This window comes from Salmonella sp. NW645 (assembly GCF_051703725.1).
GTDB classification, from domain to species: Bacteria; Pseudomonadota; Gammaproteobacteria; order Enterobacterales; family Enterobacteriaceae; genus Salmonella; species Salmonella enterica.
The window spans coordinates 1-57,671 of the sequence record NZ_JAMMKR010000006.1; the positions used below are offsets into that span (position 1 = coordinate 1).

The following is a 57,671-nucleotide window of genomic DNA, read 5'->3' on the forward strand; positions in this document are numbered from 1 at the left end:
ATCGCGCCGTCCATCTGAGCAGCACCGGTGATCATGTTTTTAACATAGTCGGCGTGCCCCGGGCAGTCTACGTGTGCGTAGTGGCGGGTCGGGGTATCGTATTCAACGTGAGAAGTGTTGATGGTGATACCACGCGCTTTTTCTTCCGGAGCGTTATCGATCTGGTCGAATGCACGAGCAGCACCGCCGTAGGTTTTAGCCAGTACGGTGGTGATTGCAGCGGTCAGGGTAGTTTTACCGTGGTCAACGTGGCCGATGGTGCCGACGTTAACGTGCGGTTTTGTACGTTCAAATTTTTCTTTAGACACGGCTATATTCCTTACTATAGCGCTCTCCCCTTCAGGAGAGAGCACGGGATTTTGGTTTTTAACCCTGCGGCTTATTTACCACGGGCTTCGATTACGGCCTGAGCAACGTTGTTCGGCGCATCATCATACTTCAGGAATTCCATAGTGTACGATGCGCGACCTTTGGTCAGAGAACGCAGCTGAGTTGCATATCCGAACATTTCAGACAGCGGTACTTCAGCGTGGATCTTAACGCCTGTAACTTCAGATTCCTGACCTTTGAGCATACCACGACGGCGGCTAAGGTCGCCGATAACGTCACCGGTATTCTCTTCAGGTGTTTCTACTTCAACCTTCATGATCGGCTCAAGCAGAACTGGTTTTGCTTTCTTAAAGCCTTCTTTAAAGGCGATAGACGCAGCCAGTTTAAACGCCAGCTCAGAGGAGTCAACGTCATGGTAAGAACCGAAGTGCAGACGCACACCGAGATCAACTACCGGATAACCCGCCAGCGGGCCAGACTTCAGCTGCTCCTGGATGCCTTTATCAACGGCCGGGATGTATTCGCCAGGAATTACACCACCTTTGATGTCGTTGATGAACTCGTAACCTTTCGGGTTAGAGCCCGGCTCCAGCGGGTACATGTCGATAACAACATGACCATACTGACCGCGACCACCAGACTGTTTCGCGTGTTTACCTTCGATGTCGGTAACTTTCGCGCGAATCGCTTCGCGGTAAGCAACCTGAGGTTTACCCACGTTAGCTTCAACGTTGAATTCACGCTTCATACGGTCAACGATGATATCCAGGTGAAGTTCACCCATACCAGCGATGATGGTCTGGTTAGATTCTTCGTCAGTCCATACGCGGAATGACGGGTCTTCTTTCGCCAGACGGCCCAGAGCCAGACCCATTTTTTCCTGGTCAGCTTTGGTTTTCGGTTCTACCGCGATGGAGATTACCGGCTCAGGGAATTCCATACGTTCCAGAATGATCGGGTTTTCCGGATCACACAGGGTGTCACCGGTAGTCACGTCTTTCAGGCCGATAGCAGCCGCGATGTCGCCCGCGCGAACTTCTTTGATCTCTTCACGTTTGTTGGCGTGCATCTGAACGATACGACCGAAACGCTCACGTGCGGTTTTCACGGAGTTCAGTACGGTATCACCAGAGTTAACCACACCGGAGTACACACGGAAGAAGGTCAGGTTACCCACAAACGGGTCGGTAGCGATTTTGAACGCCAGCGCAGAGAACGGCTCGTCGTCGCTTGCGTGACGCTCAGCCGGAGTATCTTTACCGTCGTCCAGAATACCGTTGATCGCAGGTACGTCTACCGGGGATGGCAGGTAATCAATTACCGCATCCAGCATCGCCTGAACACCTTTGTTCTTGAATGCAGAACCACAGGTTACCAGGATGATTTCGTTGTTCAGAACGCGCTGACGCAGAGCTTGTTTGATCTCTTCTTCAGTCAGTTCTTCACCACCCAGGTATTTTTCCATCAGCTCTTCAGAAGCTTCTGCGGCGGACTCGATCAGGTTCTGGTGCCATTCGTTAGCCAGGTCCTGCATGTCAGCCGGGATATCTTCGTATTCGAAGGTAACGCCCTGGTCGGCATCGTTCCAGTTGATGGCTTTCATTTTCACCAGGTCAACAACGCCGGTGAAACCTTCTTCAGCACCAATTGCCAGCTGCAGCGGAACCGGGTTCGCGCCCAGACGGGTTTTGATCTGACCAACAACTTTCAGGAAGTTCGCGCCCATGCGGTCCATTTTGTTAACGAACGCAATGCGCGGAACTTTGTATTTGTTTGCCTGACGCCATACGGTTTCAGACTGCGGCTGAACACCACCAACTGCGCAGTAAACCATTACCGCACCATCGAGAACACGCATGGAACGTTCTACTTCGATAGTGAAGTCAACGTGCCCCGGGGTGTCGATGATGTTGATGCGATGCGGTTCATACTGCTTAGCCATACCAGACCAGAATGCAGTAGTCGCTGCGGAGGTGATAGTAATACCACGCTCCTGCTCCTGCTCCATCCAGTCCATGGTAGCTGCGCCGTCATGAACTTCACCGATTTTGTGGTTTACACCGGTGTAGAACAGAATACGTTCGGTAGTAGTGGTTTTACCGGCGTCGATGTGCGCACTGATACCGATATTACGGTAGCGTGCGATGGGTGTTGTACGAGCCATTTGATTCCTCGTTGATATCTTTAGGCGTTCAGTTAAGTTATCCAAAACGGGCGACTTACCTGAAGCGCCCGCCTGGTGACTATGACTCCGAAGGGATTACCAACGGTAGTGTGCGAACGCCTTGTTGGCTTCTGCCATACGGTGAACGTCTTCACGTTTCTTAACTGCAGTACCTTTGTTGTCTGCAGCATCAGAAAGTTCGTTCGCCAGGCGCAGAGCCATGGATTTATCACCGCGTTTACGAGCAGCTTCTACGATCCAACGCATTGCCAGAGCATTACGACGGACCGGACGGACTTCAACTGGTACCTGATAAGTAGAACCACCTACACGGCGGGATTTAACTTCTACAGTCGGGCGAACGTTTTCGAGAGCGACTTCGAAAGCTTCCAGTTCAGATTTACCAGAACGCTGAGCCAGGGTCTCCAGCGCGCTGTATACGATTGATTCTGCAGTAGATTTTTTACCATCTACCATCAGGATATTGACAAATTTAGCCAGCAGTTCTGATCCGAACTTCGGATCCGGCAGAATTTTACGCTGACCAATGACGCGACGACGTGGCATGGAAATACTCCGTTGTTAATTCAGGATTGTCCAAAACTCTACGAGTTTAGTTTGACATTAATTTAAAACGTTTGGCCTTACTTAACGGAGAACCATTAAGCCTTAGGACGCTTCACGCCGTACTTAGAACGAGCTTGCTTACGGTCTTTAACGCCGGAGCAGTCAAGCGCGCCACGAACGGTGTGGTAACGAACACCCGGGAGGTCTTTAACACGACCGCCACGGATCAGGATCACGGAGTGCTCCTGCAGGTTGTGACCTTCACCACCGATGTAGGAAGTCACTTCAAAACCGTTAGTCAGACGAACACGGCAAACTTTACGCAGTGCGGAGTTCGGTTTTTTAGGAGTGGTAGTATATACACGAGTACATACGCCACGTTTTTGCGGGCATGCTTCCAGCGCAGGCACGTTGCTTTTCGCAACTTTGCGAGCACGTGGTTTGCGTACCAGCTGGTTAACTGTTGCCATTAAATAGCTCCTGGTTTTAGCTTTTGCTTCGTAAACACGTAATAAAACGCCCTCACACAATATGAGGACGCCGAATTTTAGGGCGGTGTCGAAAAGGTGTCAAGAAATATACAACGATCCCGCCATCACCAGGCCATCTGGTTGGCATACTTAACCGTGAGTCTGACAAACTCAGTATAGTCAACCCTGACGACACTGTCTGAAATTTGACCACCCAGGCCGCGGGCGTCAATGTCTTCTTTCAAGGCATAGACCGTTATGGGGGCATCACGCAGACTTTCAAGGAAGCGGTTACCTTCAATCGCGACGGTAACGCCATCCTGGAGCAGCAAAAGCGCATCGCCCTCTTTTAGCAGGCGCAGCAAAGCGGGAAAATCAACGCCCGAGGCGCAATGAGGTAAGGTATGCAGCATAAACGCCTCAGAATCTCAGGATGACATCATAGTTGCCAAGCTCGCGGCGTAACGCTACGGGTTCCAGCGGCGTGGCGTCTACCACAAAATTAACGTTCTCCAGACCACGCTCGCGCAGCGATGCCGCGCAGATCCAGCATTGATCAATATCGTACAAATCAAAGAGCTTGAAAGTAGCAATATAGTCACGCGCCAGCACAGCGTCTGGTTTTTGTCCTGGTAATAACTGAAAGACGCCGTCGCTGATAAAAAAGACGCCCAGCGCTTCCGTTAGCGCTGACGTCGCCAGCAGCGCATCCAGCCCTTCACGACCTGAAGCGCTACCGTGCGGCGCGGTGGAAAAGACAAATGCAATACGTTTCATTAAAACTGCACCACCCGATCGCAGGTGAGAGATGCCTCCGCCAGCGCACCCAGGCCGCTTAGCGTAAAGCCCGGCTGAAGATTGGCGGACGGCAACTCCAGTCTGCCGGCTTCAGTTTCATCAATAATACCGCGACGAAGCGCCGCCGCGACACAGATGTTCAGCGCTACGCCATGCTGCGTATTCAATTTCTGCCAGGCGCGTACCAGATCATATTCATCGCTCGCCGGCGAGGTCAGGAGATTGGCGTTATAGACTCCTTCCCGATAGAAAAAGACGCTGGCTAACTCATGCCCCTCATTGAGCAGCGCGTGGGCGAACTGCAATGCGCTGCTGGCCTGCTGGGTGCCATATGCCGGCCCGGTGACCATAATGGCATAACGCATTATTTATCCTGCCCCTGAAAGTCGCCGCTTTTGAACTGGCGAATATAGAGGTAAACCGTGTGTTTTGAGATATTCAGACGATCGGCTACCTGGTTAATGGCGTCTTTAATATCGAAAATGCCTTTTTCGTACAGGTTAAGGACGATCTGACGATTTTTCGCGTTGTTAGAGACATTACGATCGGCATTCACTTCTTCGATCGTGAACTCCAGCGTCTGGGTGACTAAATCTTCGACTGAGGAGGCAAAATTAACCGCTGAGCCGACTTCCGGCGTTTCCGGCGGAATAAAGGTATTCATAATCTGTGAAAATGGCACATCAAGGTTCATGTTGATGCACAGTAGACCAATGACGCGCTGCTCGCGGTTGCGAATGGCAATCGTCAACGACTTCATCAAGACACCGCTTTTCGCGCGCGTGAAATAGCATTTCGACACGCTACTGTCCGCCCCTGTCATGTCGTGCAACATGCGCAACGCCAGGTCGGTAATCGGCGAGCCAATTTTACGGCCCGTATGTTCGCCATTGGCAATACGAATGGCTGAACATTTTAGATCCTGCAAAGAGTGCAATACGATTTCACAATGGGAACCTATAAGCATCGCTAACCCGTCCACTACCGCTTCGTAGGATTTCAGAATATCGAAGTCGGTTTGCTCGAAGGGACGCTGATCCAGCAAATCAAGTTCACTGGTTTCGTTGGTTAAAAGCGACCTGGACATGAAAAAAAACACTCCTTTTCAGGAGCCTGTCGTTATGTTTTCAGGGCAGGCTCATTATTTACGCGGATGATTAAATTAATACAGTGAGGGTTCATCTTTCCAGTACTAATTTGTTCGTCTATTTCAGGCTACGTGTGCGTTGGCGGTCATTCAGCCTACGGTCTCGCCCTTAACGACCAGCGCAAGCGCCGTTATCCGCAAATCAAATTATGGTGAGTAATATATCCGGCCTGCATAAAAAAAACCGCCGCTATTACAAGCGGCGGCTCTCAGTTTTTATTTTTTAGCAGCATCTGCGGCTTTAGCGTCAGCCGCATCGGCAGGTTTAGCATCCGCTTTCGGCGCTGGTTTGATATCCAGCAGCTCTACGTCGAATACCAGGGTGGAGTTCGCCGGGATACCCGGAACGCCCGTTTTACCGTAGGCCAGCGCCGGTGGGATAACCAGCTTGATCTTGCCGCCTTTCTTAATATTTTTCAGGCCTTCAGTCCAGCCAGGGATAACGCCGTCCAGACGGAAGGAGAGCGGTTCGCCGCGCGTGTAAGAGTTATCAAACTCTTTACCGTCGATCAGCGTACCTTTGTAGTTCACCACAACGGTATCGCTATCTTTCGGCGCCTCGCCTGTGCCTTCTTTCTCTACTTTGTAAAGCAGACCGGTAGAGGAGGTTTTCACGCCTTTCTCTTTAGCAAAAGCGTCGCGGAACGTTTTACCTTTTGCTTCGTTATCGGCAGCGTCTTTTTCCATCTTCGCCTGAGCAGCGCTCTTCACGCGTGCTTCAAACGTCTGCAGCGTTTGCTCAATTTCCTGATCGGACAGTTTGCTCTTATCGGCAAAGGCATCCTGAACGCCGGCAATCAACTGATCTTTATCCAGTTTGATGCCCAACTTTTCCTGCTCTTTAAGCGAATTGTCCATGTAACGACCCAGCGAGGCGCCCAGCGCATAAGCCGCTTTTTGATCGTCGTTTTTAAATGCTGCTTTGCTATCAGCGGTAGCTGCCGGTTTCGCCGCATCAGCAGCAAAAGTGATCGGTGCGTGCATAGCAACGGCCATCGTAGTTGCCAGCAGCGTGGCTTTAAACAGTGATTTCATCCATATCTCCAGGGCCGGGGCATCTCGCCCCATGTTAACTTACGTAAGAAGCGTACTATAAATCGTTGCAGAACAAATCAACATACGAACACGCCCTATTATCACTTCTTTTCAGACTCTTTTTGTTTAAATTAGTTTCGTAGGGCGCGTAATGGTTGCTGTGAAAGCCGGTAAAGTTAAGTAGAATCCGCCGACGGAGACAACATAAAGAGGTACATCATGCAGGATATCACGATGGAAGCTCGTCTGGCTGAACTGGAAAGCCGTCTGGCGTTCCAGGAGATTACCATAGAAGAACTAAACCTGACGGTAACCGCACATGAAATGGAGATGGCGAAGCTGCGCGATCATCTGCGTTTGCTCACGGAAAAGTTAAAAGCCAGTCAGCCGTCAAATATCGCCTCTCAGGCAGAAGAAACGCCGCCGCCGCATTATTGAGACGAAAAAAAAGCGGGGTTAACCCGCTTTTTTTGTGCCCGATGATTTATCGAACCAATGATAATACCCTAAGGATTTCGAGTCACAGCAAGGCGGCAAGCTTGAAAATTCCCCGGGAGCATAGATAACTATGTGACCGGGGTTTGAAAGCGTAGCCAACACCACGGTGGCTTGAAAGACGACGGGGATTAGTGGCAACCGCAGCCGCCTTTACCACCGCCACCGCAGCAGCCTTCGCCGCCGTGCTCGTGACCATGATCATGACCATGACCGCCACAGCAGCCGTCTTCACCGTGATCGTGGTGGTGATCGTGCGCGCCGTGAACATGACCGTGAGCCAGTTCTTCTTCAGTCGCTTCACGAATCGCAACAACTTCGACGTTAAATTTCAGATTCTGGCCCGCCAGCATGTGGTTACCATCAACCACAACGTGATCGTCTTCCACTTCGGTAATCTCTACCGGTACCGGGCCCTGGTCGGTTTCAGCCAGGAAACGCATCCCTACCTGCAGTTCATCAACGCCCATAAAGACGTCTTTAGGCACACGCTGCACCAGATTTTCGTCATACTGGCCGTAAGCGTCGTTCGCGCCAACAGCGACATCAAATTTGTCGCCAACTTCATGGCCTTCCAGCGCGGTTTCCAGACCAGAGATCAGGGAGCCGTGACCGTGCAGGTAATCCAGCGGCGCACTCACCGGAGACTCATCAACCAACACACCGTCTTCTGTACGTACCTGATAGGCCAGGCTGACCACCAGGTCTTTTGCTACTTTCATGATATCTCCTGAGCATGGGAAGAATAGTGGCGCAGATTGTAGCGGAATTCTGCAGCCGTGTACCCCTTAGCTTAAAAAAACCTGCGGCATATCGCTAGTCCGGATGAAAAATCCCGATCACTTGCTCTTCTTTGCGAACATGCTCGCGAACGTCTTTATCCGCTTCCCGCATTTGATGCCCGCACTTAACGCATTCAACAATATCGACATTATTTTCACGCCACATCGCCATTGTATCCTGCGCCTGACAGGCCGGACATTTCGCGCCTGCAATAAAACGTTTACGGATTGCCATTGTTCACCTCTACTCAAATTCATCCCAGCCATCCAACTGGTGCCGTTCCTGTTGCATTTCGCGCTGAAAAATCTCCTCCAGTTCGCGTCGGGCCTCTCTGGCGCGCGAAATCTGTACCATGTCGCTATGCTCCGGGATCAGTTCCCGCAACATTCGCATATCCAGCCGACGAAAATGCAACTGCGCGCGTTGCGCCTGATGCGGATGCATACCTAACGACACCAGAGTTTTACGTCCCAATTCCAGCGCGCTGGAAAACGTTTCACGGGAAAACTGCGTGACGCCAGCCTGTAATAACTCATGGGCCTCCACACGTCCACGCGCTCGCGCAAGAATATGCAGATGAGGAAAATGCTGCTGACACAGCGCCACCAGCTTCATCGTGTCTTCCGGTTCATTACACGTGATGACTATCGACTCCGCCGCCTCCGCGCCCGCAGAACGCAGCAGCTCGACTTGTGTAGCGTCGCCGTAATACACTTTATAACCATATTTGCGCATCAGATTAACGGCGCCGATATCGCGTTCCAGCACGGTGATACGCATCTTATTCGCCATCAATAAGCGAGCGATCACCTGACCAAAACGGCCAAAGCCGACGACAATCACCTGGGGCTTATCATCCTCAACCCACGGCTTTTCATCATTCTCTTCCGGGCCATTAAGACGGCGCGATAACCACTTATCAATCCCTTTCATCAGTAGCGGCGTGGTCATCATTGATAACGTGACAGTCACCAATAATAACGCCATCTGATCGCCCTGAAACAGGCGCTGAGAAGAGGCGGTAGAAAAGAGCACAAAAGCGAACTCGCCCCCCTGACTCAGCACGCTGGCAAACTGCATCCGTTCAGAACTTCTTATTCCATATAGCCGCGCCAGCAGATACAGCGTCAGCATTTTTATGGCGACCAGAATAACAACGCTCGCCGCCACCCACAGTAAATGGGTATAAAGTACGCCGAGATTTAGCGACATACCGACGGAGATAAAGAACAGCCCAAGCAGTAAACCTTTAAAGGGATCGATAGCGTTTTCCAGCTCATGCCGGTATTCGCTCTCTGCCAGTAAAACGCCGGCAATGAAGGTTCCCAGGGCCATCGACAGTCCCAGCGCGTCCATAAATAAGGCGGCGCTCAACACCAGCAACAACGTCGCGGCAGTGAAGACCTCCCGCACGCCGGACGCAGCAATAAAACGAAATACCGGGCGCAACAGGTAACGACCGCCAATCAGCATTACCGCGAAGGCCAATACCTTCATTGCCACTTTAAACCAGTCGAAATGCTCGTCGGCCGATCCCGCCAATAAAGGCACCAACGCCAGCGCGGGGATCACCGCTAAATCCTGAAACAGTAAGACGGAAAACCCTAACTGCCCGGACTCGCTACGGTTCATGCCTTTCTCGCGCATCAGTTGTAGCGCCATCGCCGTCGAAGACATCGCCAGGCCAATCCCGCCGACGACCGCCGCCTGCCATAAGAAATCAGCAAGCATCAATAACCCCGCCAGCACCGCCGCGCTTAACAGCACCTGAGCAGCGCCGACGCCGAAGATAGAGCGCCGTAGTTGCCAAAGCCGGGACGGATTGAGTTCGAGACCAATGATAAACATCAGAAACACGACGCCCAGTTCGGAAAAGTGCAGGATCTCGTCAACGTCGCTGATAAATCCCAGCCCCCACGGACCGATGGCGATTCCCGCCAGCAAATACCCTAGCACCGCGCCGATGCCCAGCCTCGCGGCTAACGGCACCGCCGCCACCGCCGCGAAGAGGAACAACACTCCCGCTGTCAATAAATCAGCACCTTCCATCAATAGCCTCCCGCGCTCACAGGATTCGCCAGCCACTCGCCATAGGCTTTCGCATGACTGGCCAGCGTCTGCGGCGACTGGCGGCGCGCCCAGTACACAATAATGGGCGGCATCCAGTGCATCCGGCACATGGCCGCGGTCAGTTCAAAAGGGCGGAGTACATCGCTCATTGGATAGCGGTTTAGCGCGTCATACCGGTAAGCGCTCTCCGGCTCGCCGGTCGTAATCACGCTACGCCAGTACTTTCCCACCAGTTGGTTTCCCCCTGGTCCGCTGGCGAACCCCCGACTCAAAACGCGATCAAGCCATTCTTTCAGTAAAGCCGGACAGCTATAGGTGTAAAGGGGATGCTGAAAAACAATGACGTCGTGCTCACGTAACAGGGCTTGTTCATAGGGCGTGTCGATAAAAAAATCAGGATAGCGCGCATAAAGATCGTGCACGGTTACGTTATTGTGCTGTATGGCCGGTTTAAGCAGTACCCGGTTAGCAACCGAGTCCTGAGATTCCGGATGGGCATACAACAGCAAGACTTTCGCTGGCTGAGACATCAATCCCCCTCCCGGTTGTTTTGGGTCGATACATGCCATTCTTCAGGCCGCTTCTACGTTGACAGCGTTTGTTCAACTCAGGAACGTACTCTATGTCCGCCGCTTGGGATTAATGAGAGATATTCTTGTCCCTCACCAAAGGCGGCCTGAATGATTTTGTGTATCGTTGTTGTTTTGAGCTACCATTGCGCTCCAGCGCGGCGGTACGCCCGAATATTACATTATCATAATGATAAATTAACATAGTCTGAACATACGGCGCCTTATGATTGTTTTCTCCTCGTTACAAATTCGTCGCGGCGTGCGCGTCCTACTGGACAATGCCTCGGCTACCATTAATCCAGGCCAGAAAGTCGGCCTGGTGGGTAAAAACGGCTGCGGTAAATCTACCCTGCTGGCATTGCTAAAAAATGAAATCAGCGCCGATGCCGGGAGTTTTACCCTGCCCGGAACCTGGCAATTAGCGTGGGTGAATCAGGAAACACCTGCGTTGCCTCAGCCAGCGATTGAGTATGTCATTGACGGCGACCGTGAATACCGGCAGCTGGAGGCGCAGCTTAACGACGCCAACGAACGTAACGACGGACATGCTATCGCCTCCATACACGGCAAGCTGGACGCCATCGATGCATGGACCGTTCGCTCGCGCGCCGCCAGCCTGCTACACGGCCTCGGCTTCTCTAACGATCAGCTGGAACGTCCGGTCAGCGACTTTTCCGGCGGCTGGCGGATGCGCCTTAACCTGGCTCAGGCGCTGATTTGCCGCTCCGATTTACTGCTGCTCGACGAACCGACCAACCACCTCGATCTGGATGCCGTTATCTGGCTGGAAAAATGGCTGAAGAGCTATCCGGGCACCCTGATTCTGATCTCCCACGATCGCGATTTTCTTGACCCGATAGTGGATAAAATTATCCATATCGAACAGCAGACTCTGTTCGAGTACACCGGCAACTACAGCGCGTTTGAAGTTCAGCGCGCCACGCGCCTGGCGCAGCAGCAGGCGATGTATGAGAGCCAGCAGGAGCGTGTGGCGCATCTGCAAAGCTACATCGACCGTTTCCGCGCCAAAGCGACCAAGGCCAAGCAGGCGCAAAGCCGTATCAAGATGCTGGAGCGTATGGAGCTGATTGCGCCGGCTCATGTCGACAACCCGTTCCATTTCAGCTTCCGCGCGCCGGAAAGCCTGCCGAACCCGCTGCTGAAGATGGAAAAAGTCAGCGCAGGTTATGGCGATCGCATCATTCTGGAATCCATCAAGCTGAACCTGGTGCCCGGCTCGCGTATCGGCCTGCTGGGCCGCAACGGCGCGGGGAAATCGACGCTGATCAAGCTGCTGGCGGGCGAACTGGAGCCGCTACATGGTGAAATTGGCCTCGCCAAAGGCATTAAGCTCGGCTACTTCGCCCAGCACCAACTGGAGTTCCTGCGCGCCGATGAATCCCCGTTGCAACATATGGCGCGTCTGGCGCCGCAGGAACTGGAGCAGAAGCTGCGCGACTATCTCGGCGGCTTCGGTTTTCAGGGCGACAAAGTAACGGAAGAGACGCAACGCTTCTCTGGCGGCGAGAAAGCGCGTCTGGTGCTGGCGCTGATCGTCTGGCAGCGTCCAAATCTGCTGCTGCTCGATGAACCGACCAACCACCTGGATCTCGACATGCGTCAGGCGCTCACCGAAGCGCTGATTGATTTTGAAGGCGCATTGGTCGTCGTGTCGCACGACCGCCACCTGATTCGCTCCACCACTGACGACCTCTATCTGGTGCACGACAAAAAGGTCGAGCCGTTCGACGGCGACCTGGAAGATTATCAGCAGTGGCTGAGTGACGTGCAGAAGCAGGAAAACCAGGCCGACGACGCACCGAAGGAAAACAACGCCAACAGCGCCCAGTCACGCAAAGATCAGAAGCGTCGCGAAGCCGAGCTACGCACTCTGACGCAGCCGCTGCGTAAAGAGATTACCCGTCTGGAAAAAGAGATGGAAAAGCTCAACGTCCAGTTAGCGCAGGCAGAAGAGAAGCTTGGCGACAGCAGCCTGTATGACCCCAGCCGTAAAGCGGAGATGACCGAGTGCCTGCAACTGCAGGCCAGCGCCAAATCCGGGCTGGAAGCGTGTGAAATGGCATGGCTTGAGGCGCAGGAGCAGCTTGAGCAAATGATGCAGAATGACTAACGCGCGGGGCGGACGATGAACCTGTCAATCACCGATGACATTATTTTCCGCAAGCTCACCATCTTCATGATGTTTGTGGAGAAGGGTAACATCGCCCGCACCGCCGAGGCGCTGCACACGCTGGAAGAGAACGTTCGGTGTCCGCTGTTCGTCCATAAAGGCCTCTTCGGTACTCGTCCCGGTATAAAGATTACCGTTGCGGTCGGCAGCACCGGAACAGAAGCCTGCGTTATGTGATTTAGCGGCAAAGGTTGCCGTGATTTATTTTCGTCAGCGCGTCGTTCACGCCAAATAATTTAAACGTCACCTCATCAACGCCAAGATTTTTCAGACGCGCAGTGTGTTTTTTAATATAAGCCTGCGCCGTTTCTTCGGATTCAAACAAGTAAATGCCGCCAGCTTGCTGGTTTTTCTCGCTTTCTGTCCAGATTTTCCAGATGAAGCCCGGCTCCTCATTGATAGACTCCGCCAGCCCGACCAGTTGCTGGGTCATCTCCTCGCCAAAAGGGCCGCTAAAGTTAAAATGGATCTGTAAAAGTGTCTTCGACATGCCTTCTCCTTGAGTCACATAACTATCGTGTTGCCACACTACCACGATTAATTCGGCTGATGCAGGGGTTCACGCGATTTCTGTGGGGTATTGCGCGCGCCTTGCATACCGCCCCCTCTGGCGAAATGAGGCGCAATTTTATTTCGCCAGACGACCAATTGAACGTAAAATCACATATTGACTAATCTGTGAACCTTATGCGCGGTATAGTATTGTTTCCAATTATCAATTGTTCTGGTGCTATGGTTGAGATCACGTCCACAGAAATGACCCCGCCTGTCAATGACTCGCATGAATTTATTCCCATGCGTGGCATTCGTAATCGCCATTTACAAACTATGCTGCCGCGCTTAATCCGCCGCAAAGTGAAGTTCAACGCCCACTGGCAGCGGCTGGAGCTACCGGACGGCGATTTTGTCGATCTGGCATGGAGCGAAGAACCGCAACAGGCAAAGCATAAACCGCGGCTGGTGGTCTTTCACGGTCTGGAAGGCAGCCTGAACAGCCCCTATGCCCACGGGCTGATTGAGGCGGCGCAAAAGCGCGGCTGGCTGGGCGTGGTGATGCACTTTCGCGGCTGTAGCGGCGAACCCAACCGTCTGAATCGTATTTACCACTCCGGTGAAACGGAGGACGGAGCCTGGTTTTTACGCTGGCTACAGCGGGAGCTCGGCGCCGTTCCGACAGCCGCCGTGGGCTATTCGCTCGGCGGTAATATGCTGGCGTGCCTGCTGGCGAAAGAAGGCCGCGATATTCCCATCGAGGCGGCGGTGATTGTTTCTGCGCCCTTTGTTCTCGAAGCCTGTAGCTACCACATGGACAAAGGGTTTTCCCGCGTCTATCAGCGTTATTTGCTTAATCTGTTAAAAGCGAATGCGTCACGCAAGCTGGCGGCGTATCCCGGTTCGCTGCCGGTGAATCTGGCGCAACTGAAATCAATGCGCCGCATTCGCGAGTTTGACGACCTGATCACCGCGAAAATTCACGGCTTTGCCGACGCCATCGACTACTATCGTCAGTGTAGCGCCATGCCGTTGCTTAACCAGATTGCTAAACCGACGCTGATTATTCACGCTAAAGACGATCCGTTTATGGATCATCATGTGATCCCTAAAGCGGAAGATCTGCCCCCGCAGGTGGAGTATCAGCTGACTGAGCATGGCGGACACGTAGGATTTATCGGCGGTACGCCGCTGCGCCCTGAAATGTGGCTGGAACGCCGAATTCCTGACTGGCTGACAACGTACCTGGAGGCGTCATCATGATCATTCCCTGGCAGGGGCTCGCCCCCGACACGCTGGACAACCTGATCGAAAGCTTTGTGTTGCGCGAAGGCACCGATTATGGTGAACATGAACGTTCGCTTGAACAAAAAGTCGCTGACGTAAAACGCCAACTGCAATCCGGCGAGGCCGTGCTGGTATGGTCTGAATTACATGAAACGGTCAATATTATGCCGAAAAAGCAGTTTCGCGAATAAAACGCCTTTGCCGACAATACATTATTACTAAAGCTCAATCATGGAGTTGCCATGTCAGCCAAACATCCGGTGATAGCAGTAACAGGGTCAAGCGGCGCGGGGACCACCACCACCAGCCTCGCGTTTCGTAAAATTTTCGCGCAGTTAAATCTGCATGCCGCCGAGGTGGAAGGCGACAGTTTTCATCGTTACACCCGCCCGGAAATGGACATGGCGATCCGCAAAGCGCGTGACGCCGGGCGGCATATCAGCTATTTCGGGCCTGAAGCCAATGACTTCAGCCTACTGGAACATACTTTTATTGAGTACGGGCAGACGGGTAAAGGCCAGTCGCGTAAATATCTGCATACCTATGATGAAGCCGTACCGTGGAATCAGGTTCCCGGCACGTTTACGCCGTGGCAGCCGCTTCCCGAACCGACCGATGTGCTGTTTTATGAAGGGCTGCACGGCGGCGTCGTCACCCCGCAACATGATGTCGCGCGTCATGTTGATCTGTTGGTTGGCGTGGTGCCTATCGTCAACCTCGAGTGGATTCAGAAACTAATCCGCGACACCAGCGAGCGCGGACACTCCCGTGAAGCGGTGATGGATTCCGTGGTGCGTTCCATGGACGACTACATCAATTACATTACGCCGCAGTTCTCGCGTACCCATATTAACTTCCAGCGCGTGCCGACCGTCGACACGTCCAATCCGTTCGCCGCAAAGGGTATTCCCTCGCTGGATGAGAGTTTTGTGGTGATCCATTTCCGCAATCTGGAAGGGATCGATTTTCCCTGGCTCCTGGCGATGCTCCAGGGCTCGTTTATTTCTCACATTAATACATTAGTGGTGCCGGGCGGCAAAATGGGGCTGGCGATGGAGCTGATTATGTTGCCGCTGGTGCAGCGATTAATGGAAGGCAAAAAAATCGAATAACCGCAGTGAAATGCCCGATGGCGCTACGCTTATCGGGCCTACGAGATAAAAACGGGTAGGCCGGATAAGGCCACGCCGCCATCCGGCATCACGTGTTACGCCGCAATCACTTCATACGAATGGGTAATATTGACCGCTTTTTCCAGCATTAGCGCCACCGAGCAATATTTTTCTGCGGAGAGATCGACAGCGCGCGCAACGGCAGCCTCTTTCAGATCGCTGCCGGTAACGATAAAATGCAAATTAATGTGCGTAAACAGGCGCGGCGCGTCTTCCCGGCGCTCGGATGTCAGCTTCACTTCGCAGTTGGTGACATTCTGACGGCCCTTTTGCAGGATTGATACCACATCAATAGCGCTACATCCGCCAGCCGCCATTAATACCATCTCCATCGGACTCGGCGCTTTGTCACCGGAGTTGCCATCCATTAAAATCTGGTGGCCGGAGGAGGACTCTCCGAGGAACGTGAGTCCTTCAACCCACTTTACACGCGCTTGCATATTTCGTAACTCCAATGTTTCAATTTTCCTGAAAGATTACGCGCATACAACAAAAGTCGCAATGGAAGGCGACCTGGGTCATGCTGAAGCGAGACACCAGGAGACACACGGCGAAAGCTATGCTAAAACAGACAAGATGCTACAGTAATACATTGACGTACTGCATGTATGCAGAGGACATCACATTACAGGCTACAATCTATTTTCGTAGCCCCCTTCCCAGGTAGCGGGAAGTATATTTTTGCAACCCCAGAGACAGTGCCGTTTTCTGGCTCTGGAGACAGCTTATAACAGAGGATAACCGCGCATGGTGCTTGGCAAACCGCAAACAGACCCGACTCTTGAATGGTTCTTGTCTCATTGCCACATTCATAAGTACCCGTCAAAGAGCACGCTGATTCACCAGGGTGAAAAAGCAGAAACGCTGTACTACATCGTTAAAGGCTCCGTGGCAGTGCTGATCAAAGATGAGGAAGGGAAAGAAATGATCCTTTCTTATCTGAATCAGGGTGATTTTATTGGTGAACTGGGCCTGTTTGAAGAAGGTCAGGAACGCAGCGCCTGGGTACGTGCGAAAACCGCATGTGAGGTCGCTGAAATTTCCTACAAAAAATTTCGCCAATTAATCCAGGTCAACCCGGATATTCTGATGCGCCTCTCTTCCCAGATGGCTCGTCGCTTACAAGTCACCTCTGAAAAAGTAGGTAACCTCGCCTTCCTTGACGTCACCGGGCGTATCGCTCAGACGCTGCTGAATCTGGCGAAACAGCCCGATGCCATGACGCACCCGGATGGGATGCAGATCAAAATCACCCGTCAGGAAATCGGCCAGATCGTCGGCTGCTCCCGCGAAACCGTTGGTCGTATTTTGAAAATGCTGGAAGATCAAAACCTGATCTCCGCGCATGGCAAGACCATCGTCGTCTACGGCACCCGTTAATTCCGTCAGAATGGCGCGTTTTATCATGCGCCATTTTTGTTTGCATCGATGTGGCGAAGACTGATTTATCACCCAGAGATTAATTACGCACTACGGCAAACGCTGGTGCTGTGCCTGCCTGTGGCTGTCGGTTTATTGATAGGCCAGCTACACCTGGGCTTGCTTTTCTCTCTTGTTCCCGCCTGCTGCAACATTGCAGGTCTGGATACCCCGCACAAACGCTTTTTTAAACGCCTGATCATCGGCGCGTCGCTGTTCGCCGGATGCAGTCTGGTAACGCAACTTCTGCTGGCGGAATCCATCCCCCTGCCGTTGATCCTGACCGGGCTCACGCTGGTGCTTGGCGTGACGGCGGAAATTAGCCCGCTTCACGCGCGGCTACTGCCAGCGTCGCTGATTGCCGCCATCTTTACCCTGAGTCTTGCGGGATACATGCCCGTCTGGGAGCCGCTGCTCATTTATGCGCTGGGCACGCTATGGTACGGCGTGTTTAACTGGTTTTGGTTCTGGCTATGGCGCGAACAGCCGCTGCGCGAGTCATTGAGTTTGTTATACCGTGAACTGGCCGATTATTGTGAAGCGAAATACAGCCTGCTCACCCAACATATCGATCCGGAAAAAGCGCTGCCTCCCCTGCTGATACGCCAGCAAAAAGCGGTCGATCTCATTACCCAGTGTTACCAACAGATGCATATGCTTTCGGCGCACAACAACAATGATTACAAGCGCCTGTTGCGGGCTTTTCAGGAAGCGATGGATTTGCAGGAGCACATCTCCGTCAGCTTGCATCAGCCGGAAGAGGTACAGAAACTGGTAGAACGCAGCCATGCGGAAGAGGTGATTCGCTGGAATGCGCAAACGGTCGCCGCCCGTCTGCGCGTGCTGGCGGATGACATTCTTTATCATCGTCTGCCGACGCGCTTCTCCATGGAAAAACAGATTGGCGCTCTGGAGAAGATCGCCAATCAGCATCCTGAAAATCCGGTAGGCCAGTTCTGCTATTGGCACTTCAGTCGAATCGCCCGTGTGCTGCGTACCCAGCGACCGCTGTACGCCCGCGACCTGATGGCCGATAAACAGCGTCGTCTGCCGCTACTTCCGGCGCTGAAAAATTATATGTCGCTTAAATCGCCGGCGCTACGCAACGCCGGACGCATCAGCGTGATGATGAGCATCGCCAGTCTGATGGGCAGCGCGTTGCACCTGCCCAAACCGTACTGGATCCTCATGACGGTGCTGTTTGTCACCCAAAACGGCTATGGCGCGACGCGCGTACGTATTCTGCACCGTTCGGTCGGAACGCTGGTCGGCCTGGTGATTGCCGGCGTCACGCTGCACTTACATATTCCCGAAAGCATTACGCTGGCGGTCATGCTGGTACTAACGCTGGCAAGTTATCTGATTATTCGTAAAAACTACGGCTGGGCGACGGTCGGCTTTACGGTGACGGCGGTATACACCATCCAGTTACTGACGTTAAACGGAGAGCAGTTTATTGTGCCGAGGCTGATCGATACGCTGATTGGCTGTTTAATTGCCTTTGGCGGCATGGTCTGGCTGTGGCCGCAATGGCAAAGCGGGCTATTACGTAAAAACGCCCATGATGCGCTGGAAGCCGATCAAGAAGCTATCCGACTGATCCTCAGTAACGATCCGCAGGCCACCCCGCTCGCTTATCAAAGAATGCGGGTCAACCAGGCGCATAACACGTTATTCAACTCGTTAAATCAGGCAATGCAGGAACCCGGGTTCAATACCCACTATCTGTCGGATATGAAACTGTGGGTCACGCACAGCCAGTTTATTGTCGAGCATATCAACGCCATGACGACGCTGGCACGGGAACACACCATGCTGACGCCGGATCTGGCGCAGCGCTATCTGGAATCTTGCGAGATTGCGATTCAGCGCTGCCAGCAGCGCCTGGAGTACGACAGGCCAGGCGGCTCCGGCGATGTCAATATTCTGGAGTCGCCGGACATGCCGTCACATGGCTTATTGAGCACTCTGGAACAACATTTACAGCGCATCATTGGCCATCTGAACACCATGCACACCATTTCGTCGATGGCCTGGCGTCAGCGTCCGCATCACGGTATCTGGCTGAGTAAGCGGCTACGGGATACAAAAGGTTAAGACCGGCTGCCGGATACGCTACGCTTATCCGGCAATCCGCCATCAGGCCACCACCTTCCCTACCGCCTGCGCAAAGCGCTGCATTCCTTCATTGATATCCGCCTCTTCCACCACCAGCGACGGGGCAAAACGCATCACGTCGGCTCCGGCATTGAGCACCATCACGCCGGCCTCCGCTCCTGCGTACAGAAAATCGCGCGCCCGGCCTTTGTACTTCGGCTTCAGTTCCGCGCCAATCAGCAGCCCCATGCCGCGAATATCGCTGAAAATGTCAAATTGCTCGTCAATCGCCTGCAAATGTTGCACAAACTGTTGCCGCTTAGTGTGAATGCCTTGTAGTACCTCTGGCGTATTAATAATATCGAATGCCGCGCCAGCCACCGCACAGGCTAGCGGATTGCCGCCATAGGTTGAACCATGCGAACCGACATGGAAGGCCGAGGCGATCTCCTGCGTGGTCAGCATGGCGCTCACCGGAAAACCGCCGCCTAACGCTTTGGCGCTGGTGAGGATATCCGGCATGACGCCGTAGTGCATATAGGCAAACAGGTCTCCGGTGCGCCCCATCCCGCACTGCACTTCATCAAACACCAGCAACGCCTGATGCTTGTCACACAGGTCGCGTAACCCTTTGAGGAATTCCGGTGTAGCCGCCTGCACGCCGCCTTCCCCCTGAATCGGCTCGACCACCACCGCGCAGGTGTGGTCATCCATTACCGCTTTCACCGCATGGAGATCGTTGAAGGGAACGTGAACAATATCGGCGGGTTTCGGCCCAAAGCCGTCGGAATATTTTGGCTGCCCGCCGACAGAGACGGTAAACAAGGAACGGCCATGAAAGGCGTTATGGAAGGCAATGATTTTCGTTTTGAACGGGCTATGGCGCACGCAGGCATAATGACGCGCCAGTTTAAAAGCGGTTTCGTTCGCTTCGGTGCCGGAATTCATAAACAGCACGCGCTCGGCAAATGTGGCGTCGATCAGTTTACGTCCCAGACGCAACGCTGGTTCATTGGTAAAAACGTTACTGGTATGCCACAAGGTTTCCCCCTGGGATTTCAGCGCCTCGACCAGTGCCGGATGGCAATGGCCCAGTGCAGTCACTGCAATCCCGCCGGCGAAATCGATATACTCTTTGCCCTGCTGATCCCATACGCGGCTGCCTTTACCTTTGACCGGAATAAAGTCCGCCGGTGCATAAACAGGCAGAATCACCTCATCAAAAGTTGCGCGCGTAATAGCCGTTTGTTCAGTTGCCATATCATTACCACCCGGTTAAGTAGAAACGCCAGTGAAATTATAATCACAAAATATGAATAAAAAATCACTCAATAGCAACCACAAATCAACGCCGGAGGAAATTTTCCAGCAGAGCGTGTCCTTGTTCGCTGAGAATACTTTCCGGGTGGAACTGCACGCCTTCCAGATCCCACTCGCGGTGGCGAATGCCCATAATCTCCTGCGTTTCACTCCAGGCGGTGATCTCAAAACACTCTGGCAACGTGGCAGGGTCGACAATCAGCGAGTGGTAACGTGTCACGGTTAACGGGCTGGGCAATCCCCGAAACACGCCCTGTCCATTATGCGTAACAGGTGACGTTTTACCGTGCATCACTTTCGCTGCCCGCACCACCGACGCGCCAAAGGCCTGCGCCATCGCCTGATGACCCAGGCAAACGCCCAGCATCGGAATACGTCCGGCATAATGGCGGATAACCGCCAGTGAAATGCCAGCGTCATTTGGCGTACAGGGGCCAGGAGAGATAACGATTTTTTGCGGGTTCAAAGCGTCAATGTGCGCCAGCGTCAGCGCATCATTGCGCCGGACCTGCACTTCCGCGCCCAGTTCACAAAAATACTGGTAGAGGTTCCAGGTAAAGGAATCATAGTTATCGATAAGCAGGATCATGGCGGCTCCGGGTGGTCAGTAGAACCGCACTATTTTACTCAGTTTCGCGAGCTTCGCTTATCGCTTTCTGAAAAATCGCCTGCAAAGCGGAGAGATCGCCCATCGCGCCGCTCTGGTTCGCCTGCTTCCATGTTTCAGCCGCAATACCTTGCCAACTCAGCGCGTAGCCTGCATGTAAGGCCAGCTGTTCAAAGAAGATGCGCTGCGCCAGCCCGCTCCCCAAACGAAACGGATGGAGTACGTTAATTTCACAGTAGTAATGCGCCAGCCGCTCGACAAACTTCTCGTGCGCCAGACCGACCAGATAGCCCTCTTCTTCCAGATCCTGCATCAGAGCATTGCCCTCTTTTTCGATATAGGCAAAGTGGCAAAAACGGGTATCGCCCTGGTAAATATCGACCTCCCGCAGTTGCCCTGCCCAGTCGAAAATATCCTGATAGAGCTGGCGATGAATCGCGCACAGATGAGGCAAGCCGCGTACCAGCGGCCCCAGTTCAATCGTGGCGGCGCGGAGCGCGGTCATTTCATATGCCGCTTGCGCCAGTCGCTGGGCCTGATGAATCCCCAGCCGATTACGCATCACATTCAGCCCCGGATAGAGGTACGGATCGCGCCCTTCGCCAAATTTATCGCTCATAGTGCCTCCGAAGCTCGTCAAGACGTGCCAGCGCTTCATCGGCGGTCAGGGTTACTAAGGGGATCTCAATACCTTCGAGACGGCGGCTTTGCTGGAAGTTAACGTTGCGCCGCTGTTCCCAAAAGCGTGACTTTTGTTTATCGGTAAGTTTCTTCACCTGGCCTCCCTGAATATGTCTGTGCTTGACCACAAGTATAAGCAGCAATTTCAGGTTACGCTGAGACAGGGAGAAAACGCGGGCGGCTCGCACCCGCGCAGTCATATTTTATTTTATGGCAGGACTTTCGCGGAAAGGATAACGACTGGTTTTGTCGGCACATTCTGATAAGGCCCGACATCGTGCGTTGGTACCTGTGAGATTTTATCGGCGACATCCATACCTTTTACCACTTTACCAAATACCGCATAGCCAAAGTCGCGCTGGCCGTGGTCGAGAAAAGCGTTATCCGCGACGTTAATAAAGAACTGGCTGGTGGCGCTGTCTTTATCTGCGGTGCGCGCCATCGCGATCGTGCCGCGAGTATTACGCAGACCGTTGTCGGCTTCATTCTTAATCGGCGGATTCGGTTTCTTCTGCTGCATCTGCTCGTTAAAACCACCGCCCTGAATCATAAAGCCAGGAATAACGCGGTGAAACGTAGTGTTGTTATAGAAACCACTGTTGACGTAATCGACAAAGTTTTTCACAGAAACCGGCGCTTTCTGGCTGTTCAGCTCCAGCTCAATATTCCCGGCGGAGGTGGTTAACAGCACATGAGGATCGCCTTTTGCTGCCAACGCTGCGGGAGAAAGAGCAGAAAGAGCAAAAACAGCTGCGACAGCCGCCAGAGTCGATTTGAGCATGAGATTTCCTTAAAGAGAGCAGAAATAAAGCAAGTGGAATGATTTTAAAGAGCCTTCCTGGGCCAGGCCAGCCCTTTACCTAATTTTACGTATATGAAACAAATGTAACGTTACGACGCAACTCCGTATTCTTGCAATATGATGTGACAAACATCACATTAAAAAATGTAATGAACATTACTATCACTAATAATTATTTAAATGCATCACAAAAGCGCCTAAAATCTGCCCGCTTAACGCGCCCTCCACGCGCTTCACTTCTCTTCAAGGCCAGACATGACTAACAGCAACCGCATCAAGCTCACATGGATCAGCTTTCTTTCCTACGCCCTGACCGGGGCGCTGGTGATTGTCACCGGGATGGTGATGGGAAATATCGCAGACTATTTTCAGCTGCCCGTTTCCAGCATGAGTAATACCTTTACTTTCCTGAACGCCGGGATTTTGATCTCGATCTTCCTCAATGCGTGGCTGATGGAAATCATCCCGCTGAAAACACAGCTACGCTTTGGTTTTATCCTGATGGTACTGGCGGTGGCCGGGCTGATGTTCAGCCACAGCCTGGCGTTGTTCTCAGCGGCGATGTTTGTGCTGGGGCTGGTCAGCGGGATCACCATGTCGATTGGCACCTTCCTGATTACGCAACTGTATGAAGGGCGTCAGCGCGGTTCCCGGCTGCTGTTTACCGACTCCTTCTTCAGCATGGCGGGGATGATTTTTCCTATGGTCGCCGCCTTCCTGCTGGCGCGTAGTATTGAGTGGTACTGGGTCTACGCCTGCATCGGCCTGGTCTACCTGGCGATTTTCATCCTGACCTTCGGCTGTGAATTTCCGGCGCTGGGTAAACATGCGCAGCACTCTCAGGCACCTGTCGCCAAAGAAAAATGGGGCATTGGCGTACTGTTTCTCGCCGTCGCCGCGCTGTGCTATATCCTCGGTCAATTGGGCTTTATCTCCTGGGTGCCGGAATATGCCAAAGGCCTCGGCATGAGCCTGAATGACGCCGGGGCGCTGGTGAGTGATTTCTGGATGTCCTATATGTTTGGTATGTGGGCGTTCAGCTTTATCCTGCGCTTTTTCGATCTGCAACGCATCCTGACCGTACTGGCGGGTATGGCGGCGGTCCTGATGTATCTGTTTATTACCGGCACGCAGGCGCATATGCCGTGGTTTATTCTGATGCTGGGCTTCTTCTCCAGCGCCATTTATACCTCCATCATTACGCTGGGATCGCAGCAAACGAAAGTGGCCTCGCCTAAGCTGGTTAACTTTATTCTGACCTGCGGCACCATCGGAACGATGCTGACCTTCGTCGTCACCGGCCCGATTGTGGCGCACAGCGGTCCACAGGCGGCGTTACTCACCGCGAATGGTCTGTATGCGGTGGTCTTTGTGATGTGCTTTGCGCTCGGCTTTGTGTCCCGTCATCGTCAGCATAGCGCGCCAGCGGCGCATTGATAATGATTGCCGGATGGCGACGCGATGCGTCTTATCCGGCCTACAGCGTAAGCTGTTGGTAGGCCGGATAAGGCGACGTCGCCCTCCGGCACTCTATCCTCCCTCCTGACGAGGTAGGCCTGTTGGTCTAAAAACCCCTCATTTTGTATGTTATTTGTACAAACCTGAAAAACCTGACAATTCCGCCACTTATAAAAATCCAGACAAATCAGCCATATACCCATTAAGAGGTATATAAAGGTGAATTTGATTTACATCAATAAGCGGGGTTGCTGAATCGTTAAGGTAGGCGGTAATAGAAAAGAAATCGAGGCAAAAATGAGCAAAGTCAGACTCGCTATTATCGGTAATGGTATGGTCGGCCACCGCTTTATTGAGGATCTCCTTGATAAATCCGACGCTAGCCTGTTCGACATTACCGTGTTCTGTGAAGAACCCCGTAAAGCCTATGACCGTGTCCACTTATCATCCTACTTCTCTCACCACACCGCGGAAGAGCTCTCTCTGGTGCGTGAAGGATTTTACGAGAAGCACGGCGTGAAGGTACTGGTTGGCGAACGCGCAATTACCATTAACCGTCAGGAGAAAGTGATTCACTCCAGCGCGGGTCGTACCGTTTATTATGACAAGCTGATCATGGCGACCGGTTCATATCCGTGGATTCCGCCGATTAAAGGCTCCGAAACCCAGGATTGCTTCGTTTACCGTACCATTGAAGACCTCAACGCTATCGAAGCCTGCGCCCGTCGCAGCAAGCGCGGGGCGGTGGTCGGCGGCGGTCTGCTGGGGCTGGAAGCCGCTGGCGCGCTGAAAAACCTCGGCGTGGAAACGCACGTCATTGAATTTGCGCCAATGCTGATGGCGGAACAGCTCGATCAGATGGGCGGCGAGCAGCTACGTCGCAAGATCGAAAGCATGGGCGTGCGTGTACACACCAGTAAAAACACGCAAGAGATTGTTCAGCAGGGTAACGAAGCGCGTAAGACTATGCGTTTTGCCGACGGCAGCGAGCTGGAAGTCGATTTTATCGTCTTCTCTACCGGTATTCGCCCACGCGACAAGCTGGCTACCCAGTGCGGTCTGGCCGTCGCGCAGCGCGGCGGGATCGTGATTAACGACACCTGCCAGACGTCCGACCCGGATATCTACGCTATCGGCGAGTGCGCCAGTTGGAACAACCGCGTTTACGGTCTGGTCGCACCAGGCTATAAAATGGCCCAGGTCGCCGTTGACCATATCCTCGGCAGTGAAAACGCCTTTGAAGGGGCGGATCTCAGCGCCAAGCTGAAGCTGCTGGGCGTGGACGTCGGCGGCATCGGCGACGCGCATGGCCGCACGCCGGGCGCGCGTAGCTACGTTTACCTCGATGAAAGCAAAGAAGTCTACAAACGTCTTATTGTCAGCGAAGATAACAAAACGCTGCTCGGCGCAGTACTGGTCGGCGACACCAGCGATTACGGCAATTTGCTGCAACTGGTACTGAACGCCATCGAACTGCCGGAAAACCCGGATTCGCTGATCCTGCCGTCGCACGCGGGTAGTGGTAAACCCTCTATCGGCGTGGATAAACTGCCGGACAGCGCGCAGATCTGCTCCTGCTTCGATGTGACTAAAGGCGATCTGATCGCCGCTATCAATAAAGGCTGTCATACCGTGGCGGCGCTGAAAGCGGAAACCAAAGCCGGAACCGGCTGCGGCGGCTGCATCCCGCTGGTGACGCAGGTACTGAACGCCGAACTGGCGAAACAGGGTATTGAAGTCAACAACAACCTGTGCGAGCACTTTGCTTATTCTCGTCAGGAACTGTTCCACTTAATCCGCGTGGAAGGCATTAAAACCTTTGAAGAACTGCTGGCGAAACACGGTAAAGGCTACGGCTGCGAAGTGTGTAAGCCGACCGTCGGTTCGCTGCTGGCGTCGTGCTGGAACGAATACATCCTCAAGCCGCAGCACACGCCGCTACAGGATACTAACGATAACTTCCTGGCGAATATCCAGAAAGACGGCACCTACTCGGTGATCCCGCGCTCGGCGGGCGGTGAAATCACCCCGGAAGGTCTGGTGGCCGTGGGTCGTATCGCCCGCGAGTTTAACCTCTATACCAAAATTACCGGTTCTCAGCGTATCGGTCTGTTTGGCGCGCAAAAAGACGATCTGCCGGAAATCTGGCGTCAGCTGATTGAAGCGGGCTTCGAAACCGGTCACGCGTACGCCAAAGCGCTGCGGATGGCGAAAACCTGCGTTGGCAGCACCTGGTGCCGCTACGGCGTGGGCGACAGCGTCGGTTTCGGCGTGGAGCTGGAAAACCGCTACAAAGGTATTCGTACCCCGCACAAGATGAAGTTCGGCGTCTCCGGCTGTACCCGTGAATGTGCGGAAGCGCAGGGTAAAGATGTGGGTATCATCGCCACTGAGAAAGGCTGGAACCTGTACGTTTGCGGTAACGGTGGCATGAAACCTCGTCATGCGGATCTGCTGGCAGCCGATCTCGATCGCGACACGCTGCTCAAGTATCTCGACCGCTTTATGATGTTCTACATCCGTACCGCCGACAAACTGACCCGTACCGCACCGTGGTTAGACAACCTGGAAGGCGGCATCGACTATCTGAAATCGGTCATTATCGACGACAAGCTGGGCCTGAACGAACATCTGGAAGAAGAGATGGCGCGCCTGCGTGCAGCGGTGGTCTGCGAGTGGACGGAGACCGTCAACACCCCATCCGCACAGGTTCGTTTCAAACACTTTATCAACAGCGACAAGCGCGACCCAAATGTTCAGGTTGTGCCGGAACGCGAACAGCATCGTCCGGCCACGCCGTATGAACGTATCCCGGTCACTCTGGTGGAGGAAAACGCATGAGCCAGTGGCAAAACATCTGCAAAATCGATGACATTCTGCCGGGAACCGGCGTCTGCGCGCTGTCAGGCACTGAACAAGTCGCGATTTTCCGTCCTTACCATAGCGATCAGGTATTCGCGATCAGCAACATCGACCCGTTCTTTGAAGCCAGCGTGCTGTCTCGTGGACTGATTGCGGAACACCAGGGCGAACTGTGGGTCGCCAGCCCGCTGAAGAAACAGCGCTTTCGTTTAAGCGACGGTCTGTGCATGGAAGACGAACAGTTTTCTGTGAAACATTACGACGCGCGGGTAAAAGACGGCGTGGTGCAGTTGCGCGGTTAATTATTTTTGGGAGGCGCAACGCCTCCCCTTTTTTGTATTTTTTTCATTTTAATTGTTATCACAAAATCATTTGTACTGCATCGCGGCGGCAACTGAGCAAATCCCCAGGAGCATAGTTCACTATGTGACTGGGGTGAGCGAGGGCAGCCAACAAAGAGGCAGTGCAAAGGATGAAGTGAGAAAAGGATAATCAAATGTTTACAGACACTATCAATAAGTGTGCGGCTAACGCTGCGCGCATCGCACGCCTGTCGGCGAATAATCCGCTCGGCTTCTGGGTCAGTTCGGCAATGGCCGGGGCTTATGTCGGTCTCGGCATCATTCTTATTTTCACCCTCGGCAATCTGCTCGACCCGTCCGTGCGTCCTTTGGTAATGGGTGCCACTTTTGGTATCGCCTTAACGCTGGTCATCATCGCCGGTTCCGAACTGTTTACCGGCCACACCATGTTCCTGACGCTGGGCGTCAAAGCTGGCACCATCAGCCACGGTCAAATGTGGGCTATCCTGCCGCAAACCTGGCTCGGCAACCTGGTCGGCTCCGTCTTTGTCGCCCTGCTTTACAGCTGGGGCGGCGGCAGTTTGTTGCCGGTCGATACCAGCATCGTTCACTCAGTCGCGCTGGCGAAAACCACCGCGCCCGCCACGGTACTGTTCTTCAAAGGCGCGCTGTGTAACTGGCTGGTTTGTCTGGCAATCTGGATGGCGATCCGCACCGAAGGCACGGCGAAATTTCTTGCTATCTGGTGGTGTCTGCTGGCGTTTATCGCTTCCGGCTACGAGCACTCTGTCGCGAATATGACGCTGTTCGCCCTCTCCTGGTTTGGTCATCACAGCGACGCCTATACCTTGTCCGGAATCGGACACAATCTGTTGTGGGTCACTCTGGGTAATACTTTGTCCGGCGTCGTGTTCATGGGATTGGGTTATTGGTATGCTACGCCGAAATCGGAGCGTCCGGCTCCGGCAAAAATCAATCAGCCAGAGGCTGCTGCCAATAATTAAGGGGTAATGTCGTGGACCATTTGCCTATATTTTGTCAATTACGCGACCGCGACTGTCTGATCGTCGGCGGTGGCGATGTCGCAGAACGCAAAGCACGGTTATTGCTGGAAGCAGGCGCACGTTTAACGGTCAATGCGCTCACCTTTATTCCACAGTTCACCGTATGGGCAAATGAAGGCATGTTGACTCTGGTTGAGGGACCGTTCGACGAAACGCTTCTCGACTCGTGTTGGCTGGCGATCGCGGCCACCGACGACGATACCGTCAACCAGCGTGTCAGCGAAGCGGCGGAGTCACGCCGTATCTTCTGCAACGTGGTGGATGCGCCGAAAGCCGCCAGCTTTATCATGCCCTCCATTATTGACCGCTCGCCGCTGATGGTCGCCGTCTCCTCGGGCGGCACTTCCCCGGTGCTGGCGCGTCTGCTGCGCGAGAAACTGGAGTCGCTGCTGCCGCAGCATCTGGGGCAGGTCGCGCGCTATGCCGGACAACTCCGCGCCCGAGTGAAAAAGCAGTTTGCCACGATGGGCGAACGTCGTCGCTTCTGGGAAAAATTTTTCGTCAATGACCGGCTGGCGCAGTCGCTGGCGAATGCCGATGAGAAAGCGGTTAATGCGACAACCGAGCACCTGTTTAGCGAACCGCTGGATCACCGTGGCGAAGTCGTGCTGGTTGGCGCCGGGCCGGGCGATGCCGGACTGCTGACGCTGAAAGGGTTACAACAAATCCAACAGGCGGATATCGTGGTTTACGATCGCCTCGTCTCCGACGACATTATGAACCTGGTACGCCGCGATGCCGATCGGGTCTTTGTGGGGAAACGCGCGGGTTACCACTGCGTCCCACAGGAGGAAATCAACCAGATCCTGCTGCGTGAAGCGCAAAAAGGTAAACGCGTGGTACGCCTGAAAGGCGGCGATCCCTTTATCTTTGGTCGCGGCGGCGAAGAGCTGGAAACGCTGTGCCATGCCGGTATTCCTTTCTCGGTCGTGCCGGGGATTACCGCGGCTTCCGGCTGCTCCGCCTACTCCGGTATCCCGCTAACCCATCGCGATTACGCCCAGAGCGTACGTCTGGTCACGGGTCACCTGAAAACCGGCGGCGAGCTGGACTGGGAAAACCTGGCGGCAGAAAAACAGACGCTGGTGTTCTACATGGGGCTTAATCAGGCAGCAACTATCCAGGAAAAACTGATCGCATTCGGTATGCAGGCCGATATGCCGGTTGCGCTGGTAGAAAACGGCACCTCCGTGAAGCAACGCGTCGTCCACGGTGTGCTGACGCAGCTCGGGGAATTAGCGCAACAGGTTGAAAGCCCGGCGCTGATTATCGTTGGCCGGGTCGTTGGTTTACGCGATAAATTAAATTGGTTCTCTAATCATTAATTAAAATAAGGCCCTGTTATTCAGGGCTTTATTTTACAACTACTCGTAGCCTCAAATTATTTTTACTTAAAATTAAATTAAGCAATCCATTTTAAATACACCGCGTGAATTTAAATATTAATAATATTGCGTAAAAACCCTATTATCCGTCAAATTCATCCCTTATTCATTCACTCAACAAATAACACCGTCAAGCATTCAATTTGACCTGACCTGGTTATCGGATGATAAAATAAACACTAAATTATAATTTTCTTCTGGCTATTTCATCATTGCCTGTATCGCTATCTCCATATGTTTATGCACGCAAGGAAAATATTAATTAAGGATGAACCCTATGCAAAAGAAAAAACTTATTTCTATCGCGATCGCTTTAACGCTACAAAGTTATTACATTCCGGCCATCGCCGCAGAAAATAACGATGATGAAAAAGAATGTCCCAGTAATATCTCCTCCCTGCCTAAAGAAAAACGCGCAAAACTCTCACCGACCTGCCTTGCTACATTACCTGAAAATGATAATCACTGGGGCTGGGTTGCTGGCGGCGTTGCTGCGCTGGTCGCAGGTGTGGCTATTGGCGTTGAAAATAACGGTGGCGGAGATTCCACTCATTCTTATACCCCCCCTACGCCCGACGATGGCGGCAACATCACTCCGCCCGACGATGGCGGCAACGTCACCCCGCCCGACGATGGCGGCAACGTCACCCCGCCCGACGATGGCGGCGATGACGATGTGACCCCGCCTGACGATAGCGGCGATGACGATGTGACCCCACCCGATGATAGCGGCGATGATGATGTAACCCCGCCTGACGATAGCGGCGATGACGATGTGACCCCGCCAGACGATAGCGGCGATGACGATGTGACCCCGCCTGACGATAGCGGCGATGACGATGTGACCCCGCCCGATGATAGCGGCGATGACGATGTGACCCCGCCTGACGATAGCGGCGATGATGATGTAACCCCGCCTGACGATAGCGGCGATGACGACGACACACCCACAGATAATTCTGTTACTACCTTCAGCAACGGCGTCACCATCGATAAAGGCAAAGACACCCTGGCCTTCGATAGCTTCAAACTGGATAACGGCAGCGTTCTCGAGGGCGCCGTGTGGAATTATTCAGAACAGGATGACCAGTGGCAGTTGACCACCGAAGACGGCAAAACGCTGAACGTCACTGGCTGGGACGTGACTGACGCCAATGCCGCCGTGATTGAAGGCACCCAGGAAAACGGTCTCTACTGGAAGTACGACAGCCGGGGCTATCTGATTATTGCCGACGATAACACCACGGTTATCACCGGCGACGGCGAATCGCATACCTCCGATCGCGGCATGGATATCAGCGGCCAGGATCGCACCGGCGTGATTATTTCCGGCGATCGAACCGTCAACACGCTCACCGGGGACTCCAGTGTGACCGACGGCGCCACCGGCATGGTGATCTCCGGCGACGGCACCACCAACACCATTTCGGGCCATTCAACGGTAGACAACGCCACCGGCGCGCTGATTTCCGGCAATAACACCACCACCGATTTCTCCGGCGACATTACCGTGAGCGGCGGCGGCACCGCCATCATCATCGATGGCGACAACGCCACGGTTCAGAATACCGGTACTTCCAGTATCAGCGGCGCAGGCTCCACTGGCACCACCATTGACGGCAATAACGCGCGCGTCAGCAACGACGGCGATATGACCATCACCGACGGCGCCACCGGCGGCCATATTATCGGCGACAACGCGGTTATCGATAATGTCGGGGACACCACCGTCAGCGGCGCGGGGTCCGCTGCGTTGTATGTCGATGGCGATAACACGCTCATTATCAATGAAGGCGATCAGACCATCTCCGGCGGCGCGACCGGTACGCGAATTGACGGCAGTAAGGCCCGTATCGCCAATACCGGCGATATCGCAGTGGATGGCGCAGGCTCTGCCGCTGTAGTTATCAATGGCGACAACGGCAGTCTGACCCAGGCGGGCGATCTGCTGGTCACCGACGGCGCGATGGGTATCATCACCTACGGCACCGGAAATGAAGCAAAAAATACCGGTAACGCCACCGTCCGCGATCAGGACTCGGTGGGTTTTGTGGTCGCTGGCGAACAAAACGCCTTCCGCAACAAAGGGAATATTAACGTCAGCCTCAACGGCACCGGCGCGCTGGTGAGCGGCAATACGTCACAGGTTACGCTGGATGGCGATATTAACGTTATTTCCGTGCAGGACAGCGATGGCGTATTCCGCGGCGCGACGGGCGTAAACGTGAGCGGCGACAGCAACACCGTCAATATCGCAGGCAACGTGAATATGAGCGCTGAGTTCGAGCAAAATTCTTTGATCGCCGGCGATACCCCGCTAACCGGCGTCACCGTTAACGGCGCCAACAACGATATCACCCTTAATGGCACATTTGACATCAACGTCGGCGATCTGTCGACAGTCAGTGGACAAGCGTTGAGTGTTATCGGTCTGAACGTTACGGGCGAGGGTAACAACGTAGATATCCGCGGCGGTATTAGCATTACCCATAGCCAGAATACGGATGGCTCGGTCAGCATCGTCACAGGCATCAATCTCAACGGCGACAGCGAAGTTACGCTAAGCGGTCAGTCCACAATAGATACAGCCACCATGATAGGAGGCGCTGTCACACTGGCCAAGGTCAGCAACGGCGGTTCTCTGATTCTGGATGACAATTCAATCATTGATATTAATGTCAATTATATAGATGTTAGCGCTTCCATTAACAATGCGCTATTAGTCGCTAACGGAGAAAATTCATCAATTGCGAACCAGGGCGATATCACAAGCCACGGCGTCTATTCCATTATGCGCGTCGACAATGGCGCAACTATCAGCAACAGCGGTGAGATCCTGGTTTACGCAACCAGTAACGGCGGCGGCGACGATCGTACTGCCGTTGCCCGCGCCGACGACGCAGGTTCGGTAATTCATAACCAATCTGGCGGTGATTTCACCATCATATCTGACCAGCAACCTGTAAAATATAAAGGTTTTTCCTTTTTCCCGCTGAAATGGTACAACCATACCTTCTATGCAATGCTCGCTTCTGGATATGGCGATGTTGTCAATGATGAAGACGCCGCCATCCATTTGCAGGGCGCAGGCGTATATGGCGTTAGCGCCATCAAAGGAGCGGCGCTAAACGCAGGCGATATTTATCTGGATGGTTTTGTCCCGACGCTGGACGATGAAGGTGATATTACCAGCACAAGCTACTGGCATCCGTCATCGCTCTATCTCACCAGTGCAGGTATGGTCGCAGGCTCAACTGATGGCGGTGACGGCGACGCCACAGCCACCAATACCGGCACCATTAACGTTAATAACGCCGGGTTCGGCATGATGGCGCTCAATGGCGGCACCGCCATTAACCAGGGCACCATTAATCTCACCGCCGATGAGGGCGTCACCAAAATTGATGATAACCAGCTGGTCGGCATGGCGGCGCTCAACGGCGGGACCGTCATCAACGATACCACTGGCACCATCAATATCGATGCCTCTTACGGTAAACCATTCCTGGCCGACAACAACAGCAGCGTGATTAACTACGGCACCGTGTGCTTTGACAGCAACTGTCAGAGCAGCGACCAGTACAACCCGACCGACAGCAACGTCTCCCTGGCTTTTGCTGATGGCGATGTCATTACCGCCGCAGGTGAAACGCTTACTGGCGAAACCATTATCACCAGTCCGATCGCAACGCAGACCGTACACGTCACCAACGCAGGCATCGTCAGCGGCGGCAAGGTCACCGTCAGAAATTACGGTGATGTCACCAACGAGTCCACCGGCAGCATCAGCAGCGTCGGCATCGACAAAGGCGGCGTCTATACCAACGAGGGAACAACGGCTGCCGTTTCCGTAGACGGCGGCGTGTTCAACAATACCGGCACCGTGACCGGGAAAACGGGGACCACGGTAGCGGGTTCCATTATCAACAACAGCGGCTCCATGAACGCGGTTGAGCAGTGGGCCAGCACCATGAATAACACAGGCACAGTGTCGGCCTGGGTCGGCGCATCGGGCAGTACGGTACTGAATAACTACTCAGGCGGCGAAATCGATAAGCTGAACTTTACCGGTGCCGCAACCGTTAATAACGCAGGGATCATCAACAATGGTTCTGTTGATAAAGGCGGTACGTTTAATAACCTCGAAGGCGGCGTTGTAACGCTAATAAACGACGGCCTGTGGGCTGGCGCCTTCAATAACTGGGGAACGGTGAATAGCGATGCCGATATCGCCACCGGCGGGAGCGGGCACACCCTGTATAACGGCAGCACCGGTGTTATTAACGGGCAGATCACCACGGCGAAAAATAACGGCGGCAGCAAGGCGATTAACGACGGCACCATCAACATTGATAAAACCGGCAATGTGGCGATGTCGGCGCATGGCAGCGCGAAGATGGTCAACAACGGTGAAATTAACGTCGGTACTAAAGGCACCACGCAGACCGGCATGGTCGGGATGCAGCTTGAGTCTGATGCCAAATCCGATGCGGTTATCGAAAACAACGGCACTATCAATATCTACGCCAGCAATTCTTATGCATTCAGTCAACTGAGCAGCAACGGCCATATCGTCAACAACGGTACGGTCTATATTGATGACAGCGTAACCGGCTCCGGCTTTATCAAGCAGAGCGGTAAAACCATCGAAGGCAGCGGTGAAAACGGCGACGGTACGGAAGTGCATTATGTTGACTTCATTGCGCCAACGGAACCGACCATTAACGATGGCATGGCGACCGTGACCACCGGCGACAGCGCAGGCTCATCCACCACCAACAACCTGTCCGGCTACGTGGTCGGCACCAGCGCCGACGGCAGCGCCGGTAAGCTCAAGGTCAGCAACGCCAGCATGAACGGCGTGGAAATCAACACCGGCTTTGCCGCAGGTACCGCCGACACCACCGTCAGCTTCGACAACGTGGTCGAAGGCAGCAACCTGTCTGACGCCGGCGCTATCCAGTCCACCACCGTGGTGTGGAAAGCACAGGGAAGCCAGGACAGCAACGGCAACGTTGACGTCACCATGACCAAAAACGCCTATGCCGATGTGGCGACCGACGCCAGCGTCTCCGGCGTGGCGAGTGCGCTCGACGCCGGTTATACCAACAACGAGCTGTATACCAGCCTCAACGTTGGCACCACCGCCGAACTGAACAACGCCCTGAAACAGGTCAGCGGCGCTCAGGCCACCACCGTGTTCCGCGAAGCGCGCATCCTCAGTAACCGCTTTAACATGCTGGCCGACGCGGCCCCGCAGATTAAAGACGGCCTGGCGTTTAACGTAGTGGCGAAAGGCGACCCGCGCGCTGAACTGGGCAACGACACTCAGTACGACATGCTGGCGCTGCGCCAAAAGCTGGATTTGACCACAAGCCAGAATCTGACGCTGGAGTACGGTATTGCGCGTCTGGATGGCGACGGTTCGAAAACCGCGGGCGATAACGGCCTGACCGGCGGCTACAGTCAGTTCTTCGGCCTGAAGCACAGCATGGCGTTTGATGAAGGTCTGGCGTGGAATAACAGCCTGCGTTATGACGTGCATAACCTGGACAGCAGTCGCTCCGTCTCGTATGGCGACACCAACAAGGTGGCTGATTCCGACGTACGTCAGCAGTACCTTGAGTTCCGCAGCGAAGGGGCAAAAACCTTCACTCTGATGAGTGATACGCTGAAAGTCACGCCGTATGCCGGGGTGAAATTCCGTCACACCAAGGAAGATGGCTACAAAGAGCGCAGCGCCGGAGATTTTAACCTGTCCATGAATTCTGGCAACGAAACGGCGGTAGACTCTCTTGTCGGCCTGAAGCTGGATTACGCCGGGAAAGACGGCTGGAGCGCCACCGCTACCCTGGAAGGCGGCCCGAACCTGAGCTACAGCAAGAGCCAGCGTACAGCGTCATTACAGGGTGCGGCGGGTCAATCGTTCGGCATAGATGACGGTCAAAAAGGCGGCGGCGTTAATGGCCTGGCAACCATCGGCGTGAAATATAGCAGCAATGATACCGCGCTACATCTGGATGCGTACCAGTGGAAAGAAGACGGTATCAGCGATAAAGGCTTTATGCTTAACGTTAAGAAAACATTTCGTTAAATAAACGACATTATATAACACTAATACAGGCCGCTTATTATTAAGCGGCCTTTTTTAAATCAGATTTCCTGGTAAAGATGAAGTCCTTATTTGGACTACCTGCATGGTTTATTAATTGCTATCGTACTATACGCTAAATAGATCTTATATTTATTCCACCATTAGTGTTCGTTTTATCAACAAGGATTTTGACATGTTCAAATTTGTAAAAATTGCCGTTGTGGCAGGGGTTCTGGCAACGCTCACCGCCTGTACTGGTCATATCGAAAACAAAAAAAACAACTGCAGCTACGATTATTTGCTGCACCCTGCAATTTCTATTTCTAAAATTATTGGTGGTTGCGGCCCGGCTGCCGATCAATAATAGAAACGACTGCGCAGATACAAAAAAACCGGGATTTTCCCGGTTTTTTTACAGGTCTGATAAACAGTACGGCGCAGATGCCTTGTCCAACTTACGCTCGTTTGTAGGCCCGATAAGCTCGCGCCATCGGGCACGCAATACCCCTTACGGTTTCGCCACAAAGCCAATGGCTTCGTAAACGGCTTTCAGCGTTTCGGCCGCACGTGCGCTGGCTTTTTCCGCCCCGTCTTTCATCACCTTCTGCAAGAACGCTTCGTCGTTGCGGAAACGATGATAGCGCTCCTGCAACTCAGACAACATTCCGGAAACCGCCTCCGCCACTTCGCCTTTCAAATGGCCATACATTTTACCTTCAAACTGTTTTTCCAGTTCAGGAATGCTCTGACCGGTCACGGCGGAAAGAATATCCAGCAGGTTAGAGACACCCGCTTTCTCTTTCACATCATAACGCACTACCGGCGGCTCGTCGGAGTCAGTGACCGCTCGTTTGATTTTCTTCACTACCGATTTCGGATCTTCCAGCAGGCCGATCACGTTATTACGGTTATCGTCCGATTTGGACATTTTCTTTGTCGGCTCCAGCAGCGACATCACGCGCGCGCCGGATTTTGGAATAAACGGTTCCGGTACTTTGAAAATATCGCCATACAGCCCGTTGAAACGCTGGGCGATATCGCGGCTCAGTTCCAGATGCTGCTTCTGATCTTCGCCTACCGGCACCAGATTGGTTTGGTACAACAGGATGTCTGCCGCCATCAGCACCGGGTAATCAAACAGGCCGGCGTTAATGTTTTCCGCATAGCGCGCAGATTTATCTTTAAACTGCGTCATACGGCTCAGCTCGCCGAAATAGGTATAGCAGTTCAGCGCCCAGCCAAGCTGCGCATGTTCCGGCACATGGGACTGAACGAAAATAGTGCTCTTTTCAGGATCAATACCACATGCCAGGTACAGCGCCAGCGTATCCAGCGTCGCTTTACGTAGCTGCTGCGCGTCCTGACGCACGGTAATAGCATGTTGGTCTACGATGCAGTAGATGCAATGATAGTCATCCTGCATGTTTACCCACTGACGCAATGCCCCCATATAGTTGCCAATGGTCAATTCACCTGAGGGCTGTGCGCCACTAAAAACGATGGGCTTAGTCATTTTTTATTTCCTGGTTATCGCTATGCGGAAGCCCAAGTGCGGGCAAAAGATCGTTAAAACTGTCATAAATGACGTCCGGCTCGCTAAGAGCGATCGCTTCGCCATAATTGTAGCCGTATGTCAGGCCAACCGAAGGGCAGCCCGCCGCTTTTGCAGCCTGAATATCATTACGCGAATCGCCGACAAAAAGCATCTGCTCCGGCATCATGCCCAGCCGGCTTGCCACCAGCAACAGCGGCTCCGGATGCGGCTTCTTATTTTGCACATCATCGCCGCCGATAACCACACTAAAGTATTTGGCGATATCAAGCGATTCCAGCAACGGCGCGACGAACGGCGTCGGTTTGTTGGTCACCAAACCTAATGACAATCCGCTGGCGTGCAGCGCGCCCAGCGTGTCGGCGACATGCGGAAATAAAAAGGTGCCTTCTTCCGCCACTTCGCCATAATACCTGTCGAACAATTTACGCAGAATGCGTACCTGTTCCTCGGCAGGAATATCTTCATCAACGGGCGGTTTCCCCATCGTCTTACGCAGCATGGCGCGCTCCTCGCGAGCCCAGGTCAGCGCGCGTTCCATCAATACGTCTGCGCCGTTACCAATCCAGGTAATCACGCGCTCCTCGCCCGCGACCGGCAGTTCCAGCGCATACAGCGCCATATCCACCGCCGCGGCAAGACCCGGCGCGCTATCCACCAGCGTGCCGTCAAGATCAAAGGCGACGCCCCGAATATTCTGCAACTTATCCATGACTTACCTTTGCCAGCTCACTGCGCATTTCATCAATCACTTTTTTGTAGTCGGGCTTATCGAAAATTGCCGACCCCGCAACAAACATGTCCGCGCCTGCTGCGGCGATCTCGCCGATATTGTTCACCTTCACGCCGCCATCCACTTCCAGGCGAATGTCGTAACCGGACGCATCAATGCGGCGTCGCACTTCGCGCAGTTTATCCAGCGTCTGCGGAATAAAAGACTGGCCGCCGAAGCCTGGGTTCACGGACATCAGCAGGATCACATCCAGTTTGTCCATGACGTAATCGAGATAACTGAGCGGCGTTGCCGGGTTGAATACCAGCCCCGCTTTACAGCCGTGCTCTTTAATCAGCTGTAGCGTGCGGTCAACATGTTCGGAGGCTTCCGGGTGAAAGGTAATGATGCTCGCGCCAGCGGCGGCAAAGTCGGGCACGATACGGTCGACTGGCTTGACCATCAGGTGGACATCAATAGGCGCGGTAATACCGTACTGACGCAGGGATTTCAGCACCATCGGGCCGATAGTCAGGTTCGGCACATAGTGATTATCCATGACGTCAAAGTGTACAACATCAGCACCGGCAGCCAGCGCTTTGGCGGTGTCTTCACCCAGGCGAGCAAAATCAGCCGACAGAATTGAGGGGGCAATCAAATACTGTTTCATCCGCTTCTCCTTGAGAATTATTTTCTTGCAGGCGTGGCGACTCCTGGTTGGTACAGAGCCAGCAGTTCGTCCACCTTTTTACGTGTGCCGCCGTTGCTGCTTATACTGCGTCTAACTTTGACGACATGCAATTTTGCGAGTTGATACCACTCGCGTGTGAGCGCCGTATCATGGTTGGAAATGAGCACCGGTATCCGGTTACTGACCAGATTCTCAGCAATTTCCGCCAGATGCGCTTGTTGCGTCAGGCTAAAACTATTGGTGTGATACGCTGTGAAGTTAGCCGTGGCGGACAACGGCGCATAAGGCGGATCGCAATAGACCACCGACGACTTGTCCGCACGCGCCATACTGTCTGCGTATGACTCACAGTAAAAGAACGCATTCTGCGCTTTTTCTGCAAAGTGGTACAACTCCGCTTCCGGGAAGTAAGGTCTTTTATAACGACCAAACGGTACATTAAATTCCCCGCGCAAGTTATAGCGACAGAGTCCGTTATAACCGTAGCGGTTCAGATATAAAAACAGTACCGCCCGACGAAAGGGGTCCTGGCAGGTGTTGAACTCCTCACGGAGTTGGTAATAGACCTCAGCCTGGTTAGTTTCAGGCATAAACAGCTCGCGCGAAGCCTGTACGTACTCGTCAGTACGTAACTTCACGATGTTATAGAGGCTAATAAGGTCGCTGTTGATATCGGCGAGGATATAACGAGAAAAGTCGGTGTTAAGAAACACCGATCCGGCACCCACAAAAGGTTCGACAAGGCACTCGCCTTTTGGCAAATGTCGTTTGATATCATCAAGCAGAGGGTATTTTCCCCCTGCCCACTTCAAAAAAGCGCGATTTTTTTTCATGCTGACTAACTAATTACACCTTCTCCGGCTGTGGAGAAAGCTCCGACAGCATCCTGCGCTTTAGGCTGTGCCGCGTTGCTTTACGGCGCATTTGGCGATAGCAAATGCGCCCCTCGCGCCTGTCCTGAACAAAAATAGCTGTCAGCGACACTCACAGGCAATTGCAGGACACAGCCTGGATTATTTCAGATCGGCCTGAACCTGATGCAACGGTTTTGCCCACGGGTTTTTCGCCTGCACATCGGCAGGTAAGGTGGACACCGCACGTTTAGCATCTTCTTTCGAAGCATACATCCCCGTTACCAGCACATACCACGGTTGTCCATTACGCGTCGTCTCGTATACCACATAATTTTTCAGGTTCTCTTTCTTCGCCCAACCGTTCAGGTTGTCGTAATTTGAAGAACTACTGAGCTGCAATGTGTAGTGGCTGGATGGCGCGCTCTTTAACGCGCCGACGTTGCCGGCGCTTTTCCCGCCGCCTGCGACAGGCGTCGTCGAGGCTTGCGCTGGCTTCGCGGTTTGTACCGGCGCAGCGCTTGCCGTCGCTGTCGGCGCAGCCGTCGTGGTGGTCGCTTTCGGCGTCGCGGCTGGCGCTGCCGGTTCCGTGCGTTTCACTGGCGCGACCGGTTTCTTCGGTTCCGCAGTCGTGGTTTTCGCCGTGGTCTGCGGTTTCTTAGGTTCAATGACGGCCTGTTTACGTTCCGGACGCGTGGTATGACGCTCGGCAGGTTCGCTAACCGCCGCCTGACGCGTCGTGCTGCCATTGCGAACTGGCGCGACGGTGGCAGGCTCTGTCGGCAACGTAGAGTTCACCGCAACATTGTTCATCTGCTCTGGATTCTGCGTCAGCGCATTATTCAGATCGCCCTGCACTTCCACGCGCTGCTGACCGTCAGCGACCACAGGCGACTGTCCCTGCGTCGGCGTTGAAGAAATCGGCGGCAACGAAATATCCTGCGACGTATTGCCCGCGGTTTGTTCTGCGGAGGTGGCGCCCGGCGCAGGCTGGGTCGCATTCGCCTGATCGGCGGCGTTACCGGAAAGATCGATACTCTTTTCGCCAGAGGCCGACGGCTCGCTGGAAGACGTTGAGGGGGCTTTCAGCGCGGAGCCGATACCGATAATCAATAGCAGCAGCACCAGTACGCCAACGCCCATCATCATGTACTGACGAGAGGCTGGCTTATGGGCCGCTTTTTTACGCTTACGTGGACGGCGTTCAACACGCTCTTCGTCCACCGTATCGTCTTCATCGGATTCGTACTCTTCTTCAACTTCAGGTTCTTCACTACGCGCTTTACGCGTACGCGTCGGACGGCGATCGTCGGCATCCAGATCAACGTCATCAAAGTTGATCTGTGGCTCATTATCGCGTTCTGAAGATTGACGAGAACGACCAGTACGACGATCGCTGGGATCGGGTTTCAGCTCGTCTTCTGGTTTGAATTCATCCATTTAACACCCCACTCAAAGGTTAATGCTTACAACATTGCACATAACCTGAAGCTAAAAGACTGACATCTACGCAATATCAGTCTGACCTTTCTTGTTGTTACGCCTGCTGACAGTCAGCAATCGCGCTAAGAACGACTTCGTGCGACACTCCGCCGCGCACTTCACTTTTCCCTATGGCCAGCGGAAGCACTAAACGCAGCTCCCCCGCTAACACTTTTTTATCTCGCAGCATGTGCGGCAAATAGTCCTGCGCGGACATCTCGCAAGGGCCATTGACTGGCAACCCGGCCCGTTCGAGTAGAGCGATGATGCGCTGCGTATCAGCAGAACTGAACTGCCCCAAACGCTCGGATGCGCGCGCAGCCATCACTATACCTGCGGCAACGGCTTCACCATGTAACCAATTGCCATATCCCATTTCCGCTTCAATGGCGTGGCCAAAGGTATGTCCAAGATTCAGTAAAGCACGTAAGCCCGCTTCACGCTCGTCGGCGGCAACAACTTCGGCTTTCAGCTCGCAACAACGACGAATACAGTACGCCATCGCCGGGCCGTCCAGACGCAATAGCGCATCCAGATTCTCCTCAAGCCAGGTGAAGAAGTCTGCGTCGAGTATAATGCCGTATTTGATCACCTCTGCCAGTCCCGATGCCAGTTCGCGTGCGGGAAGCGTTTTCAGGCAATCAAGATCGACAACCACAGAAGCGGGTTGGTAAAACGCGCCAATCATGTTTTTGCCAAGGGGATGGTTGACGGCGGTTTTCCCGCCCACGGAAGAATCAACCTGCGACAGTAAGGTAGTTGGCACCTGGATGAAACGTACGCCTCGCTGGTAGCTGGCCGCCGCAAAACCGGTGAGATCGCCAATCACGCCGCCGCCAAGCGCGACCAGCGTGGTATCACGACCATGCGGTTTTTTCAGTAACGCCGTAAACACCGTATCCAGCACCGTCAGGCTCTTATACTGCTCGCCGTCAGGAAGAATCACGCTGTCTACGTTAACGCCTGCCCGTTCGAGTACGCCGCGAACCTTGTCCAGATAAAGCGGCGCCAGGGTTTCGTTGGTCACTAACATGACCTGATCGCCTGATTTCAGCGGCAAGAATGAAGCTGGTTCGTTAAACAAACCAGCCGCGATGGTGATCGGGTAACTACGTTCCCCGAGAGTGACTGTAATCCTCTCCATGACGCGACATCCACCTTAGTTACTTGTGCCCGCTTACCCAGCGTATTCTGCTTGAATTAGTTGCTTTCCAGCATATGAATAATCTGGTTTGCCACAACCTTAGCGCTTTGATCGTCGGTGCGAATGGTGACGTCGGCAATCTCTTCGTACAGCGGATTGCGTTCGTTAGCCAGCGCTTCCAGAACTTCGCGAGGCGGTGCTTCAACCTGCAACAGCGGGCGTTTTTTATCACGCTGCGTGCGCGCCAGTTGTTTTTCGATGGTCGTTTCAAGGTAGACCACGACGCCACGCGCGGAGAGACGGTTACGCGTTTCACGCGATTTTACAGAGCCACCGCCGGTTGCCAGCACAATACCCTGTTTTTCCGTCAATTCGTTGATAACTTTTTCTTCACGATTACGGAAGCCGTCTTCACCTTCAACATCGAAGACCCAGCCCACATCAGCTCCGGTTCGTTTCTCAATCTCTTGATCAGAATCGTAAAATTCCATATTGAGTTGTTGAGCTAACTGGCGCCCAATAGTGCTTTTTCCGGCACCCATAGGCCCAACCAGAAAGATATTGCGTTTCTCTGCCATTTTTTCGGTACTACTAAGACTATTCGTTAATGGTAAACCCGCTTCACAGACACCCAGCGCAGCAGGACATGAACTGAAACCTCATAAGATATTGCGAGAGTCAGACTGAAAATTATCTCAATACTCAAGCGGGTTTGGCAACTGAATAAATCACCAAGCCTGATTGTTGCAAAACCCGAGTTAGCGTTGCCGGATGGCGACCAGAACAACATATCCGGCCTACAAATTGCTCTACTTTCAAACAATTGTGCGCAATCCGCAGAACCAACACGTCTGCATCAGCGGACATTCAGCCGTTTATCATCGGTCTTATGCACACCTTCGGCAAGGCAAAGCGCATTAATCAATGCGTCAGCAACGAAAAGCACGACTCTCAAATCGGTACTCCTTGTATGCTAAATACATCCGCACGTCAAATCCCGCAGATGCGTTCAGTGCAAAAACAGCGCTTTTTTATGCATAAATTATTCTGTCGCCACCAGTCTGGGGGTGATAAACACCACTAATTCGCGTCGCTCGTCCTCTTTGCCGTCATGGCGGAAGAGCTGACCAAGCCAGGGAATATCCCCCAGCAGCGGCACGCTATCGCTACCCGATTTATTTTTTCGCGAAAAAATACCGCCCAGCGCCAGCGTCTCGCCGCTTTTTACCTCTACCTGCGTTTCAATTTCCTGTTTATCTATCGCCAGCACTTCACCATCAGCCTGTTGTAGTACCTGACCGGGGACATTCTGGCTGATATGTAACTTCAGGCGGATGCGCCCTTTTTGCAAAACGGTGGGCGTTACCTCCATTCCCAGCACCGCTTCTTTAAATTCCACGGAGGTCGCGCCGCTTTCGCCGCTGGAAACCTGATAAGGAATTTCGCTGCCTTGCTTGATACTGGCTGGCTGCAGATGGGAAGCCAGCAGCCGGGGGCTGGCGATAATATCCAACTGCTGCTTTTGTTCCAGCGCTGACAGCTCTAAATCCAGCAAGCGTCCGTTAATGCGCCCGATATTAAACCCGACGCGTGAGGTGGCGGCGGCGACGGATAAATCACTGGAAAGCGTCGTCACGTCACCCACCGCGCCCGCTTGCGACGCGTCAGCCAGCGTCCACTTTACGCCCAGTTCCCGTAGACTCTTTTCGTTAATGGTGACGATATGCGCCGCCAGCTCCACCTGCGCCACCGGCAGATCCATTTGCGATACCCATTTTTCCAGCTCCGCCAGGGCCGCGCGGTTATCGCGCAACAGCAGGCGGTTGGTGCGCTTATCTACCATGATGGTTCCCTTCGCGCTCAGGAGTTTCTCGCCCGCTTTCGCCAGTTCGCCGGCATCGGCGTATTGCAGGCTAATGCTGCGGTTTTCCAGCGGTAAATTAGCCTGAAGCCTTAACCGCTCGGCATCCTGCCGCGCACTGTGTTCTTTCTGCCAGGCCTGTGAATGAACATGAAGAATATTCCCCTCCTGACGCAGCACCAGCCCCGCGCTATTGACCACCGTCTGTAGCGCCTGTTTCCACGGCACATCCGTCAGATGTAGCGATAATGTCCCGCTGACGTCCGGCGACACCACCAGATTCTGCCGCTCCTGCTCGGCTAAAGTCTGCAAAACCTGCACCACAGGGACGTCGTCAACCACCAGCGTCACTTTCGCCGCTTTTCCCGCCTGTGCGGCGGGCATCAAGACTATCAGTATTATGGCTATCCATCGCTTCATTGCCCGCTCCCTGACGTAGCCACCGCCACTGCGGCGGCGCACAATTTTTACCGGTCGTTAACGTTAAGGCTTCCGCCGTCAGGCGGACAATCGTCCAACCGTTTTCCAGCGTCTGCCCTTCTTCCACTCGCCGCCATTTTTGCTGGCTATCTTTAAGAATGCCTGTCCATCGCTCGCCTTTACGTACCGCGCCCTGATATCGCCACTGCGAGAGTTCCGCTATCCGGCAGCGATCTTCCGGCGGGCGGAAGGGATCGCGCATTCCCGTCAACGTCAGCAAACAAAAACAGAGCAATACACTACGGCTAGCCTTCATTCGCCAGGCGCTCCAGTTGCAGCGTTATCAATAATTCCGCCCCCTCTCTACGCAATGAAAACCGACTTACGCTCATCTCGCTTTCGGCCAACCGGACAAACAGTGACGGCACCGCATCCCAGGACGTTTTCAGCGCCATTTCTCCCCCCTGCGCCGATGGCTGCCAGTGCAGCAAACGCAGAGGAGGCGCCTGGAAATCTAACGGCGAAAAAGGACGCGGATTTTCAACGGTGCCCCCGAAAAGCAGTTCAGCCGCGATACTCAGACGGCGCAGATGACGCCACTGTTGCCGGGCGGCCTCGCGCTGCTGGCTTAACCGCGTTTGTTGCGTATCCAGCGTTTTCCAGCCGGGATAGCCCACAGATAACGCGACCATCAGCGTCAGGCACAGCACGCCTGCACACCAACAAAAAACCCGACCACGGCGCGACATCCCGTACCAGATATCAAAGAGCGCGTTCACGGGCGGCGCTCCTCGTTAACTGATAATGGAACTGCCAGCGCCCTTGCGTATCCTGCCGCGTGGCGCCCGTGCGGTTTAGCGGAAAACTGACATAGTGACGAAGCGATGTCTCAAGCGTGAGCAGGGCGTCAAACGTTCTCGCCAGCCCTTCCAGCTCTAGCGTCTCTTGCTGATAATTGAGGCTTGTCAGCCATGCCTGATCTGGCAACAGGTTGGCAAGGTCAGTCAAGATAGATTGCCAGGCTTGCGTCAGTTCACGCTGCGCCTGACGTTGTAATCGCGCCTGTTGCTGCCGCTGACGTTGCTGCAACTGCGGTATGTTCGCCGCAAGCGCCGTCGTGCGTCCGTTTTCCGCCGTCAGTAGCAGTTCATTAATCCTCCCCTCCTGCCAAAAAACCAACCGGGCGATCGTCGCGAGGCTTGCTATCAGCAGCAGGGACGCGCCCCATACCACGCACCAAAGCCGCAGACGCGCTACGTAATGTTGGCGCCGCCAGGGGAGCAAATTGACAGAATGCGCCATCAGCGTATCTCCCCCATGGCTAAACCCAGCGCAATCGCAAAGCGATAACCGTCCGGCGGAACCGGCGGTTGGCGGACGGTAACGACGCGCCAGGGGTCGAATTCGCCTTCGGCGCATAACGAAATATGTTCCGGCACGACGGATAACGTCGCGGCAAGATCATGCAGCGTCGTCGCCTCGCGCGCCGATTTACGCCCCCACGCATAGCGCGTCGCCCACAGCCACTGGCTCTCATCGCGCCAGACCAGACATTGCCGCCCCGAAGGTATAAACGGCAGCAAGCGCTGTAACGCGCAGGCATCGGGAGTTACAGCAGCGATGCGCACATTGAGCGTTTGCGCCAGCGTTAACAGCGCTGAAATTTCTTTGCTTTGCACGGCGGTAACGTTGAACGCGGGGCTCAGCGCATCGTCCTGAAAGTCGAAACGCAATAAGTCCGGATCCATATCCAGCTCACGCGCCATCGTTTGTGAAAGCCATGCGACTTGCTCACGTTCCCGCAGACGCATCGGCGGATGTGGAAAAGCGCGTTGCAATGTCCGATTTGCGGGAAAAGAGAGATAAATACGGTGACGTAGCGGCAGCTCGCGGCTCCAGGGTCGCAGTACGTGAGCCAGCGATTGCGGGTCAGGAATCGTACCCTCTGCCGTGGAGGCGTTCATCAGCGGCAGTCGCCACCAACGTTGCAGGGACCAGCCCGATGCGCCGCGAATAACGGCGATGGCCAGCGCTTCATGCTGCTGAATATGCAATCCTATTTGCCAGGTTTTAAAAGCCATAACGGTCGATCTCCTTATCACCCGTCGCGTTAACGGGTATATCAATGCGTCTGGCTTGCCTTTATACTACCGCGCGTTTGTTTATAAACTGCCCAAATGACACTAAATGGGAAATCTCCAGTGAAGTTCGTAAAGTATTTATTGATCCTTGCAGTATGTTGCATCCTGCTGGGAGCAGGCTCGATTTATGGCCTTTATCGCTATATTGAGCCACAGCTACCTGACGTCGCGACATTGAAAGATGTGCGTTTGCAAATTCCGATGCAGGTTTACAGCGCGGATGGCGAACTTATCGCGCAATATGGCGAAAAACGTCGTATTCCCGTTACGCTCGATCAAATTCCGCCGGAAATGATCAACGCCTTTATCGCCACCGAAGATAGCCGCTTTTATGAGCATCACGGCATTGACCCGGTAGGTATTTTCCGTGCGGCCAGCGTCGCGCTCTTCTCCGGTCACGCATCGCAGGGAGCAAGTACCATTACCCAGCAACTGGCGCGAAACTTCTTCCTTAGCCCCGAACGCACGCTGATGCGCAAGATCAAGGAAGCGTTTCTGGCGATTCGTATTGAGCAGTTGCTGAATAAAAATGAGATCCTCGAACTCTATCTGAACAAGATCTATCTCGGCTACCGCGCCTATGGCGTTGGCGCGGCGGCACAGGTCTACTTTGGTAAGACGGTCGACCAGCTTAGTCTAAGCGAAATGGCGGTTATCGCCGGGCTACCTAAAGCGCCTTCTACCTTTAACCCGCTCTACTCGATGGATCGGGCGATAGCGCGCCGTAACGTAGTGCTTTCGCGAATGTTAAGCGAGGGATATATCACTCAGGCGCAGTACGATCAGGCCCGTAGCGAACCTATCGACGCAAATTATCACGCGCCGGAAATCGCCTTCTCCGCGCCTTATCTGTCGGAAATGGTGCGCCAGGAAATGTATAACCGTTATGGCGAAAGCGCCTACGAAGATGGTTATCGTATTTACACGACCATCACCCGCAAAGTGCAGCAGGCCGCGCAACAGGCGGTGCGTAATAACGTGCTGGACTATGACATGCGCCACGGTTATCGCGGCCCGGCGAATGTGCTATGGAAAGTGGGCGAAACGGCGTGGGACAGTAAAAAAATTACCGATACGTTGAAAGCGTTGCCGACCTACGGACCGCTGCTTCCCGCCGTGGTCACCAGCGCTAATCCGCAAGAGGCGACCGCTGCGCTTGCCGACGGTACGTCCGTTTCGCTACATATGGAAGGAATGCGTTGGGCGCGGCCTTACCGCTCGGATACACAGCAGGGGCCGACGCCGCGTAAAGTTACCGATGTCGTCCAGACAGGTCAGCAAATCTGGGTTCGTCAGGTGGATAACGACTGGTGGCTGGCGCAGGTACCGGAAGTGAACTCCGCGCTGGTTTCGCTTAACCCGCAAACTGGCGCGGTACTGGCGCTGGTCGGCGGTTTCGATTTTAATCAGAGTAAATTTAACCGCGCGACGCAAGCTTTGCGTCAGGTGGGGTCGAACATCAAACCGTTCCTCTACACCGCCGCAATGGATAAAGGGCTGACGCTTGCCAGTATGCTCAACGATGTGCCGATTTCCCGCTGGGACGCCGGGGCAGGTTCAGACTGGCGTCCGAAAAACTCCCCGCCGCAGTACGCCGGACCGATTCGTTTACGCCAGGGGCTGGGGCAGTCGAAAAACGTGGTGATGGTACGCGCCATGCGCGCCATGGGCGTCGACTATGCGGCGGAATATCTGCAACGCTTCGGCTTCCCGGCGCAGAATATCGTGCATACCGAATCGCTGGCGCTGGGCTCCGCCTCCTTCACGCCGATGCAGGTTGCGCGCGGTTATGCGGTGATGGCGAACGGCGGTTTCCTGATCGACCCGTATTTCATCAGCAAGATTGAGAACGATCAGGGCGGCGTGATCTTCGAAGCGAAACCGAAAATCGCCTGCCCGGAGTGCGATATCCCGGTCATTTACGGCAATACGCAGAAATCCGACGTGCTGGAAAACACCAATGTGGAAGAGGTCGCGGTTTCGCAAGAGCAGCAAAACAGCGCCGTACCGATGCCTGAGCTGGAACAGGCAAACCAGGCGCTGGTCGCGCAAAACGGCACGCAGGAGTACGCGCCGCATGTGATCAATACGCCGCTGGCGTTTCTGATCAAAAGCGCGCTGAACACTAATATCTTCGGCGAACCCGGCTGGATGGGTACCGGCTGGCGTGCGGCGCGCGACCTTAAACGTCGCGATATCGGCGGCAAAACCGGTACGACCAACAGCTCGAAAGACGCATGGTTCTCCGGCTATGGTCCTGGCGTCGTCACTTCCGTATGGATCGGCTTTGACGATCACCGCCGTGATTTAGGCCGCACTACCGCTTCCGGCGCGATCAAAGATCAAATCTCCGGCTATGAGGGCGGCGCGAAGAGCGCGCAACCTGCATGGGACGCCTATATGAAAGCCGTGCTGGAAGGCGTGCCGGAACAGCCGCTAACGCCGCCGCCGGGCATTGTCACGGTGAATATCGACCGCAGTACCGGACAACTGGCGAGCGGCGGTAACAGCCGTGAAGAGTATTTCATCGAAGGCACGCAGCCGACACAACAGGCGGTACACGAGGTGGGAACCACCATTATTGATAATGGTGAAACACACGAACTGTTCTGATCAAAAAAGGCGCTCCGGCGCCTTTTTTATTGTGTTTAGCGGATGACGGCGAACGGGGAGACGAACCTCCCGTTGGCTTGATCAACGCCGCGCCATCAGGCAATTCGGCCCTGCGCTTTCAACCACTCGCGTACCAGAAACAGCGCGCTGACGTTGCGGGCCTCGTTAAAATCGGGGTCTTCCAGCAGATCCATTAAATGCGCCAGCGGCCAGCGTACCTGCGGCAATGGCTCAGGCTCGTCGCCTTCCAGCGACTCCGGATAGAGATCTTCCGCCACCACAATATTCATTTTGCTGGAAAAATAAGAGGGCGCCATGCTGAGTTTTTTTAAGAAGGTCAGGTTATGCGCGCCAAACCCGACCTCTTCTTTGAGCTCCCGGTTCGCCGCTTCAAAAACGGTCTCGCCCGGGTCGATCAATCCTTTCGAGAAGCCCAGCTCATAGGATTCGGTTCCCACCGCATACTCACGAATAAGAATCAGATGCTCATCAACGATCGGCACAATCATTACCGCCTCACGGGTTGATGGTCGCATACGTTCATACACGCGACGCACGCCGTTGCTGAACTCCAGATCCACGCTTTCTACGTTAAACAGTCGGGATTGTGCGACGGTTTCCACTTTCAGAATGGTGGGTTTTTGTAATGATTTGCTCATTGTGAGAATCTTTGCAGTGTAATCTGTGGTCATTGTGCGACATACCGCACGGTTTCGGCAATGCGAATTGCCGTTTATTTACATTTATGTAACGTAATAAAAATTAATTCTTATTTCAAATTAAAAGTCAATAGGTTGAAATAACTCCAGGAATTTGCTGATATTCCGTTTTTGGTGGTATTGCTATGATTTGCCTTCACTGGGATACGCTTTACAATGCTCAAGTTCAACTCCACGCTTGCCGATAGCCAACCACAGAAAAATGTTTATTGGACAGGGTGCGACTGACCACGCCTGACAGACTTAGTAAGATGGGGAAAGCATGAGCACCATTCTGATTTTTATAGCTGCTTTGCTGGCCTGCTCTCTACTGGCAATATGGCGGTTCCGGGTAAAGTCCAGACGAGGGAGCTTACCGTGGATCAGCGCCTTTCAGGACGCGCAAACGCGTAAACTGTTGCCCGAAGAGCGCAGCGCGGTAGAAAACTATCTCGATAACCTTAGCCAGATCCAGCAAGTTCCGGGGCCGACAGGTGCCAGTGCTGCGCCCATCTCGCTGACGCTGAACGCGGAAAGCAACAGTGTCGTGATACTGACCCACTCCATCACCCGCTACGGCATTACCACTGACGATCCTAATAAATGGCGCTACTACCTCGACTCCGTCGAAGTCCATCTGCCGCCTTTCTGGGAACAGTACATCAATGATGAAAACAACGTTGAGCTGATCCTCACGGATACGCTGCCGCTGGTGATCTCTTTAAACGGCCATACGCTGCAAGAGTATATGCAGGAGTCGCGCGGCTACGCGCTACAGAATACGGCCTCTACGCAGGCGTCGATTCGCGGCGAAGAGAGCGAGCAGATTGAGCTGTTGAATATCCGTCAGGAGACCCACGAAGAATATGCGCTCAGCCGCCCGGCTGGCTTGCGCGAAGCGTTGTTAATCGTCGCCTCCTTTTTGTTATTCTTTTTCTGTCTGATAACGCCAGACGTTTTTGTACCGTGGATGATAGGCGGCGCGATCCTGCTGCTGGCAGCCGGACTTTGGGGGCTTTTTGCGCCGCCGTCGAAAAGCGCGCTGCGGGAAATTCACTGTCTGCGGGGAACGCCCCGCCGCTGGGGACTGTTTGGGGAGAATAATCAGGAGCAGATTAACAATATCTCCCTGGGCATCATCGACCTTATTTACCCTGCCCACTGGCAACCCTACATTACGCAGGATCTTGGGCAACAAACGGATATTGATATTTACCTTGATCGCCATGTCGCTCGCCAGGGCCGGTTTTTATCCCTGCATGATGAAGTGAAAAACTTCCCGTTGCAGCACTGGTTACGCAGCACTGTTATTGCTATCGGTTCGCTGCTGGTGTTGTTTATGCTGCTGTTCTGGATCCCGCTGGATATGCCAATCAAGTTCACGCTATCGTGGATGAAAGGCGCGCAAACCATTGAAGCGACGACGGTAAAACAGCTTGAAAAAGCTGGCGTGCGGGTGGGCGATACACTGCACCTGAGCGGTAAAGGAATGTGTAATATTCATTCCGGGGCGACCTGGAGCGGCCAGTCTAACTCACCGTTTATGCCGTTCGATTGCTCGCAAATCATCTGGAATGACGCGCCTGCGTTACCGCTACCGGAATCAGACCTGGTGAATAAAGCGATGGCGCTAAGCCAGGCGGTAAATCGTCAGCTCCATCCAAAACCCGAAGACGACTCGCGCGTCAGCGCATCTTTACGCTCCGCGATACAAAAATCGGGCATGGTATTATTAGATGACTTTGGCGATATTGTTCTGAAAACCGCTGATTTGTGCGCGGCGGAAGACGAGTGCGTGCGTCTGAAAAATGCGCTGGTTAATCTCGGTAACAGTAAGGACTGGAACGCGCTGGTGAAACGCGCGAACGCCGGCAAACTGGACGGCGTCAACGTGCTTCTACGCCCCGTAAGCGCAGAGTCGCTGGAAAATCTGGTCACGACCTCAACGGCGCCGTTTATTTCTCGCGAGACCGCGCGTGCCGCCCAGTCGCTGAATAGCCCCGCTCCCGGCGGATTCCTGATCGCCAGCGATGAAGGCAGCGAACTGGTTGATCAGGCCTGGCCGTCAACGCCGCTGTATGACTATCCCGCGCAGGAACAGTGGAGCGCCTTCCAGCGTCTGGCGCAAACGCTCATGCAGACGCCATTTAGCGCCGAGGGCATTGTCACCAGCGTGTATACCGATGCCAACGGCACGCAGCATATCAGCCTGCATCGTATCCCCGATAAATCCGGCTGGTGGCGTTACCTCGGTACCACGCTGCTGATGCTGGCAATGATAGTGAGCGCGGTCTACAACGGCATTCAGGCGTTCAGACGTTATCAACGCCACCGTACCCGTATGGCGGACATCCAGGAATACTATGAAAGCTGCCTCAATCCCAGGTTAACCGTCTCTCCGGAAAATCTCATCTGATAGCGCCGCCGTGCGACAGGGTATGCTACCCTGTCGCGCAAATTGCGTTACCCTGGAGTTCCCCATGCATATTGATATTGACTGGCAAAACGTGGATACCGTTTTGCTGGATATGGACGGCACGCTGCTCGATCTCGCGTTCGATAACTATTTCTGGCAAAAGCTGGTACCGGAAACCTACGGCGCGCAGCAGGGTATTTCGCCGCAGGACGCGCAGGAATATATTCGTCAGCAGTATCATGCCGTACAGCATACGCTAAACTGGTACTGTCTGGATTACTGGAGCGAGCGTCTGGGTCTGGATATTTGCGCCATGACGACGGCGCAAGGGCCGCGCGCCGTTTTGCGCGACGATACCGTACCGTTTCTGAATGCGTTAAAAGCCAGCGGAAAACGTCGGATTCTGCTCACCAATGCGCATCCACATAACCTGGCGGTGAAGCTGGAGCATACCGGTCTGGCCTCACACCTTGATTTATTACTTTCCACCCACACATTTGGTTATCCCAAAGAGGATCAGCGGTTATGGCGCGCTGTCACTGAGGAAACGGGAATAAGCGCAGAGAAAACTCTGTTTATCGATGACAGCGAACCGATTCTCGACGCCGCCGCCCGGTTTGGTATTCGCTACTGTCTTGGCGTGACGAATCCTGATTCCGGCCTGGCGGAAAAGCACTATACGCGCCATCCGTCCCTGAACGACTACCGCCGTCTGATCCCCTCGCTGATGTGAAGGAGACGCCATGAAAGAAAAGTCCTCCGTTGAGGTCAGACTGGATAAATGGCTGTGGGCCGCGCGTTTTTATAAAACCCGCGCGCTGGCCCGCGAGATGATTGAAGGCGGTAAGGTGCATTACAACGGCCAGCGCAGTAAGCCGAGCAAAATCGTCGAGCTGAACGCAACCCTTACCCTGCGTCAGGGAAATGACGAACGGACGGTGATCGTTAAAGCCATCACCGAACAGCGCCGTCCGGCCAGCGAAGCCGTCGCTCTGTATGAAGAGACGGCGGAAAGCGTGGAAAAACGCGAAAAAATGGCGCAGGCGCGCAAGCTTAACGCCCTGACCATGCCGCATCCGGACAGGCGACCGGACAAGAAAGAGCGCCGCGACCTGTTACGATTTAAACACGGCGACAGCGAATAACTGTCACCCGCAAGAGAGATGATTATGCCGCAACATGACCAATTACATCGTTATCTGTTTGAAAACTTTGCCGTTCGCGGCGAGCTGGTGACCGTTTCGGAAACCTTGCAACAGATCCTCGACAATCATACCTACCCGCAGCCGGTGAAAACCGTACTGGCCGAACTGCTGGTCGCCACTAGCCTGCTGACCGCAACGCTGAAGTTTGCCGGTGACATTACGGTACAGCTCCAGGGCGACGGGCCGTTAAGCCTGGCGGTGATCAATGGCAATAATCAGCAGCAGATGCGCGGCGTGGCTCGCGTTCAGGGCGACATCCCTGACAATGCGGATCTCAAAACGCTGGTTGGCAACGGCTATCTGGTGATCACCATTACGCCGGAAGAGGGTGAACGCTATCAGGGCGTGGTGGGTCTGGAAGGCGATACTCTGGCGGCGTGCCTGGAAGATTACTTCCTGCGCTCCGAGCAGTTGCCGACGCGCCTGTTTATTCGTACCGGCGATGTCGACGGTAAACCGGCGGCAGGTGGAATGTTGCTCCAGGTGATGCCAGCACAGAACGCGCAGGCGGAGGATTTCGACCATCTGGCTATGTTGACGGAAACCATTAAAAGCGAAGAGCTGCTGACGTTACCGGCAAATGACGTGCTGTGGCGTTTGTATCACGAAGAAGAAGTCACGCTCTACGATCCGCAAGATGTTGAATTCAAATGCACCTGTTCACGCGAACGTTGCGCGGGCGCGCTGAAAACATTGCCGGATGAAGAAGTGGACAGCATTCTGGCGGAAGAAGGCGAAATCGATATGCACTGCGATTACTGCGGCAATCATTACCTGTTCAATGCGATGGATATCGCGGAGATCCGTAACAACGCCTCTCCTGCCGATCCACAGGTTCATTAATCGCCTTTCAGTCGACAACATCATTGCCTGATGGCGGCGCTTATCTGGCCTACAGCATCCCGCTCCGTAGGCCGGATAAGACATTTATGCCGCCATCAGGCAAAAAGCTTACTCGTTGTAGTAATCCACATCCAACCGCTGACCATCAACAATGATATCGCGCCAGGCTTTGGGGGCTGAGTCTAACCGATGCCCGGCAATCGCGTGTAACAGTTGCGTCTTAGAAAACCCGTCCGGCAATCGGGCGAACGCTTTCTGCGTCCATTTCCCCTCTTTTAAGCCGTAGACCTGGCTCTCGGCAACAATAAAGTTATACAGCACCTGCTCAGGCTGACCGTCGCCGTTAAGATCCTGACTCACCAGCACGCAGGCATCCAGTTCAAGGCAGGAATCGTCCGAATAACTCTGCTCTTTGACAAACGCCCAAAATGCGGCATCCGGCTTCTGGCTACCGGGCGCAATCATCACCACCCGCGCTAAATCGTCCGCCGTCGGAGAGACCTTATTTCTCTGCAAAAACGTCATCAGTTCACGATTGCGCTTTCTGTTCTGCGTAAACGCCTCGTCATCCCGCAACGATTTCAGCGCTTCCTGGCCAGGTTTGCCGCTGTGATCCAGCATATACAGGCTGATCTGATCCGCAGTAATTTTACCGCTATGGTAACGCGCCATATGGCTGTTGACGCTAATACGCCAGACATCAAGTACAGGCGAGGCCAGCAACAGCAATATCACCAGCGTTAACAAAGAGACGCTCAGTATCACCTTGCCTTGCCACTCACCAGGGCCGCGTCCGCGGCGTAACAGACCGATCAGATAACCGAAGGACCATACCAGCAAGACAGACGCCGTCAGCGCGCCATACAGACGATCCGGCGTCCAGCCGTATTGCTGAATGCGTACCCATAACGCCCAGCCCGCCAGCAGCATATATATCGGGGCAACGCACAGCGAGGCGCTAATCATGCCGCGTAGTACGCGCGGATAGGGTAATACGCGCTTTTGCGGTTCGTTGACAATCGCCACGAGGAGCAGCAGCATCAGCGTCAGCGTGGATAGCAGCCCCGCAGCGGAAACACGCGCAGAAATCGCCTCCAGTCCGGTAAAGGGTAACGTCACAATAAACAGCAATGCCAGCAGCGACACCACCGGCAGTAAACCCGTCGCGATCAGCGTCAGCAGCTTTTGCACCGCCGCCACAAGGCGCGACTGCGTGCGGGCGAGAATGACCGCCAGCGCCGTAATCAGGCCGATGGTCACATAAATAAAGGCTTCAGTTTCAAAGAAAAGGGTGCTGAAAAAGCGGATGCCCACCAGCCTGAATAGCGCGCTCCAGAGCAGAAGCACCAGCCAGAACAGTCCGTTGGCGACCAGGACGATAAACAATGTCAGTACGTTATGCCATAACCGCAGATAAAACTGGGGATAACGCGCCGAACCGGTTTGCGAATGTAGCTGATATTGCATCCAGGGCAATACCAGCATCGCCATCAACACAAGCCGGAGACCATACAGCCAGAGGAGCTCGGCCAGGCGCCATTTCTCCACCGCCTCAACCTGCCATTTCAGCCAGCCGCTCATTGCCAGCACGACCACAAAGGTCAGCCCCAGCCAGCCCCACAGCGCGCGCTGTTTAAAAGAGACCACGGTAAGCAATAGCATTGACGACAACGCTATCGTCGCAGGCATACCATAGAACAGCCAGTCGCTATTTTGTGGTACCAGCCAGGCCATCAGCAGGTAGCACAAGACGCCCTGCAGCAAACCGGTGAGCAACATACCCCAGCGAGTAGTACGTGAAAGCGCTACACTTTCCATGTCGTTATCCAGAATGATGAGAAAGTCGCATTATTGCATCATCTGTTCACCGCCAGGCGTCGTCATGCATAATTCAGAAAAAAACGCAGAGAGGTGAATCGATATTGTTAATGTTGGTGTTACGTAACTTTCTTACATGAATGCGATTACAGTCACATTATGTCGGTCAAAAACACTTCCTTTTAACGTTTTCAGAACATTTTCCACAACAAAAGTAGGTTTCCTGCCATAATAACCGCCGCTGCGTGACAGGAGTCACAGTGTTTTTCGTCAATCGTGATTTTGTCCAGATACGTAAATCTATGAGCCTTGTCGCGGTTAACCAACCTCAAAAAACCTTACTATTTTCGGTAATATATATTGGCTAAGGAGCAGTGATATGCGCGTTAACAATTTAACCCCGCAAGATCTCAAGGCTTATGGTATCAATGACGTCCAGGATATCGTTTACAATCCCAGCTACGACACCCTTTATCAGGAAGAACTTAATCCTGGTCTGGAAGGCTATGAGCGTGGCGTGTTAACTAACCTGGGCGCTGTTGCCGTTGATACCGGTATTTTTACCGGTCGTTCGCCTAAGGATAAGTATATTGTTCGCGACGACACCACGCGTGATACGCTGTGGTGGTCCGATAAGGGTAAAGGTAAAAACGATAATAAGCCGCTTTCTCAGGAAACCTGGCAACACCTGAAAGGTCTGGTGACGCATCAGCTTTCCGGTAAACGCTTATTCATTGTTGATGCGTTCTGCGGCGCAAATGCCGATACGCGTCTTTCCGTGCGCTTTATTACGGAAGTCGCCTGGCAGGCCCACTTCGTTAAAAATATGTTCATTCGCCCAACGGACGAAGAGCTGGTAGGCTTCAAACCTGACTTTATTGTCATGAACGGCGCGAAGTGCACCAACCCGCAGTGGAAAGAGCAAGGGCTGAACTCGGAAAACTTCGTGGCGTTCAACCTGACTGAACGTATTCAGCTTATTGGCGGCACCTGGTACGGCGGCGAAATGAAAAAAGGGATGTTCTCGGTAATGAACTACCTGCTGCCGCTCAAAGGTATCGCCTCAATGCACTGTTCCGCCAACGTGGGTGAAAAAGGCGATGTCGCGGTCTTCTTCGGCCTTTCCGGTACCGGAAAAACCACTCTGTCCACCGACCCGAAACGTCGTCTGATTGGCGATGATGAGCACGGTTGGGATGACGACGGCGTGTTCAACTTTGAAGGCGGCTGCTACGCCAAAACCATCAAACTGTCGAAAGAAGCTGAGCCAGAAATTTATCATGCGATTCGCCGTGATGCGCTGCTGGAAAACGTCACCGTGCGCGAAGACGGCACCGTTGATTTCGATGATGGTTCCAAAACCGAAAACACCCGCGTCTCTTACCCGATCTATCATATCGATAACATCGTTAAGCCTGTGTCCAAAGCAGGTCACGCCACCAAGGTTATCTTCCTGACGGCGGACGCCTTCGGCGTGTTGCCGCCGGTTTCCCGTTTAACCGCTAACCAGACGCAGTACCACTTCCTGTCGGGTTTCACCGCTAAACTGGCCGGCACCGA

Annotated in this window: 55 protein-coding genes (1 of these 55 running past the window's edge); 21 read left to right on the forward strand and 34 right to left on the reverse strand. The window is 53.9% G+C overall.

Going from position 1 to position 57,671, the window contains the following annotated elements; genetic code table 11:
• From NA389_RS13795 to fkpA, 9 genes are all read right to left on the reverse strand, one after another.
• On the reverse strand, positions 1-308 hold a 308-nt coding region (locus NA389_RS13795; protein ID WP_000031689.1), incomplete at its 3' end, for a GTP-binding protein.
• Positions 309-379: 71 nt separating this feature from the next.
• The gene (gene fusA, locus NA389_RS13800; protein WP_000124693.1) at positions 380-2,494 is read right to left on the reverse strand and encodes an elongation factor G; all 2,115 of its coding nucleotides are present in this window, start codon (positions 2,492-2,494) and stop codon (positions 380-382) included.
• Between the two features lie 96 nt (positions 2,495-2,590).
• On the reverse strand, positions 2,591-3,061 hold the full coding sequence (gene rpsG, locus NA389_RS13805; protein WP_001138042.1) for a 30S ribosomal protein S7: 471 nt from the start codon (positions 3,059-3,061) through the stop codon (positions 2,591-2,593).
• A gap of 95 nt (positions 3,062-3,156) precedes the next feature.
• Positions 3,157-3,531, reverse strand: coding sequence for a 30S ribosomal protein S12 (rpsL, locus tag NA389_RS13810; protein WP_000246815.1), 375 nt, complete (start codon positions 3,529-3,531; stop codon positions 3,157-3,159).
• Between the two features lie 125 nt (positions 3,532-3,656).
• Positions 3,657-3,944 carry a sulfurtransferase complex subunit TusB gene (gene tusB, locus NA389_RS13815; RefSeq protein ID WP_000903398.1) on the reverse strand — a complete coding sequence of 96 codons (288 nt, stop codon included), beginning with the start codon at positions 3,942-3,944 and terminating at the stop codon, positions 3,657-3,659.
• A 7-nt stretch (positions 3,945-3,951) separates the two neighbouring features.
• Positions 3,952-4,308: a sulfurtransferase complex subunit TusC gene (gene tusC, locus NA389_RS13820; RefSeq protein ID WP_000820705.1), complete on the reverse strand. Its 357-nt coding sequence runs from the start codon at positions 4,306-4,308 to the stop codon at positions 3,952-3,954.
• Positions 4,308-4,694 carry a sulfurtransferase complex subunit TusD gene (tusD, locus tag NA389_RS13825; RefSeq protein WP_001268011.1) on the reverse strand — a complete coding sequence of 129 codons (387 nt, stop codon included), beginning with the start codon at positions 4,692-4,694 and terminating at the stop codon, positions 4,308-4,310. Before tusD ends, tusC begins: the two co-directional genes overlap by 1 nt.
• Positions 4,694-5,416, reverse strand: coding sequence for a helix-turn-helix transcriptional regulator (locus tag NA389_RS13830; protein ID WP_000091471.1), 723 nt, complete (start codon positions 5,414-5,416; stop codon positions 4,694-4,696). Before NA389_RS13830 ends, tusD begins: the two co-directional genes overlap by 1 nt.
• A 276-nt stretch (positions 5,417-5,692) precedes the next feature.
• Positions 5,693-6,511 (reverse strand): FKBP-type peptidyl-prolyl cis-trans isomerase, encoded by an 819-nt coding sequence (fkpA, locus tag NA389_RS13835; RefSeq protein ID WP_000838221.1) that lies wholly within the window; start codon positions 6,509-6,511, stop codon positions 5,693-5,695.
• 219 nt (positions 6,512-6,730) lie between these two features.
• Between fkpA and NA389_RS13840 the strand changes: the two genes are divergently transcribed.
• Positions 6,731-6,949, forward strand: coding sequence for a protein SlyX (locus NA389_RS13840; protein WP_001152701.1), 219 nt, complete (start codon positions 6,731-6,733; stop codon positions 6,947-6,949).
• A 188-nt stretch (positions 6,950-7,137) separates the two neighbouring features.
• Here NA389_RS13840 and slyD read toward each other — a convergent pair whose 3' ends face one another.
• From slyD to kefG, 4 genes are all read right to left on the reverse strand, one after another.
• Positions 7,138-7,728 (reverse strand): peptidylprolyl isomerase, encoded by a 591-nt coding sequence (gene slyD / locus NA389_RS13845; RefSeq protein WP_000861341.1) that lies wholly within the window; start codon positions 7,726-7,728, stop codon positions 7,138-7,140.
• A 94-nt stretch (positions 7,729-7,822) separates the two neighbouring features.
• Entirely contained in the window at positions 7,823-8,023 is a 201-nt protein-coding gene (locus NA389_RS13850; RefSeq protein WP_001007735.1) for a YheV family putative zinc ribbon protein, read from the reverse strand.
• Positions 8,024-8,032: 9 nt separating this feature from the next.
• On the reverse strand, positions 8,033-9,838 hold the full coding sequence (kefB, locus tag NA389_RS13855; RefSeq protein ID WP_000398128.1) for a glutathione-regulated potassium-efflux system protein KefB: 1,806 nt from the start codon (positions 9,836-9,838) through the stop codon (positions 8,033-8,035).
• A complete protein-coding gene (gene kefG / locus NA389_RS13860; RefSeq protein WP_000081820.1) occupies positions 9,838-10,389 on the reverse strand; it encodes a glutathione-regulated potassium-efflux system ancillary protein KefG in 552 nt (183 codons plus the stop codon). Before kefG ends, kefB begins: the two co-directional genes overlap by 1 nt.
• Before the next feature lie 265 nt (positions 10,390-10,654).
• Here kefG and NA389_RS13865 point away from each other — a divergent pair, with 265 nt between their 5' ends.
• Together NA389_RS13865 and NA389_RS13870 are read left to right on the forward strand one after the other, a co-directional pair.
• Positions 10,655-12,562 carry an ABC transporter ATP-binding protein gene (locus tag NA389_RS13865; protein ID WP_023197510.1) on the forward strand — a complete coding sequence of 636 codons (1,908 nt, stop codon included), beginning with the start codon at positions 10,655-10,657 and terminating at the stop codon, positions 12,560-12,562.
• Positions 12,563-12,577: 15 nt separating this feature from the next.
• The gene (locus NA389_RS13870) at positions 12,578-12,799 is read left to right on the forward strand and encodes a helix-turn-helix domain-containing protein (RefSeq protein WP_001054021.1); all 222 of its coding nucleotides are present in this window, start codon (positions 12,578-12,580) and stop codon (positions 12,797-12,799) included.
• Between the two features lies 1 nt (position 12,800).
• Here the strand turns inward: NA389_RS13870 and NA389_RS13875 are convergent, their stop codons facing one another.
• Entirely contained in the window at positions 12,801-13,112 is a 312-nt protein-coding gene (locus tag NA389_RS13875) for a monooxygenase (protein WP_000047689.1), read from the reverse strand.
• A gap of 197 nt (positions 13,113-13,309) precedes the next feature.
• Here NA389_RS13875 and NA389_RS13880 point away from each other — a divergent pair, with 197 nt between their 5' ends.
• Genes NA389_RS13880 through NA389_RS13890 form a run of 3 tightly spaced genes read left to right on the forward strand, consistent with a single transcriptional unit; the run spans position 13,310 to position 15,513 of the window.
• The gene (locus NA389_RS13880) at positions 13,310-14,377 is read left to right on the forward strand and encodes a hydrolase (RefSeq protein WP_001214117.1); all 1,068 of its coding nucleotides are present in this window, start codon (positions 13,310-13,312) and stop codon (positions 14,375-14,377) included.
• Positions 14,374-14,592, forward strand: a complete 219-nt coding sequence (locus tag NA389_RS13885) for a YheU family protein (protein ID WP_000586568.1) — start codon at positions 14,374-14,376, stop codon at positions 14,590-14,592. Before NA389_RS13880 ends, NA389_RS13885 begins: the two co-directional genes overlap by 4 nt.
• A gap of 51 nt (positions 14,593-14,643) precedes the next feature.
• Entirely contained in the window at positions 14,644-15,513 is an 870-nt protein-coding gene (locus tag NA389_RS13890; protein ID WP_001274690.1) for a phosphoribulokinase, read from the forward strand.
• A 95-nt stretch (positions 15,514-15,608) separates the two neighbouring features.
• Here NA389_RS13890 and NA389_RS13895 read toward each other — a convergent pair whose 3' ends face one another.
• Positions 15,609-16,013: an OsmC family protein gene (locus NA389_RS13895; protein ID WP_001148919.1), complete on the reverse strand. Its 405-nt coding sequence runs from the start codon at positions 16,011-16,013 to the stop codon at positions 15,609-15,611.
• 307 nt (positions 16,014-16,320) lie between these two features.
• Between NA389_RS13895 and crp the strand changes: the two genes are divergently transcribed.
• Both crp and NA389_RS13905 read left to right on the forward strand, forming a co-directional pair.
• A complete protein-coding gene (gene crp, locus NA389_RS13900) occupies positions 16,321-16,953 on the forward strand; it encodes a cAMP-activated global transcriptional regulator CRP (RefSeq protein ID WP_000242758.1) in 633 nt (210 codons plus the stop codon).
• 48 nt (positions 16,954-17,001) lie between these two features.
• A complete protein-coding gene (locus NA389_RS13905) occupies positions 17,002-19,089 on the forward strand; it encodes a YccS/YhfK family putative transporter (protein ID WP_000269311.1) in 2,088 nt (695 codons plus the stop codon).
• A gap of 42 nt (positions 19,090-19,131) precedes the next feature.
• Here NA389_RS13905 and argD read toward each other — a convergent pair whose 3' ends face one another.
• From argD to ppiA, 5 genes are all read right to left on the reverse strand, one after another.
• Complete coding sequence (gene argD, locus NA389_RS13910) at positions 19,132-20,349, reverse strand: bifunctional acetylornithine/succinyldiaminopimelate transaminase (RefSeq protein WP_000190032.1); 1,218 nt, start codon at positions 20,347-20,349, stop codon at positions 19,132-19,134.
• A gap of 85 nt (positions 20,350-20,434) precedes the next feature.
• Complete coding sequence (gene pabA, locus NA389_RS13915) at positions 20,435-20,998, reverse strand: aminodeoxychorismate synthase component 2 (RefSeq protein ID WP_000601879.1); 564 nt, start codon at positions 20,996-20,998, stop codon at positions 20,435-20,437.
• A 34-nt stretch (positions 20,999-21,032) separates the two neighbouring features.
• A complete protein-coding gene (locus tag NA389_RS13920; protein WP_001280672.1) occupies positions 21,033-21,635 on the reverse strand; it encodes a putative adenosine monophosphate-protein transferase Fic in 603 nt (200 codons plus the stop codon).
• Entirely contained in the window at positions 21,625-21,792 is a 168-nt protein-coding gene (locus NA389_RS13925) for a YhfG family protein (RefSeq protein ID WP_001519136.1), read from the reverse strand. The genes NA389_RS13920 and NA389_RS13925 overlap by 11 nt, the downstream gene beginning before the upstream one ends.
• A 113-nt stretch (positions 21,793-21,905) precedes the next feature.
• A complete protein-coding gene (ppiA, locus tag NA389_RS13930) occupies positions 21,906-22,478 on the reverse strand; it encodes a peptidylprolyl isomerase A (protein ID WP_000920478.1) in 573 nt (190 codons plus the stop codon).
• 276 nt (positions 22,479-22,754) lie between these two features.
• On the opposite strand from ppiA, the gene tsgA reads away from it, so the two are divergent.
• The 7 genes from tsgA to NA389_RS13965 all read left to right on the forward strand — a co-directional run bounded on the left by tsgA (position 22,755) and on the right by NA389_RS13965 (position 36,028).
• The gene (gene tsgA, locus NA389_RS13935) at positions 22,755-23,936 is read left to right on the forward strand and encodes an MFS transporter TsgA (protein WP_000185265.1); all 1,182 of its coding nucleotides are present in this window, start codon (positions 22,755-22,757) and stop codon (positions 23,934-23,936) included.
• Positions 23,937-24,254: 318 nt separating this feature from the next.
• Positions 24,255-26,798 (forward strand): NADPH-nitrite reductase large subunit, encoded by a 2,544-nt coding sequence (gene nirB / locus NA389_RS13940; RefSeq protein ID WP_000049254.1) that lies wholly within the window; start codon positions 24,255-24,257, stop codon positions 26,796-26,798.
• Positions 26,795-27,121 (forward strand): nitrite reductase small subunit NirD, encoded by a 327-nt coding sequence (gene nirD, locus NA389_RS13945; RefSeq protein ID WP_000084819.1) that lies wholly within the window; start codon positions 26,795-26,797, stop codon positions 27,119-27,121. The genes nirB and nirD overlap by 4 nt, the downstream gene beginning before the upstream one ends.
• Before the next feature lie 194 nt (positions 27,122-27,315).
• A complete protein-coding gene (gene nirC, locus NA389_RS13950; RefSeq protein ID WP_000493571.1) occupies positions 27,316-28,125 on the forward strand; it encodes a nitrite transporter NirC in 810 nt (269 codons plus the stop codon).
• A gap of 11 nt (positions 28,126-28,136) precedes the next feature.
• Entirely contained in the window at positions 28,137-29,510 is a 1,374-nt protein-coding gene (gene cysG, locus NA389_RS13955) for a siroheme synthase CysG (protein ID WP_000349904.1), read from the forward strand.
• Positions 29,511-29,847: 337 nt separating this feature from the next.
• Positions 29,848-35,664, forward strand: coding sequence for an autotransporter domain-containing protein (locus NA389_RS13960; protein WP_001169895.1), 5,817 nt, complete (start codon positions 29,848-29,850; stop codon positions 35,662-35,664).
• 193 nt (positions 35,665-35,857) lie between these two features.
• Complete coding sequence (locus NA389_RS13965) at positions 35,858-36,028, forward strand: YhfL family protein (protein WP_000472323.1); 171 nt, start codon at positions 35,858-35,860, stop codon at positions 36,026-36,028.
• A gap of 144 nt (positions 36,029-36,172) precedes the next feature.
• Here the strand turns inward: NA389_RS13965 and trpS are convergent, their stop codons facing one another.
• The 12 genes from trpS to NA389_RS14025 all read right to left on the reverse strand — a co-directional run bounded on the left by trpS (position 36,173) and on the right by NA389_RS14025 (position 46,458).
• A complete protein-coding gene (trpS, locus tag NA389_RS13970) occupies positions 36,173-37,177 on the reverse strand; it encodes a tryptophan--tRNA ligase (RefSeq protein ID WP_000165562.1) in 1,005 nt (334 codons plus the stop codon).
• Positions 37,170-37,928 (reverse strand): phosphoglycolate phosphatase, encoded by a 759-nt coding sequence (gene gph / locus NA389_RS13975; RefSeq protein ID WP_000359650.1) that lies wholly within the window; start codon positions 37,926-37,928, stop codon positions 37,170-37,172. The genes trpS and gph overlap by 8 nt, the downstream gene beginning before the upstream one ends.
• Positions 37,921-38,598, reverse strand: coding sequence for a ribulose-phosphate 3-epimerase (gene rpe, locus NA389_RS13980; protein WP_000816283.1), 678 nt, complete (start codon positions 38,596-38,598; stop codon positions 37,921-37,923). The genes gph and rpe overlap by 8 nt, the downstream gene beginning before the upstream one ends.
• A 17-nt stretch (positions 38,599-38,615) precedes the next feature.
• The gene (dam, locus tag NA389_RS13985; RefSeq protein ID WP_000742132.1) at positions 38,616-39,452 is read right to left on the reverse strand and encodes an adenine-specific DNA-methyltransferase; all 837 of its coding nucleotides are present in this window, start codon (positions 39,450-39,452) and stop codon (positions 38,616-38,618) included.
• A 180-nt stretch (positions 39,453-39,632) separates the two neighbouring features.
• On the reverse strand, positions 39,633-40,910 hold the full coding sequence (gene damX, locus NA389_RS13990) for a cell division protein DamX (protein WP_000343142.1): 1,278 nt from the start codon (positions 40,908-40,910) through the stop codon (positions 39,633-39,635).
• A gap of 97 nt (positions 40,911-41,007) precedes the next feature.
• Complete coding sequence (aroB, locus tag NA389_RS13995) at positions 41,008-42,096, reverse strand: 3-dehydroquinate synthase (RefSeq protein ID WP_000439821.1); 1,089 nt, start codon at positions 42,094-42,096, stop codon at positions 41,008-41,010.
• A 56-nt stretch (positions 42,097-42,152) separates the two neighbouring features.
• Entirely contained in the window at positions 42,153-42,674 is a 522-nt protein-coding gene (gene aroK, locus NA389_RS14000) for a shikimate kinase AroK (RefSeq protein WP_000818621.1), read from the reverse strand.
• Positions 42,675-43,138: 464 nt separating this feature from the next.
• Positions 43,139-44,377 (reverse strand): DNA uptake porin HofQ, encoded by a 1,239-nt coding sequence (hofQ, locus tag NA389_RS14005; protein ID WP_000832822.1) that lies wholly within the window; start codon positions 44,375-44,377, stop codon positions 43,139-43,141.
• The gene (locus NA389_RS14010; protein ID WP_000648142.1) at positions 44,292-44,693 is read right to left on the reverse strand and encodes a HofP DNA utilization family protein; all 402 of its coding nucleotides are present in this window, start codon (positions 44,691-44,693) and stop codon (positions 44,292-44,294) included. Before NA389_RS14010 ends, hofQ begins: the two co-directional genes overlap by 86 nt.
• Positions 44,683-45,156 carry a hypothetical protein gene (locus NA389_RS14015; protein ID WP_000992474.1) on the reverse strand — a complete coding sequence of 158 codons (474 nt, stop codon included), beginning with the start codon at positions 45,154-45,156 and terminating at the stop codon, positions 44,683-44,685. Before NA389_RS14015 ends, NA389_RS14010 begins: the two co-directional genes overlap by 11 nt.
• Positions 45,140-45,679 carry a PilN domain-containing protein gene (locus NA389_RS14020; protein WP_000951388.1) on the reverse strand — a complete coding sequence of 180 codons (540 nt, stop codon included), beginning with the start codon at positions 45,677-45,679 and terminating at the stop codon, positions 45,140-45,142. The genes NA389_RS14015 and NA389_RS14020 overlap by 17 nt, the downstream gene beginning before the upstream one ends.
• On the reverse strand, positions 45,679-46,458 hold the full coding sequence (locus tag NA389_RS14025; protein ID WP_000874742.1) for a hypothetical protein: 780 nt from the start codon (positions 46,456-46,458) through the stop codon (positions 45,679-45,681). Before NA389_RS14025 ends, NA389_RS14020 begins: the two co-directional genes overlap by 1 nt.
• 120 nt (positions 46,459-46,578) lie before the next feature.
• Here NA389_RS14025 and mrcA point away from each other — a divergent pair, with 120 nt between their 5' ends.
• A complete protein-coding gene (mrcA, locus tag NA389_RS14030; protein ID WP_000673808.1) occupies positions 46,579-49,131 on the forward strand; it encodes a peptidoglycan glycosyltransferase/peptidoglycan DD-transpeptidase MrcA in 2,553 nt (850 codons plus the stop codon).
• 95 nt (positions 49,132-49,226) lie between these two features.
• On the opposite strand, the gene nudE is transcribed toward mrcA, so the two are convergent.
• Entirely contained in the window at positions 49,227-49,790 is a 564-nt protein-coding gene (gene nudE, locus NA389_RS14035) for an ADP compounds hydrolase NudE (RefSeq protein WP_000045725.1), read from the reverse strand.
• Between the two features lie 322 nt (positions 49,791-50,112).
• Between nudE and igaA the strand changes: the two genes are divergently transcribed.
• The 4 genes from igaA to hslO all read left to right on the forward strand — a co-directional run bounded on the left by igaA (position 50,113) and on the right by hslO (position 54,293).
• The gene (gene igaA, locus NA389_RS14040; protein WP_000104092.1) at positions 50,113-52,245 is read left to right on the forward strand and encodes an intracellular growth attenuator protein IgaA; all 2,133 of its coding nucleotides are present in this window, start codon (positions 50,113-50,115) and stop codon (positions 52,243-52,245) included.
• A 64-nt stretch (positions 52,246-52,309) separates the two neighbouring features.
• On the forward strand, positions 52,310-52,978 hold the full coding sequence (gene yrfG / locus NA389_RS14045) for a GMP/IMP nucleotidase (RefSeq protein ID WP_001520508.1): 669 nt from the start codon (positions 52,310-52,312) through the stop codon (positions 52,976-52,978).
• A gap of 10 nt (positions 52,979-52,988) precedes the next feature.
• A complete protein-coding gene (gene hslR / locus NA389_RS14050; protein ID WP_000660721.1) occupies positions 52,989-53,390 on the forward strand; it encodes a ribosome-associated heat shock protein Hsp15 in 402 nt (133 codons plus the stop codon).
• 24 nt (positions 53,391-53,414) lie between these two features.
• Complete coding sequence (gene hslO / locus NA389_RS14055) at positions 53,415-54,293, forward strand: Hsp33 family molecular chaperone HslO (RefSeq protein WP_001135571.1); 879 nt, start codon at positions 53,415-53,417, stop codon at positions 54,291-54,293.
• Positions 54,294-54,401: 108 nt separating this feature from the next.
• Here the strand turns inward: hslO and NA389_RS14060 are convergent, their stop codons facing one another.
• Positions 54,402-56,111 (reverse strand): DUF4153 domain-containing protein, encoded by a 1,710-nt coding sequence (locus NA389_RS14060; protein ID WP_000446453.1) that lies wholly within the window; start codon positions 56,109-56,111, stop codon positions 54,402-54,404.
• 379 nt (positions 56,112-56,490) lie between these two features.
• Here NA389_RS14060 and pckA point away from each other — a divergent pair, with 379 nt between their 5' ends.
• Positions 56,491-57,671, forward strand: partial view of a phosphoenolpyruvate carboxykinase (ATP) gene (gene pckA / locus NA389_RS14065; RefSeq protein WP_001265689.1) — the 5' portion only. 439 nt of this gene lie beyond the right edge of the window; the window shows 1,181 of its 1,620 coding nt (coding positions 1-1,181); its start codon is at positions 56,491-56,493; its stop codon lies beyond the right edge, outside the window.

Coding starts and splice junctions, on each gene's coding strand:
- rpsG (WP_001138042.1), bottom strand. CDS start 3,061: ATGCCACGTCGTCGCGTCATTGGTCAGCGTAAAATTCTGCCGGATCCG.
- tusD (WP_001268011.1), bottom strand. CDS start 4,694: ATGCGTTATGCCATTATGGTCACCGGGCCGGCATATGGCACCCAGCAG.
- aroB (WP_000439821.1), bottom strand. CDS start 42,096: ATGGAGAGGATTACAGTCACTCTCGGGGAACGTAGTTACCCGATCACC.
- hslR (WP_000660721.1), top strand. CDS start 52,989: ATGAAAGAAAAGTCCTCCGTTGAGGTCAGACTGGATAAATGGCTGTGG.
- NA389_RS13895 (WP_001148919.1), bottom strand. CDS start 16,013: ATGCAAGCGCGTGTAAAGTGGGTTGAAGGACTCACGTTCCTCGGAGAG.
- NA389_RS13875 (WP_000047689.1), bottom strand. CDS start 13,112: ATGTCGAAGACACTTTTACAGATCCATTTTAACTTTAGCGGCCCTTTT.
- NA389_RS13840 (WP_001152701.1), top strand. CDS start 6,731: ATGCAGGATATCACGATGGAAGCTCGTCTGGCTGAACTGGAAAGCCGT.
- NA389_RS13905 (WP_000269311.1), top strand. CDS start 17,002: ATGTGGCGAAGACTGATTTATCACCCAGAGATTAATTACGCACTACGG.
- NA389_RS13880 (WP_001214117.1), top strand. CDS start 13,310: ATGCGCGGTATAGTATTGTTTCCAATTATCAATTGTTCTGGTGCTATG.
- hofQ (WP_000832822.1), bottom strand. CDS start 44,377: ATGAAGCGATGGATAGCCATAATACTGATAGTCTTGATGCCCGCCGCA.
- aroK (WP_000818621.1), bottom strand. CDS start 42,674: ATGGCAGAGAAACGCAATATCTTTCTGGTTGGGCCTATGGGTGCCGGA.
- NA389_RS13870 (WP_001054021.1), top strand. CDS start 12,578: ATGAACCTGTCAATCACCGATGACATTATTTTCCGCAAGCTCACCATC.
- nirD (WP_000084819.1), top strand. CDS start 26,795: ATGAGCCAGTGGCAAAACATCTGCAAAATCGATGACATTCTGCCGGGA.
- argD (WP_000190032.1), bottom strand. CDS start 20,349: ATGGCAACTGAACAAACGGCTATTACGCGCGCAACTTTTGATGAGGTG.
- tsgA (WP_000185265.1), top strand. CDS start 22,755: ATGACTAACAGCAACCGCATCAAGCTCACATGGATCAGCTTTCTTTCC.
- tusB (WP_000903398.1), bottom strand. CDS start 3,944: ATGCTGCATACCTTACCTCATTGCGCCTCGGGCGTTGATTTTCCCGCT.
- NA389_RS13865 (WP_023197510.1), top strand. CDS start 10,655: ATGATTGTTTTCTCCTCGTTACAAATTCGTCGCGGCGTGCGCGTCCTA.
- rpe (WP_000816283.1), bottom strand. CDS start 38,598: ATGAAACAGTATTTGATTGCCCCCTCAATTCTGTCGGCTGATTTTGCT.
- NA389_RS14025 (WP_000874742.1), bottom strand. CDS start 46,458: ATGGCTTTTAAAACCTGGCAAATAGGATTGCATATTCAGCAGCATGAA.
- igaA (WP_000104092.1), top strand. CDS start 50,113: ATGAGCACCATTCTGATTTTTATAGCTGCTTTGCTGGCCTGCTCTCTA.
- pabA (WP_000601879.1), bottom strand. CDS start 20,998: ATGATCCTGCTTATCGATAACTATGATTCCTTTACCTGGAACCTCTAC.
- tusC (WP_000820705.1), bottom strand. CDS start 4,308: ATGAAACGTATTGCATTTGTCTTTTCCACCGCGCCGCACGGTAGCGCT.
- hslO (WP_001135571.1), top strand. CDS start 53,415: ATGCCGCAACATGACCAATTACATCGTTATCTGTTTGAAAACTTTGCC.
- damX (WP_000343142.1), bottom strand. CDS start 40,910: ATGGATGAATTCAAACCAGAAGACGAGCTGAAACCCGATCCCAGCGAT.
- fkpA (WP_000838221.1), bottom strand. CDS start 6,511: ATGAAATCACTGTTTAAAGCCACGCTGCTGGCAACTACGATGGCCGTT.
- dam (WP_000742132.1), bottom strand. CDS start 39,452: ATGAAAAAAAATCGCGCTTTTTTGAAGTGGGCAGGGGGAAAATACCCT.
- nudE (WP_000045725.1), bottom strand. CDS start 49,790: ATGAGCAAATCATTACAAAAACCCACCATTCTGAAAGTGGAAACCGTC.
- nirB (WP_000049254.1), top strand. CDS start 24,255: ATGAGCAAAGTCAGACTCGCTATTATCGGTAATGGTATGGTCGGCCAC.
- fusA (WP_000124693.1), bottom strand. CDS start 2,494: ATGGCTCGTACAACACCCATCGCACGCTACCGTAATATCGGTATCAGT.
- NA389_RS14010 (WP_000648142.1), bottom strand. CDS start 44,693: ATGAAGGCTAGCCGTAGTGTATTGCTCTGTTTTTGTTTGCTGACGTTG.
- yrfG (WP_001520508.1), top strand. CDS start 52,310: ATGCATATTGATATTGACTGGCAAAACGTGGATACCGTTTTGCTGGAT.
- trpS (WP_000165562.1), bottom strand. CDS start 37,177: ATGACTAAGCCCATCGTTTTTAGTGGCGCACAGCCCTCAGGTGAATTG.
- NA389_RS13850 (WP_001007735.1), bottom strand. CDS start 8,023: ATGGCAATCCGTAAACGTTTTATTGCAGGCGCGAAATGTCCGGCCTGT.
- ppiA (WP_000920478.1), bottom strand. CDS start 22,478: ATGCTCAAATCGACTCTGGCGGCTGTCGCAGCTGTTTTTGCTCTTTCT.
- NA389_RS13965 (WP_000472323.1), top strand. CDS start 35,858: ATGTTCAAATTTGTAAAAATTGCCGTTGTGGCAGGGGTTCTGGCAACG.
- NA389_RS14060 (WP_000446453.1), bottom strand. CDS start 56,111: ATGGAAAGTGTAGCGCTTTCACGTACTACTCGCTGGGGTATGTTGCTC.
- NA389_RS13960 (WP_001169895.1), top strand. CDS start 29,848: ATGCAAAAGAAAAAACTTATTTCTATCGCGATCGCTTTAACGCTACAA.
- NA389_RS13920 (WP_001280672.1), bottom strand. CDS start 21,635: ATGAGCGATAAATTTGGCGAAGGGCGCGATCCGTACCTCTATCCGGGG.
- crp (WP_000242758.1), top strand. CDS start 16,321: ATGGTGCTTGGCAAACCGCAAACAGACCCGACTCTTGAATGGTTCTTG.
- rpsL (WP_000246815.1), bottom strand. CDS start 3,531: ATGGCAACAGTTAACCAGCTGGTACGCAAACCACGTGCTCGCAAAGTT.
- kefG (WP_000081820.1), bottom strand. CDS start 10,389: ATGTCTCAGCCAGCGAAAGTCTTGCTGTTGTATGCCCATCCGGAATCT.
- NA389_RS13885 (WP_000586568.1), top strand. CDS start 14,374: ATGATCATTCCCTGGCAGGGGCTCGCCCCCGACACGCTGGACAACCTG.
- NA389_RS14020 (WP_000951388.1), bottom strand. CDS start 45,679: ATGGCGCATTCTGTCAATTTGCTCCCCTGGCGGCGCCAACATTACGTA.
- slyD (WP_000861341.1), bottom strand. CDS start 7,728: ATGAAAGTAGCAAAAGACCTGGTGGTCAGCCTGGCCTATCAGGTACGT.
- NA389_RS13830 (WP_000091471.1), bottom strand. CDS start 5,416: ATGTCCAGGTCGCTTTTAACCAACGAAACCAGTGAACTTGATTTGCTG.
- kefB (WP_000398128.1), bottom strand. CDS start 9,838: ATGGAAGGTGCTGATTTATTGACAGCGGGAGTGTTGTTCCTCTTCGCG.
- gph (WP_000359650.1), bottom strand. CDS start 37,928: ATGGATAAGTTGCAGAATATTCGGGGCGTCGCCTTTGATCTTGACGGC.
- nirC (WP_000493571.1), top strand. CDS start 27,316: ATGTTTACAGACACTATCAATAAGTGTGCGGCTAACGCTGCGCGCATC.
- NA389_RS13890 (WP_001274690.1), top strand. CDS start 14,644: ATGTCAGCCAAACATCCGGTGATAGCAGTAACAGGGTCAAGCGGCGCG.